Source organism: Demequina rhizosphaerae, from assembly GCF_000971255.1.
GTDB classification, from domain to species: domain Bacteria; phylum Actinomycetota; class Actinomycetes; order Actinomycetales; family Demequinaceae; genus Demequina; species Demequina rhizosphaerae.
Genome location: NZ_BBMC01000010.1, coordinates 55529 through 106290, shown reverse-complemented (window position 1 = coordinate 106290; position 50762 = coordinate 55529). Strand labels below are relative to the sequence as shown.

Annotated in this window: 56 protein-coding genes (1 of these 56 cut by a window edge); 14 read left to right on the top strand and 42 right to left on the bottom strand. The window is 72.3% G+C overall.

What is annotated here, in order from left to right; translation table 11 throughout:
- Positions 1 to 553 (bottom strand): helix-turn-helix domain-containing protein (locus AOM07_RS13270; RefSeq protein ID WP_228374464.1); only part of this gene is annotated, 553 nt, incomplete at its 3' end.
- Between the two features lie 454 nt (positions 554 to 1007).
- Here AOM07_RS13270 and AOM07_RS13265 point away from each other — a divergent pair.
- Both AOM07_RS13265 and AOM07_RS13260 read left to right on the top strand, forming a co-directional pair.
- The gene (locus AOM07_RS13265) at positions 1008 to 3467 is read left to right on the top strand and encodes a phosphoketolase family protein (protein ID WP_082101334.1); all 2460 of its coding nucleotides are present in this window, start codon (positions 1008 to 1010) and stop codon (positions 3465 to 3467) included.
- A gap of 128 nt (positions 3468 to 3595) precedes the next feature.
- Positions 3596 to 4555 (top strand): zinc-binding dehydrogenase, encoded by a 960-nt coding sequence (locus AOM07_RS13260; RefSeq protein WP_062314591.1) that lies wholly within the window; start codon positions 3596 to 3598, stop codon positions 4553 to 4555.
- Positions 4556 to 4561: 6 nt separating this feature from the next.
- Here the strand turns inward: AOM07_RS13260 and AOM07_RS13255 are convergent, their stop codons facing one another.
- Positions 4562 to 4948 (bottom strand): DUF3054 domain-containing protein, encoded by a 387-nt coding sequence (locus AOM07_RS13255; protein ID WP_062314589.1) that lies wholly within the window; start codon positions 4946 to 4948, stop codon positions 4562 to 4564.
- On the bottom strand, positions 4945 to 5637 hold the full coding sequence (locus AOM07_RS13250; protein ID WP_062314586.1) for a glutamine amidotransferase-related protein: 693 nt from the start codon (positions 5635 to 5637) through the stop codon (positions 4945 to 4947). Before AOM07_RS13250 ends, AOM07_RS13255 begins: the two co-directional genes overlap by 4 nt.
- A 60-nt stretch (positions 5638 to 5697) precedes the next feature.
- On the opposite strand from AOM07_RS13250, the gene AOM07_RS13245 reads away from it, so the two are divergent.
- From AOM07_RS13245 to AOM07_RS13235, 3 genes are all read left to right on the top strand, one after another.
- Complete coding sequence (locus tag AOM07_RS13245; RefSeq protein ID WP_062314584.1) at positions 5698 to 7539, top strand: ABC-F family ATP-binding cassette domain-containing protein; 1842 nt, start codon at positions 5698 to 5700, stop codon at positions 7537 to 7539.
- 65 nt (positions 7540 to 7604) lie between these two features.
- Complete coding sequence (locus AOM07_RS13240; protein ID WP_062314581.1) at positions 7605 to 8675, top strand: malate dehydrogenase; 1071 nt, start codon at positions 7605 to 7607, stop codon at positions 8673 to 8675.
- Entirely contained in the window at positions 8672 to 9127 is a 456-nt protein-coding gene (locus AOM07_RS13235; protein WP_062314578.1) for a hypothetical protein, read from the top strand. The genes AOM07_RS13240 and AOM07_RS13235 overlap by 4 nt, the downstream gene beginning before the upstream one ends.
- 46 nt (positions 9128 to 9173) lie before the next feature.
- On the opposite strand, the gene AOM07_RS13230 is transcribed toward AOM07_RS13235, so the two are convergent.
- Both AOM07_RS13230 and AOM07_RS13225 read right to left on the bottom strand, forming a co-directional pair.
- A complete protein-coding gene (locus AOM07_RS13230; protein ID WP_062314576.1) occupies positions 9174 to 10268 on the bottom strand; it encodes an NAD(P)-dependent alcohol dehydrogenase in 1095 nt (364 codons plus the stop codon).
- A gap of 163 nt (positions 10269 to 10431) precedes the next feature.
- Positions 10432 to 11556, bottom strand: a complete 1125-nt coding sequence (locus AOM07_RS13225) for a GuaB3 family IMP dehydrogenase-related protein (RefSeq protein ID WP_062314607.1) — start codon at positions 11554 to 11556, stop codon at positions 10432 to 10434.
- 120 nt (positions 11557 to 11676) lie between these two features.
- Here AOM07_RS13225 and AOM07_RS13220 point away from each other — a divergent pair, with 120 nt between their 5' ends.
- The gene (locus AOM07_RS13220; protein WP_062314574.1) at positions 11677 to 12444 is read left to right on the top strand and encodes an exonuclease domain-containing protein; all 768 of its coding nucleotides are present in this window, start codon (positions 11677 to 11679) and stop codon (positions 12442 to 12444) included.
- Between the two features lie 147 nt (positions 12445 to 12591).
- Positions 12592 to 13869 carry a Glu/Leu/Phe/Val family dehydrogenase gene (locus AOM07_RS13215; RefSeq protein WP_062314572.1) on the top strand — a complete coding sequence of 426 codons (1278 nt, stop codon included), beginning with the start codon at positions 12592 to 12594 and terminating at the stop codon, positions 13867 to 13869.
- Positions 13870 to 14016: 147 nt separating this feature from the next.
- Here the strand turns inward: AOM07_RS13215 and AOM07_RS13210 are convergent, their stop codons facing one another.
- Positions 14017 to 14766 carry a TSUP family transporter gene (locus tag AOM07_RS13210; RefSeq protein ID WP_062314569.1) on the bottom strand — a complete coding sequence of 250 codons (750 nt, stop codon included), beginning with the start codon at positions 14764 to 14766 and terminating at the stop codon, positions 14017 to 14019.
- Positions 14767 to 14784: 18 nt separating this feature from the next.
- The gene (guaB, locus tag AOM07_RS13205) at positions 14785 to 16296 is read right to left on the bottom strand and encodes an IMP dehydrogenase (RefSeq protein WP_062314566.1); all 1512 of its coding nucleotides are present in this window, start codon (positions 16294 to 16296) and stop codon (positions 14785 to 14787) included.
- Between the two features lie 210 nt (positions 16297 to 16506).
- Between guaB and AOM07_RS13200 the strand changes: the two genes are divergently transcribed.
- Entirely contained in the window at positions 16507 to 16797 is a 291-nt protein-coding gene (locus AOM07_RS13200) for a WhiB family transcriptional regulator (RefSeq protein WP_062314605.1), read from the top strand.
- A gap of 155 nt (positions 16798 to 16952) precedes the next feature.
- Here AOM07_RS13200 and groES read toward each other — a convergent pair whose 3' ends face one another.
- Positions 16953 to 17246 (bottom strand): co-chaperone GroES, encoded by a 294-nt coding sequence (gene groES, locus AOM07_RS13195; RefSeq protein ID WP_062314564.1) that lies wholly within the window; start codon positions 17244 to 17246, stop codon positions 16953 to 16955.
- Between the two features lie 170 nt (positions 17247 to 17416).
- Here groES and AOM07_RS13190 point away from each other — a divergent pair, with 170 nt between their 5' ends.
- Positions 17417 to 18586, top strand: coding sequence for a THUMP-like domain-containing protein (locus AOM07_RS13190; RefSeq protein ID WP_062314561.1), 1170 nt, complete (start codon positions 17417 to 17419; stop codon positions 18584 to 18586).
- Here AOM07_RS13190 and AOM07_RS13185 read toward each other — a convergent pair.
- Entirely contained in the window at positions 18583 to 18879 is a 297-nt protein-coding gene (locus tag AOM07_RS13185; RefSeq protein WP_084830317.1) for a helix-turn-helix domain-containing protein, read from the bottom strand. The genes AOM07_RS13190 and AOM07_RS13185 overlap by 4 nt on opposite strands.
- Positions 18880 to 19148: 269 nt before the next feature.
- Between AOM07_RS13185 and AOM07_RS13180 the strand changes: the two genes are divergently transcribed.
- Positions 19149 to 20720, top strand: coding sequence for a sulfatase family protein (locus AOM07_RS13180; RefSeq protein ID WP_062314557.1), 1572 nt, complete (start codon positions 19149 to 19151; stop codon positions 20718 to 20720).
- A 110-nt stretch (positions 20721 to 20830) separates the two neighbouring features.
- Positions 20831 to 22105, top strand: coding sequence for an anaerobic sulfatase maturase (locus tag AOM07_RS13175; protein ID WP_084830316.1), 1275 nt, complete (start codon positions 20831 to 20833; stop codon positions 22103 to 22105).
- A gap of 43 nt (positions 22106 to 22148) precedes the next feature.
- Here AOM07_RS13175 and AOM07_RS13170 read toward each other — a convergent pair whose 3' ends face one another.
- Positions 22149 to 22853: a LysE/ArgO family amino acid transporter gene (locus AOM07_RS13170; RefSeq protein WP_062314555.1), complete on the bottom strand. Its 705-nt coding sequence runs from the start codon at positions 22851 to 22853 to the stop codon at positions 22149 to 22151.
- 70 nt (positions 22854 to 22923) lie between these two features.
- On the opposite strand from AOM07_RS13170, the gene AOM07_RS13165 reads away from it, so the two are divergent.
- On the top strand, positions 22924 to 23799 hold the full coding sequence (locus AOM07_RS13165) for an ArgP/LysG family DNA-binding transcriptional regulator (RefSeq protein WP_062314552.1): 876 nt from the start codon (positions 22924 to 22926) through the stop codon (positions 23797 to 23799).
- Positions 23800 to 23821: 22 nt separating this feature from the next.
- Here AOM07_RS13165 and AOM07_RS13160 read toward each other — a convergent pair whose 3' ends face one another.
- The 4 genes from AOM07_RS13160 to AOM07_RS13145 are packed head-to-tail and all read right to left on the bottom strand — an operon-like array spanning position 23822 to position 27105.
- Positions 23822 to 25441, bottom strand: coding sequence for a glycoside hydrolase family 3 N-terminal domain-containing protein (locus tag AOM07_RS13160; RefSeq protein WP_062314550.1), 1620 nt, complete (start codon positions 25439 to 25441; stop codon positions 23822 to 23824).
- Complete coding sequence (gene tsaD / locus AOM07_RS13155) at positions 25441 to 26478, bottom strand: tRNA (adenosine(37)-N6)-threonylcarbamoyltransferase complex transferase subunit TsaD (protein WP_062314548.1); 1038 nt, start codon at positions 26476 to 26478, stop codon at positions 25441 to 25443. Before tsaD ends, AOM07_RS13160 begins: the two co-directional genes overlap by 1 nt.
- 34 nt (positions 26479 to 26512) lie before the next feature.
- Positions 26513 to 26860, bottom strand: a complete 348-nt coding sequence (locus AOM07_RS13150; protein ID WP_062314545.1) for a type II toxin-antitoxin system PemK/MazF family toxin — start codon at positions 26858 to 26860, stop codon at positions 26513 to 26515.
- Positions 26860 to 27105 carry a ribbon-helix-helix protein, CopG family gene (locus AOM07_RS13145; protein WP_062314542.1) on the bottom strand — a complete coding sequence of 82 codons (246 nt, stop codon included), beginning with the start codon at positions 27103 to 27105 and terminating at the stop codon, positions 26860 to 26862. Before AOM07_RS13145 ends, AOM07_RS13150 begins: the two co-directional genes overlap by 1 nt.
- A 148-nt stretch (positions 27106 to 27253) precedes the next feature.
- Between AOM07_RS13145 and AOM07_RS13140 the strand changes: the two genes are divergently transcribed.
- The gene (locus AOM07_RS13140; protein ID WP_062314540.1) at positions 27254 to 27883 is read left to right on the top strand and encodes a malonic semialdehyde reductase; all 630 of its coding nucleotides are present in this window, start codon (positions 27254 to 27256) and stop codon (positions 27881 to 27883) included.
- 22 nt (positions 27884 to 27905) lie between these two features.
- Here the strand turns inward: AOM07_RS13140 and AOM07_RS13135 are convergent, their stop codons facing one another.
- The 7 genes from AOM07_RS13135 to glmS all read right to left on the bottom strand — a co-directional run bounded on the left by AOM07_RS13135 (position 27906) and on the right by glmS (position 35196).
- The gene (locus AOM07_RS13135; protein WP_228374462.1) at positions 27906 to 30173 is read right to left on the bottom strand and encodes a family 65 glycosyl hydrolase domain-containing protein; all 2268 of its coding nucleotides are present in this window, start codon (positions 30171 to 30173) and stop codon (positions 27906 to 27908) included.
- Between the two features lie 84 nt (positions 30174 to 30257).
- A complete protein-coding gene (gene rimI / locus AOM07_RS13130; RefSeq protein WP_062314534.1) occupies positions 30258 to 30758 on the bottom strand; it encodes a ribosomal protein S18-alanine N-acetyltransferase in 501 nt (166 codons plus the stop codon).
- Positions 30755 to 31363, bottom strand: a complete 609-nt coding sequence (gene tsaB / locus AOM07_RS13125) for a tRNA (adenosine(37)-N6)-threonylcarbamoyltransferase complex dimerization subunit type 1 TsaB (RefSeq protein ID WP_062314532.1) — start codon at positions 31361 to 31363, stop codon at positions 30755 to 30757. Before tsaB ends, rimI begins: the two co-directional genes overlap by 4 nt.
- 4 nt (positions 31364 to 31367) lie before the next feature.
- Positions 31368 to 31871, bottom strand: a complete 504-nt coding sequence (tsaE, locus tag AOM07_RS13120) for a tRNA (adenosine(37)-N6)-threonylcarbamoyltransferase complex ATPase subunit type 1 TsaE (protein WP_062314531.1) — start codon at positions 31869 to 31871, stop codon at positions 31368 to 31370.
- Positions 31868 to 32974, bottom strand: coding sequence for an alanine racemase (alr, locus tag AOM07_RS13115; RefSeq protein ID WP_062314529.1), 1107 nt, complete (start codon positions 32972 to 32974; stop codon positions 31868 to 31870). Before alr ends, tsaE begins: the two co-directional genes overlap by 4 nt.
- Entirely contained in the window at positions 32975 to 33328 is a 354-nt protein-coding gene (locus AOM07_RS13110) for a holo-ACP synthase (RefSeq protein WP_062314527.1), read from the bottom strand.
- Between the two features lie 2 nt (positions 33329 to 33330).
- Positions 33331 to 35196: a glutamine--fructose-6-phosphate transaminase (isomerizing) gene (glmS, locus tag AOM07_RS13105; protein WP_062314525.1), complete on the bottom strand. Its 1866-nt coding sequence runs from the start codon at positions 35194 to 35196 to the stop codon at positions 33331 to 33333.
- A 72-nt stretch (positions 35197 to 35268) separates the two neighbouring features.
- Between glmS and coaA the strand changes: the two genes are divergently transcribed.
- Positions 35269 to 36243 carry a type I pantothenate kinase gene (gene coaA, locus AOM07_RS13100; protein WP_062314523.1) on the top strand — a complete coding sequence of 325 codons (975 nt, stop codon included), beginning with the start codon at positions 35269 to 35271 and terminating at the stop codon, positions 36241 to 36243.
- A 6-nt stretch (positions 36244 to 36249) separates the two neighbouring features.
- Here the strand turns inward: coaA and AOM07_RS13095 are convergent, their stop codons facing one another.
- From AOM07_RS13095 to rpsE, 21 genes are all read right to left on the bottom strand, one after another.
- Positions 36250 to 37128, bottom strand: coding sequence for a class I SAM-dependent methyltransferase (locus AOM07_RS13095; RefSeq protein WP_062314521.1), 879 nt, complete (start codon positions 37126 to 37128; stop codon positions 36250 to 36252).
- Entirely contained in the window at positions 37118 to 37861 is a 744-nt protein-coding gene (locus AOM07_RS13090; protein WP_062314519.1) for a DedA family protein, read from the bottom strand. The genes AOM07_RS13095 and AOM07_RS13090 overlap by 11 nt, the downstream gene beginning before the upstream one ends.
- Positions 37862 to 38244: 383 nt before the next feature.
- Positions 38245 to 39606, bottom strand: coding sequence for a phosphoglucosamine mutase (gene glmM, locus AOM07_RS13085; protein ID WP_062314517.1), 1362 nt, complete (start codon positions 39604 to 39606; stop codon positions 38245 to 38247).
- Positions 39607 to 39616: 10 nt separating this feature from the next.
- Positions 39617 to 40102, bottom strand: coding sequence for a 30S ribosomal protein S9 (rpsI, locus tag AOM07_RS13080; RefSeq protein WP_062314515.1), 486 nt, complete (start codon positions 40100 to 40102; stop codon positions 39617 to 39619).
- A 22-nt stretch (positions 40103 to 40124) separates the two neighbouring features.
- Positions 40125 to 40568 carry a 50S ribosomal protein L13 gene (gene rplM / locus AOM07_RS13075; protein WP_042213112.1) on the bottom strand — a complete coding sequence of 148 codons (444 nt, stop codon included), beginning with the start codon at positions 40566 to 40568 and terminating at the stop codon, positions 40125 to 40127.
- A gap of 183 nt (positions 40569 to 40751) precedes the next feature.
- Complete coding sequence (gene truA / locus AOM07_RS13070) at positions 40752 to 41606, bottom strand: tRNA pseudouridine(38-40) synthase TruA (protein WP_062314513.1); 855 nt, start codon at positions 41604 to 41606, stop codon at positions 40752 to 40754.
- Positions 41607 to 41646: 40 nt separating this feature from the next.
- Positions 41647 to 42159, bottom strand: a complete 513-nt coding sequence (gene rplQ / locus AOM07_RS13065; RefSeq protein WP_062314511.1) for a 50S ribosomal protein L17 — start codon at positions 42157 to 42159, stop codon at positions 41647 to 41649.
- A gap of 18 nt (positions 42160 to 42177) precedes the next feature.
- The gene (locus AOM07_RS13060) at positions 42178 to 43164 is read right to left on the bottom strand and encodes a DNA-directed RNA polymerase subunit alpha (protein ID WP_062314509.1); all 987 of its coding nucleotides are present in this window, start codon (positions 43162 to 43164) and stop codon (positions 42178 to 42180) included.
- A 157-nt stretch (positions 43165 to 43321) separates the two neighbouring features.
- Entirely contained in the window at positions 43322 to 43711 is a 390-nt protein-coding gene (gene rpsK, locus AOM07_RS13055; protein WP_061963598.1) for a 30S ribosomal protein S11, read from the bottom strand.
- A 3-nt stretch (positions 43712 to 43714) separates the two neighbouring features.
- Positions 43715 to 44083, bottom strand: coding sequence for a 30S ribosomal protein S13 (gene rpsM / locus AOM07_RS13050; RefSeq protein WP_062314507.1), 369 nt, complete (start codon positions 44081 to 44083; stop codon positions 43715 to 43717).
- 125 nt (positions 44084 to 44208) lie between these two features.
- On the bottom strand, positions 44209 to 44322 hold the full coding sequence (gene rpmJ, locus AOM07_RS14550) for a 50S ribosomal protein L36 (protein ID WP_062069916.1): 114 nt from the start codon (positions 44320 to 44322) through the stop codon (positions 44209 to 44211).
- 48 nt (positions 44323 to 44370) lie between these two features.
- The gene (gene infA / locus AOM07_RS13045; protein WP_042213122.1) at positions 44371 to 44592 is read right to left on the bottom strand and encodes a translation initiation factor IF-1; all 222 of its coding nucleotides are present in this window, start codon (positions 44590 to 44592) and stop codon (positions 44371 to 44373) included.
- 136 nt (positions 44593 to 44728) lie between these two features.
- Positions 44729 to 45001, bottom strand: a complete 273-nt coding sequence (locus tag AOM07_RS13040) for a hypothetical protein (RefSeq protein WP_062314505.1) — start codon at positions 44999 to 45001, stop codon at positions 44729 to 44731.
- A gap of 173 nt (positions 45002 to 45174) precedes the next feature.
- On the bottom strand, positions 45175 to 45771 hold the full coding sequence (locus AOM07_RS13035) for a hypothetical protein (RefSeq protein WP_062314503.1): 597 nt from the start codon (positions 45769 to 45771) through the stop codon (positions 45175 to 45177).
- 107 nt (positions 45772 to 45878) lie between these two features.
- The gene (locus tag AOM07_RS13030) at positions 45879 to 46490 is read right to left on the bottom strand and encodes a hypothetical protein (protein WP_062314501.1); all 612 of its coding nucleotides are present in this window, start codon (positions 46488 to 46490) and stop codon (positions 45879 to 45881) included.
- A gap of 141 nt (positions 46491 to 46631) precedes the next feature.
- Positions 46632 to 47441: a type I methionyl aminopeptidase gene (gene map, locus AOM07_RS13025; protein WP_062314498.1), complete on the bottom strand. Its 810-nt coding sequence runs from the start codon at positions 47439 to 47441 to the stop codon at positions 46632 to 46634.
- 5 nt (positions 47442 to 47446) lie between these two features.
- Entirely contained in the window at positions 47447 to 48010 is a 564-nt protein-coding gene (locus AOM07_RS13020; protein WP_062314495.1) for an adenylate kinase, read from the bottom strand.
- Positions 48010 to 49308 (bottom strand): preprotein translocase subunit SecY, encoded by a 1299-nt coding sequence (secY, locus tag AOM07_RS13015; protein ID WP_062314491.1) that lies wholly within the window; start codon positions 49306 to 49308, stop codon positions 48010 to 48012. Before secY ends, AOM07_RS13020 begins: the two co-directional genes overlap by 1 nt.
- An 80-nt stretch (positions 49309 to 49388) precedes the next feature.
- Positions 49389 to 50054, bottom strand: coding sequence for a 50S ribosomal protein L15 (gene rplO, locus AOM07_RS13010; protein WP_084830314.1), 666 nt, complete (start codon positions 50052 to 50054; stop codon positions 49389 to 49391).
- Positions 50054 to 50236 (bottom strand): 50S ribosomal protein L30, encoded by a 183-nt coding sequence (rpmD, locus tag AOM07_RS13005; protein WP_062314489.1) that lies wholly within the window; start codon positions 50234 to 50236, stop codon positions 50054 to 50056. Before rpmD ends, rplO begins: the two co-directional genes overlap by 1 nt.
- 2 nt (positions 50237 to 50238) lie before the next feature.
- Positions 50239 to 50762, bottom strand: partial view of a 30S ribosomal protein S5 gene (gene rpsE / locus AOM07_RS13000; RefSeq protein WP_062314487.1) — the 3' portion only. 46 nt of this gene lie beyond the right edge of the window; 524 of the gene's 570 nt are visible here — the last part of the coding sequence; its start codon lies off the right edge, out of view; it ends in the stop codon at positions 50239 to 50241.

The following is a 50762-nucleotide window of genomic DNA, read 5'->3' as shown; positions in this document are numbered from 1 at the left end:
CGTAGATCGCCTGGTAGATCGTCTCGTGGCTCACGCGCATGCTCTCGTCGCTGGGATACTCGTCGATCAGAGCGTGACAGATCTGCTCCGGCGACCACTTCAGGCGCAGCTTCTCCACCACGAAGTCCCGCAACGGGCCAGGATGCGCGAGCTTCGACTCCTTGGGCCGGGTCCGGCTGGCCGCCCATGAGCGCTGCGCCGCATGAGGACGGTACAAGCGGTCGGTGCTGCGGTTGTCGATCTCGCGTTTGATGGTCGACGCCGGCCGACCCAGCTCCCGCCCGATCGCCCGCAGCGACCAGCCCTGGCGCTTCAGGTCCGCGATCGTCTCCCGGTCGACGATGGTCAGGAACCGAGGATCCAGCACCGCCTCAACAGCAGCCACGGACAGCTGGGGCGTAGCGGACGTGTAGGTCGTCATACCCGTCTTGTAGTCGATGAAGCGGCCATCGGGATAAAGGCGCGTGCCATTGGACTTCACGACGCCTCGGTCCCACTCCTCGGCGGTGCGCTCATGCGCGCCAACCCGGGCGGCAGCGACGCTGCGCCGCACCCCGGCAGCACGCAGCCGCTCATACTCGGCCCGTCCCGGATGGGGGCCCGTGCCCGGCGTTCCACGACCGCGCACACCTGCCTTCCGTGCCCATCCATACGCCGTGTTCCGGCTCACGCCAACAGCACGAGCAGCCGCCGTGATATTGCCCTCGTGCAATTCCAGCACGTCAAAGAACTGGACTCTCAACTCCTCAAACGACACGATCCCCGCAACTCCCTGAAGTCAGGGTGTTGCGGGGATCGTTAGAACCGACCGAGGGGGCCGGCCCTCGTCGCGTCTCACCGCCCTGCACCGCCCTCCATGGAACCGGGCAGCCGAAGGGCGCCGGGGACGATGCGACGGTCACCGGATGCCGCATCGTTCACCGGCGATTCGCATACGAATCAGGACCTTCGCCGCGCCGTGTGAACGTTCACCATGGAATGCTGAACGGGTACCCGAGATGGAGGAAATGATGGCACCGACGCCCTGGTCCCCCCGCACTGCGGATTCCGTCACCGACGCCGAGGTCGAGGCCATCGACCTGTGGTGGCGCACGGCCAACTACATGTCCGTTGGCCAGATCTACCTGCTCGACAACCCGCTCCTGCGCGAGCCGCTGCACCGCGACCACGTGAAGAAGCGCCTCGTGGGCCACTGGGGCACCACCCCGGGCCTCAACTTCATCTACACGCACCTCAACCGCATGATCTCGACGCGCCAGCAGCCGACGATGTACATCATCGGCCCCGGCCACGGCGGCCCCGGCCTCGTCGCGGCGAGCTACCTCGAGGGCACCTACAACGAGACCTACCCGGAGATCTCCGAGGACGAGCGCGGCCTGCAGCGCCTCTTCAAGCAGTTCTCCTTCCCGGGCGGCATCCCCTCGCACGTCGCGCCCGAGACCCCCGGCTCGATCCACGAGGGCGGCGAGCTCGGCTACGCCCTCTCGCACGCGTACGGCGCGGCCTTCGACAACCCGGACCTGCTGGTCGCGGCGGTCGTCGGCGACGGCGAGGCCGAGACCGGCCCCCTCGCGACGAGCTGGCACTCGAACAAGTTCATCAACCCCGCCACCGACGGCGTGGTCCTCCCGATCCTGCACCTCAACGGCTACAAGATCGCCAACCCGACCGTCCTCGCGCGCATCGGCGACGAGGAGCTCGAGGCGCTCATGGTCGGCTACGGCCACAAGCCGCACTTCTTCACCGCCGGCTTCGACGACGAGTCGCCCGCCTCGTTCCACCGCCGCTACGCGGAGCTCATGGACGAGGTCATGGACGAGATCGCGGCGATCAAGGCCGAGGCCAAGGCGAATCCCGCCATGGACCGCCCCAAGTGGCCCATGATCGTGCTGCGCACCCCCAAGGGCTGGACCTGCCCGCCGTCGATCGACGGCAAGCGCACCGAGGGCTCGTGGCGCGCGCACCAGGTGCCGCTGTCCAACGCCCGCGACACCGACGACCACCTCCACACCCTCGAGGCGTGGCTCCAGTCGTACGGCCCGGACGACCTCTTCGACGAGGACGGCGTGGTCCGCCCCGAGGTCCTCAGCGTGGTGCCCGAGGGCGAGCTGCGGATGTCGGCCCGCCCCGAGGCGAACGGCGGCCTGCTCATGCAGGACCTGGTGATGCCGGACTACCGCGACTTCGCGGTCGACGTGCCCTCCCCGGGCGCCGAGATCGGCGAGGCGACCCGCACGCTCGGCAACTTCCTGCGCGAGGTCATGCGCAACAACCCCGACAACTTCCGCATCTTCGCGCCCGACGAGCTCGCCTCGAACCGCATCCAGGCGGTCCTCGACGTGACCCAGAAGGTGTGGAACGCGGAGATCGACCCCGACGACGGCCCCATGGGCCACGACGGCCGCGTGGTCGAGATGCTGTCCGAGCACCAGTGCCAGGGCTGGCTCGAGGCCTACAACCTCACCGGCCGCCACGGCCTGTTCACCAGCTACGAGGCCTTCATCCACATCGTCGACTCGATGTTCAACCAGCACGCGAAGTGGCTCAAGGTCGCGCACGAGCTGCCGTGGCGCCGGCCCATCCCGTCGCTCAACTACCTGCTGTCCTCGCACGTGTGGCGCCAGGACCACAACGGCTTCTCGCACCAGGACCCGGGCTTCATCGACCACGTGGTGAACAAGAAGGCCGAGGTCGTGCGCGTCTACCTGCCGGCCGACGCCAACACGCTGCTCGCGACCTACGACCACTGCCTCCGCTCGCGCGACCGCGTCAACGTGGTCGTCGCCGGCAAGCAGCCGCAGGCCCAGTGGCTCACCATCGAGGAGGCGGAGAACCACTTCGCCCGCGGCGCCGGCATCTGGGAGTTCGCGTCGAACGTGCCGCTCGGCGAGGAGCCCGACGTGGTGATGTGCGGCATCGGCGACGTGCCCACGATGGAGGTGCTCGCGGCGATCGACATCATCCGCGAGGAGCTGCCGGACCTCAAGGTCCGCATGGTCAACGTGGTCGACCTCATGCGCCTGCAGCCGGAGGAGGAGCACCCGCACGGCATGTCCGACCGGGAGTTCGACCAGCTGTTCACCACGGACAAGCCGATCATCATGAACTACCACGGCTACCCGTGGCTCATCCACCGCCTCACCTACCGCCGCAACGGCCACCCGAACCTGCACGTGCGCGGGTTCAAGGAGGAGGGCACCACCACCTCGCCGTTCGACATGGCGATGGTCAACGACATCGACCGCTTCCACCTGGTCATGGACGTCATCGACCGCGTCCCGTCGCTCGGCGGCCGCGCCGCCTCGCTGCGCCAGAAGCTGCAGGACAAGCGCTTCGAGGCCCAGCGCTACGCCTACGAGACCGGCGCCGACCTCCCCGAGGTCGCCGAGTGGGTCTGGTCCGGCGCCGGCACCGAGGTGCAGGCCAAGCTCTCGGGCGCCCTCGCGACCGACGGCGACAACGAGTAGGGACTCCTCTCCCGCTCTCCCGGAGGCCCCCGACGCTCAGGCGTCGGGGGCCTCCGCCCTTCCCCGGGGACGATGCGCGGGTGACCTCGGTCCCGACGCGCGCCCGCGCATCGTCCTAGGTTGGGAGCATGCTCGCCGCCTACGCCGCCCGCCTGTCCCCCGACGACCCCGTCAGCGCGCTCGAGGTGGGCGACCGCCCCGCCCCGGAGGCGCGCGAGCACTGGTCGACCGTCGAGGTGAGGGCCGCCTCGGTCAACCATCACGACGTGTGGAGCCTCAAGGGTGTGGGCCTCGCCGAGGCCCAGCTGCCGATGATCCTCGGCTGCGACGCCGCCGGGATCGCACCGGACGGCACCGAGGTGGTGGTGCACGGCGTCATCGGCGCGGACGGCCACGGCGTGGGCCCGCGCGAGCCCCGCAGCATCCTGTCGGAGCGCTACGCCGGCACCCTCGCGGAGCGGGTCGCGGTGCCCACCGCGAACCTGGTCCCCAAGCCCGCGGAGATCTCGTTCGAGGAGGCGGCCTGCCTGCCGACCGCGTGGCTCACCGCGTACCGGATGCTCTTCCACGGCGCGGACCTCAAGCCCGGGCAGTCCGTGCTCGTCCAGGGCGCCGGCGGCGGGGTCGCGAGCGCGGCCATCGCGCTCGGCGCCGCCGCAGGGCTCGAGGTGTTCGCGACCTCGCGGTCGGAGGCCAAGCGTGCCGCGGCGCTCGGGCTGGGCGCCGTGGCGGCCGTGGAGCCCGGCGCGCGCCTGCCGAGGCGCGTCGACGCCGTGGTCGAGACGGTCGGCCGGGCGACGTGGAAGCACTCGATCTCCTCGGTGCGCAACGGCGGCACCATCGCGATCGCGGGTCACACCACGGGTGACCCCGACCCCGCGCTGCTCACCCGGGTGTTCTTCCACGAGCTGCGCATCCAGGGCGTCACCATGGGCACCCGCGAGGACCTCGCCGCGCTCCTGGCCTTCCTGGCCCGCACGGGGCTGCGCCCGACCATCGACTCCACCTTCCCGCTGGCCGACGCGCGCGACGCGGTCGCGCGCGTGGCGTCGGGCGAGCAGTTCGGGAAGGTCGTCGTCACCGTCTGACGGGCGTCAGCCCTTGAGGCCCCGGCGCGTCGCGATCCAGCCCGACACCACGCGCCAGCCGATGAGCAAGGACGCGAGCACCGTCCCCGCGACGATGACGAACGACACCTGCACGCCCTGCCCGTAGACGACCCGCAGGACCATGCCGCCGACGAGCGTCGACGCCCACACGATCACCCCGGTGCGCCTCCAGTCGCACGGCCGCGTCCAGGCGCGCGCGATCACCCAGCCGAGCGCCGCGCCCGTGAGGAACGGCGACGCCGTGGTCGCCAGCCCGAGCCCGTTCTCGCCGAGGATGCCCTCGTCGTGGCTCGCCCGCCCGATCGCGGAGAACACCACGATCGCCCCCGCGTCGAGCGCCGCCGCGCCGATCGCCGCCTGCCTGAGGTTCATGCCCAACTCCCCTCCCACCCGCGCAGCCACTCCCGGACCATGAGGATCCCGGCCACCGCCGCATCGTCCCCCGCCGCGCGCGAGGCGGCACGCAGGTCGCCCGGAGCGATGCCCATGCCGCGCAGCTCGCCCGTGTGCCCGATGAGCCAGCGCTCGATCCGCTCGGCGTCGACCTCGGGGTGGAACTGCAACGCGAGGGCGCTGCCGATCGCGAAGGCCTGGCACGGCGTCGCGGGCGTCGAGGCGAGGACGGTCGCGGCCGGCGGCGGGACGATGGCGTCGCCGTGCCAGTGGAGGACCGGCGCGCCCGCAAGGTGGCGCAGCGGGGTGTCCGCGGCGGCCGGGGCCAGGTCCACGCTCCCCCAGCCGACCTCGGGCTCGCCGGGAGCGACGGATCCGCCGAGCGCGTGCGCGAGCAGCTGCGCGCCGAGGCACACGGCGAGCGTGGGCCGCCCCGCCTCGACGCGGGCCGCCAGCAGGGAGGCCTCCTCCGCGAGGACGGGGTAGTCGGCGACGTCGCCCGCTCCGACCGGTCCGCCCAGCACGATCCCGAGCTCCGCCGCGGCGAACGGCGCGAGGTCGTCGACGCCCGCGTCGAGGTAGACGATCTCGTAGCCGTGCGCGGTGATCTCGGCCTCCCAGATGCCGAGGTCCTCGAAGGCGACATGGCGGATCGCGACGCATCTCATGGCTGGGAGCCTAGGCCCCCTGCGGGCGAGCCTGCGCCGGGACGCGACTACCCTTGATGGGTGGCTCACCTGCTTGGCGCCGAGGCGCTTCACCTGGACTTCGGCACCGGACCGGTGCTCGGCTCGATCTCGATCGGGCTCGACGACGGCGACCGGATCGGCATGGTCGGCGCCAACGGCGCGGGCAAGTCCACGCTCCTCAAGGTGCTCGCGGGACGCGTCGAGCCCGATGACGGCCGCGTCACGATCGCGCGCGGCACCCGCATCGGCGTCCTCGACCAGTCCGACCACGTCGACGAGGCGCTCACCGTCGCGCAGGCGATCGTCGGCGACCGCGACGAGCACGAGTGGGCCGCGGACCCGCGCGTCCGCGACATCATGTCCGGCCTCGTGCCCGACATCGCCGCGGACGCGGTCGTCGGCGACCTCTCGGGAGGGCAGCAGCGCCGCGTCGCCCTCGCGCACGTGCTCGTGGGCGACCACGACGCGATCTTCCTCGACGAGCCCACCAACCACCTCGACGTCGAGGGCGTGACGTGGCTCGCCGAGCACCTCAAGCGCCGCTGGCCGGCCAGCCGCGGCGCGCTGCTCGTCGTCACGCACGACCGCTGGTTCCTCGACGAGGTGTCGACCCGGACGTGGGAGGTGCATGACGGCGAGGTCGACATGTACGAGGGCGGCTACGCCGCGTACGTGCTCCAGCGCGTCGAGCGCGACCGCATCGCCGCCGTGACCGAGCAGCGCCGCCAGAACCTCATGCGCAAGGAGCTCGCGTGGCTGCGCCGCGGTGCCCCCGCGCGCACCTCGAAGCCGAAGTTCCGCATCGACGCCGCGAACGCGCTCATCGCGGACGTGCCGCCCATCCGCGACACGGTCAAGCTCCACCGCATGGCCGCCGCGCGCCTGGGCAAGGACGTGGTCGAGCTGGTCCGCGTGGGCGTCAGCTACGGCGACAAGGAGGTCATCCGCGACCTCGACTTCAACCTCGGCCCCGGCGACCGCATCGGCCTCCTGGGCGAGAACGGCGCGGGCAAGTCGACCCTGCTGCGCCTCATCACAGGCGAGCAGGAGCCCACCTCCGGCCGCGTGAAGACCGGCATGACGGTGCGCGTCGCGCAGCTGAGCCAGCAGCTCGCGGAGCTCGAGGACCTGGCCGACGAGCGCGTGTCCGCCGTGGTCAAGCAGTACTCGTCGATCCAGCTGAGCGACGGCCAGGAGATGACGCCCAGCCAGCTGCTCGAGCGCATGGGCTTCACGTCGGCGCAGCTCAAGACCCCCGTCGGACGCCTGTCCGGCGGCCAGCGCCGCCGCCTCCAGCTGCTCGTCGTGCTGCTGAGCGAGCCGAACGTGCTCGTCCTCGACGAGCCCACCAACGATCTCGACACCGACATGCTCGCCGCGCTCGAGGACCTGCTCGACTCGTGGCCGGGCACGCTCGTCGTGGTGAGCCACGACCGCTACCTCATGGAGCGCATCACCGACACGCAGTACGCGGTCGTCGATGGCGGCCTGCGCCACCTCCCCGGCGGCGTCGACGAGTACGTCGAGCTGTCCCGCGAGCGCCGCGCCGGCACCTCCGGCATCGGCACCTTCGGCCAGGGGGACGATGCGGCGGCCACCGTGCGCGCGGCCTTCCCCGGCGCGGTGGAGACCCCCGTATCGTCCGCGGCGCCCGCGCTCTCCGGCGCCGAGCGCCGCGCGGTCGAGAAGGAGCTCAAGGCGGTCGAGCGCCGGATGGCGAAGATCCAGGAGCTCACCGAGGGCATGCACAACGAGATGGCGATGCACGACCAGTCGGACTTCGCCGGCCTCTCGACGCGCATGAAGGCGCTGCAGGAGCTCGCGGACGAGAACGCGGAGCTCGAGGAGCGCTGGCTGGAGCTGTCCGAGCAGCTGGGCTGAGCCCTCCCCAGCGATCCCGCGGAGCGTGCATCCGCGCGAAACATCCCCCGCGTACCCTCGTGGGCATGGATGTGGCGATCGTCGGAGCGACCGGGGATGTCGGCAGGGCGATCTGCGGGCAGCTCATCGAGCGCGGGGAGCTGGGGCCCACGTCGCGGCTCCAGCTCGTGGGCCGGCCCGGCGGGTCCTCGGGCGACGCGGTGCACGGGCTGCGGGTCGACCTCATCGACGCGCACGACGAGCACGCCCCCCACATCGACGTCGCGACCCGCCCCGCGGACGTGGTCGCGGACGTCATCGTGATGACCGCGGGACGCACGCTCCCCACCGGCACGGGGCAGCCCATCGACCGCGACAAGCTGGCCGCGGACAACCGCCGCGTCTTCGAGCAGTACGCGGACGCGATCGCCGCGTACGGCAGCGGCCACGAGGTCGTCATCGTGGTGTCCAACCCCGTCGAGCTCGCGGTCGAGGTCTTTGCGCGCCGGCTGGGCAGGCATCGGGTCATCGGCATGGGCGCATGGCTCGACACGCTGCGCTTCCGCCGCGAGATCGCCGCGACGCTGGGCATCCGCCGTCACCGCGTCGGCGGCTTCGTCGCGGGCCAGCACGGCGACCGCATGGTGCCGCTGTGGTCCACGGTCCGGCTGCGCGGGCTCGACCCCGACGAGCGGACCGAGATCGTCGACCGGCTCCGCGGGGACCGCACGCTCGCATCGTTCGCCTCCGAGGTGCGGGCGGCCAAGCAGCGCATCGCGGACACGCCGGACGTCGCCGCGGCCTTCGCCGCCGTCGACTCCTTCCCGCCGGACATCCAGGCGGTCATCCGCCCCTACCTCACGCATCAGAGCGGCGCGAAGACCGCCCACGGCACCGCGAACGCGACCGTGGACCTCGTGCGCACCGTGCTCGACGGCCGCGACATCGTGGTCGCCGGGCAGGTGCTGCTCGACGGCGAGATCGAGCTGGGCGGGAACCCGTGGCACGGCGTGATCGGGGTGCCGGTCGCGGTCGGCCCGGACGGGTGGTCGCAGGTGATGCTCGACGACCTCGCGCCCGACGAGTCGCGCGCCCTGTGGGAGGTCGCGCAGTCGATCAACGAGTCCCTCGTGGCCTGGGGCGGGGGTGCGCCATGAGCACGATCACCCAGCGCTGGTTCGCCTTCGTCGAGGTCGAGGACCGCAGCGGCGCGTCCGCCGCCCTCACCGGCGTGTTCTCCGAGCGGGGCGTGAGCTTCGGGTCGATCTCGACGCTCGACGTCCACGCCGGTCTCGGCACCATGTCCGTCGAGTTCGCGGCCTCCGAGCGCCTCGCGCAGGTGCTGGTGCGCACGCTCGAGCGGCTGGCCGTCGTGCGGTCGGTCGCGCTCATCCGGGCGGACGATGCGCGGGTGCAGGCGGTCGCGGTCCTCACCGACGTGCCCGCGGACCTCGCCGTCGAGCCGACGGTGAGCGTGCATCGTCACGGCGACGGCGACGCCGCGGTGACGATGCTCGCCGGCCCGCTGCCCGCGGTGAGCGCCGCGGTCGCCTCGCTGCGCGGGCGGGACGCGACGGTCGAGGCCCTCACGGTCCTGCCGCCGCGCTGACGACCCGAGCGCCCGGGCGATCGCTCACCCGGGCGCCGCGCCTCGGCTAGACCGCCGCCAGCGCGTCGGCCGACGCGACCCCGGCCTCGGCGGATGCGGGATGCGGCACCACGACCGCACGGCCCAGCAGCGTGCCCTTCTCCAGGTGCTCGTAGGCGGTCAGCGCCTCGTCGATCCCGAAGGTCGTGACGTCGACCTCGAGGTGGCCGTCGCGGTACAGCGCGGCGAGCTCGTGGAGCTCCTCCATGGTGCCCCAGTAGGTGTTGGTCAGCTCGGCCTCGTAGGGGTTCGAGTAGAAGTCCCACTGGACCGGGCCGCCCGCGATCCCGACGACCGTGATGCGCCCCTGCTTCGCGACCACCTGCTGCGCGAGCCGGATCGTGGGGGTGAGGCCCACGAAGTCGAAGACGGCGTCGACGCCCTTGCCGCCGGTGAGCTCGCGGATGCGCGCCGCCTGCTCGTCCCCCGCGGGGACCGTGACCGCGCCGCGGGACTCGGCGAGCATCATCGCGTCCGTCTTCATGTCCGTCGCGATGACCGTCGCCGCGGTGGTCGCCTTGAGGATCTGGACCGCGAGCTGCCCCAGGCCGCCCAGGCCGATGACGAGCGCCGTCTTGCCGCCGCCCGCGAGCTTGGGGAGGGCCAGCTTGATCGCGTGGTACGGCGTGAGGCCCGCGTCCGCGAGGGGAGCGGCGGCCACCGGGTCGGCGTCGCCGAGCGGCACGAGGTTGCGCGCGGGCACCGTCATGTACTCCGCCATGCCGCCGTCGCGGCCGAGGCCGGAGGCGAGGAACGGCGTCTGCGCGGCGTTCTCGCAGTAGGTGTCCTGCCCGCGCGAGCACGCCGGGCAGTGGCCGCAGCCCATCGGCCCGTACACGAGGTACGCGTCGCCCTGGGTGAGGCCCAGCACGCCCTCGCCGACCTCCTCGATCCAGCCGGCCGTCTCGTGGCCGAGGGTGTACGCGGGCGCGAGCTGGGGGCCCACGGTCGTCTCGTCGAACTGCTCGTAGACGGCGACGTCGCTGTGGCAGGCGCCCGCGCCTGCCACCTTGAGCAGCACCTCGCCCGGGCCGGGGGTGGGCCGGTCGATCTCCTGCAGGGACGGCTTGGTCTTCCAGTCGGTGAACCGCAGCGCCTTCATCGGGGGACTCCTTCGCGGCGCCCAGGGACGGATGCGGCACGGTCGCGGCGCCATTGATTGACACGTGTCATGTAGATGATGACACGAGCTCCGCCCGCGATATTCCCCGGCACGCGAGAGCGCCCGGGCGATCGCTCGCCCGGGCGCTCTCGAAGGGTGCCTGTCAGCCCGCCTGGTAGGGGCTCACGACGATGTCGACGCGCTGGAACTCCTTGAGGTCCGAGTAGCCGGTGGTGGCCATCGACCGCCGCAGCGCGCCCATGAGGTTGGACGTGCCGTCCGCGTGGGTGCCGGGGCCGAAGAGGATCTCGTCGAGCGCGCCGGTGGTGCCCACGTGGACCCGCTCCCCGCGCGGCAGCTCGGGGTGGTGCGCCTCGGGGCCCCAGTGGAAGCCCGCGCCCGGCGCCTCCTCGGCGCGCGCGAGGGCGGCGCCGAGCATGATGGCGTCCGCGCCGCACGCGATCGCCTTGACGATGTCGCCCGAGCGGCCCAGGCCGCCGTCCGCGATGACGTGGACGTAGCGGCCGCCGGACTCGTCGAGGTAGTCGCGGCGCGCGGCGGCCACGTCGGACACCGCGGTCGCCATGGGCGCGTGGATGCCGAGCGTGGTACGCGTGGTCTGGGCGGCCCCGCCGCCGAAGCCGACGAGCACGCCCGCGGCGCCGGTGCGCATGAGGTGCAGCGCGGCTTGGTAGGTCGAGGCGCCGCCGACGATGACCGGCACGTCGAGGTCGTAGATGAACTTCTTGAGGTTGAGCGGCTCGGCGCCGTCCGAGACGTGCTCGGCGGACACCGTGGTGCCGCGGATGACGAAGAGGTCGACGCCGGCCTTGAGCACCGTCTCGTAGTGCTCCTGCGTGCGCTGCGGGCTCAGCGCGCCCGCGACCACCACGCCCGCCGCGCGGATCTCCTGGAGCCGCGCGGTGATGAGCTCGTCCTTGATGGGCTCGCGGTAGATCTCCTGCATGCGCGCGGTCGCGGCCTCAGGCTCCAGCGCCGCGATCTCCTCGAGCATGGCGCTGGGGTCCTCGTAGCGCGTCCACACGCCCTCGAGGTCGAGCACGCCGAGGCCGCCCGCGTTGCCCAGCGCGATCGCGGTCGCGGGGCTCATCACCGAGTCCATCGGGGCGCCGATCACGGGGATCTCGAACTGGAATGCGTCGATCTGCCAGCCGAGGCTCACCACCTTGGGGTCGCGCGTGCGTCGCGACGGCACCACCGCGATGTCGTCGAAGGAGTAGGCACGGCGACCGCGCTTGCCGCGGCCGATCTCGATCTCGTTGCTCACGGGCTCCACCCTATCGTCCGGGTGGGACAGGGCGGCGGGACGATGCGCGGGGGACGGGGGCGCGCAGCGCCTGGGGACAACGTCGCACGGAAGGTCGGAGGGGCGTGCCAGGCTAGGACCATGAGCTGGCTCGACGAGACCATGGTGGGCTTCGACACCGAGACGACGGGCGTGTCCACCGCCCACGACCGCATCGTCACCGCCGCGGTCATCACGCGGCGGGGTGAGGACGTCACCACCCGCACCTGGCTGATCGACCCGGGCGTCGACATCCCCGCCTCCGCGAGCGCGGTGCACGGCATCTCCACGGAGAAGGCGCAGGCCGAGGGCGTGCAGCCGCCGGAGGCGCTCGAGGAGATCGCGACCGCCCTCGCGGACGCGCTCGACGCGGGCTTCCCGGTCGTGGCGTTCAACGCCCAGTTCGACCTCACCCTCCTGGAGCACGAGCTCGCGCGCCACGGCCTGCCGTCGCTCGCGTCGCGGCTCGACGGCGGCGAGGTGCGTCCCGTGGTGGACCCGCTGGTGCTCGACCGCAAGCTCGACCAGTACCGCAAGGGCAAGCGCAAGCTCATCGACCTGTGCACCATCTACGCGGTCAAGGTCGTCGCGGACGACCTCCACGCCGCGGATGCGGACGTGCTCGCCACGCTCGAGCTGGTCCACGCGCTCGCCGCCGCGCATCCCGCGATGCGCGACACCCCGCTCGACTCGCTGCACGACCTGCAGGCCGCCGCGCACCACGACTGGGCGGTGCGCTTCGGCGCCTGGCTCAAGTCCAAGGGCACCACGGACGACCTTCCTGACCCCATCTGGCCCGTCGCGGAGCCGGCGCTCGCCGCCGCGTCGGCCGGGGCACCCGACGAGGACGACGCGGGCACGCTGTTCTGACCGCCGCATCGTCCCGCGCCTAGCGCAACGGAGGCCCGGCCCCCGCTGTACGCGTGGGCCAGCCGTGCGTCGTCGCCTGGCCCACGCGGCGTACGGGCCGCCCTCCGGACGGGGTTACTGTCATGGGACACACCTCTGGAGGTCACAATGACGTGGTCCACCACCACGACGGCCACCCCTACCGGGGCCGGCCCCCTCGCGGACGCGCTCGCACAGCTCGAGTCGGCGCTCGCACACCTGGGCTTCAACGGCGGAACCCGCCAGATGCTCTCGACCCCGCGACGGGAGCTCATGGTGAGCGTCCCGCTCCGCCGTGACGACGGCTCGATCGCGGTCTACTCGGGCTACCGCGTGCAGCACAACTTCTCGCGCGGCCCCGCCAAGGGCGGCCTCCGCTTCGCCGCCAACGTCGACCTCGACGAGGTCCGCGCGCTCGCCATGTGGATGACCTGGAAGTGCGCGCTCGTGGACGTGCCGTACGGCGGCGCGAAGGGCGGCATCGCGATCGACCCGCGCGAGCACTCGCTCGCGGAGCTCGAGCGCGTCACGCGACGCTACACGTCGGAGATCCTGCCGATCATCGGGCCCACCAAGGACATCCCCGCGCCGGACATCGGCACCGACGAGCGGACGATGGCCTGGATGATGGACACCTACTCGGCCGCGATGGGTCACACGGTCCCCGGCGTCGTCACCGGCAAGCCCGTGAGCCTGGGCGGCTCGCTCGGCCGGGCCGCGGCCACGTCGCGCGGCGTCGCCCACATCGCGCTCATGGCGATGGCCTCGCACGGGCTCGACCCGGCGCGCACCACCGCCTCGGTGCAGGGCTTCGGCAAGGTCGGCCGCGACGCGGCCCGCTTCCTCGCCGCGGCCGGCGTCAAGGTCCTCGCCGTGTCCGACATCGACGGCGCCATCTACGACGAGCGCGGCCTCGACATCGGCCGCCTCGCGGAGCACGTCGACGCGACCGGCTCGGTCGCGGGCTTCGAGGGCACCGAGCAGATCGACCCGGGCTCGATCCTCACGCTCGACGTCGACGTGGTGGTCCCGGCCGCGGTCGAGGGCGTCCTCACCGGCGACAACGCCGGGAAGGTGCAGGCGAAGATCATCGTCGAGGGCGCGAACGGCCCCACCACCCGCGAGGCCGACGCGATCCTTGCCGACAAGGACGTCCTCGTCGTGCCCGACATCCTCGCGAACGCGGGCGGCGTGGTCGTGTCCTACTTCGAGTGGGTGCAGGCCAACCAGGCGTACCAGTGGTCGGAGCGGGACGTGAACGACCGCCTCGAGGAGCGCATGACCCGCGCGTGGCACGACGTGGTCGACTACTCGACGGCCCACGGCCTGTCCTATCGCGAGGCCGCCACCGCCCTCGCGGTCCAGCGCGTCACGGAGGCCCACCGCCTGCGCGGCCTCTACCCCTGATCGGCGCCGGCCGCCCGCCACCCACCACCTCACGCAACCGGCGTATCAGACGCGACTCGACCGCATCGTGCCTGCTCACGGAGCACGAGACCGCTCCGGTACGCCGGTTGCGCACGGGTCGGCGGGGGCCGGGCCGGCCGGCGCGGCTCAGCCCAGCAGGTACCGCACCAGCATCGCGACGCTCACCACCACGATGAGCACCCGCAGCACCACGGGGTTCACCTTGAACAGCACGTGCGAGGCGACGTACGCCCCCACGAGCTGGCCGCCGATCATCGCGCCGCCCACCGCCCACGCCATCTGCCCGGCGAAGGCGAACACCAGCAGCGACGCGATGTTGGTCGCGAAGTTGAGCGTCTTGGCGACGGCCGTCGACCGCACGAGCGGGTACGCGCGCAGCGTCACGCCGGACAGCGCGAACAGCGAGCCGGTGCCGGGCCCGAACGCGCCGTCGTAGGCGCCGATCGCGGGAACCACGGTCGCCTCGTAGGGCGCGGCGCTCATGCGCTCGTGATCGGGCGGGTGGTGCGCCTTGGGCACGAACGCGAAGTACGCGGCGATGACCGCGAGCACCACGGGGATGACCACCCGCAGCGGCTCGGGGTCGGCGAACTGGATCGCCACCGACCCTGCCGCGGACCCGAGGAAGGCCCACAGCATCGGCCAGCGCGCATCGTCCCATCGCACGCGGCGGCGCCGGATCACCTGCCACGTCGCCATGCCGGTCCCGAAGGACCCCTGCAGCTTGTTGGTGCCGAGCGCCTGCAGCGGCGGCACGCCGGCGAGCAGGAGGGCGGGCAGCGTCAGCAGCCCTCCCCCGCCCGCGAGCGTGTCGAGGAACCCGGCGACCAGCGCGACGACCGCGAGGATCGCCAGCGTCTGCCAGGCGAGATCCACGCGCGGGCCGCGCCGCGCCTAGTTGCGACCGGCGTAGTTGGGCGCCTCGACGGTGATCTGCACGTCGTGCGGGTGCGACTCCTTGAGCCCCGCCGGCGTGATCCGCACGAACTTGCCCTTGGCCTGGAGCTCGGGGATCGAGCGGGCGCCCACGTAGAACATCGACTGGCCGAGGCCGCCGACGAGCTGGCGGACCACCGACGACAGCGGGCCCTTGTAGGGCACGCGACCCTCGATGCCCTCGGGGATGAGGTCGTCGTCGCTCGGGGCGTCGGCCTGGAAGTAGCGGTCCTTCGAGTACGAGACGCGGCCGCGGGACGCCATCGCGCCCATCGAGCCCATGCCGCGGTAGCTCTTGAACTGCTTGCCGTTGACGAGCACGAGGTCGCCGGGCGTCTCGGCGCAGCCCGCGAAGAGCGAGCCGAGCATGACGGACGATGCGCCGGCCACCATGGCCTTGGCGATGTCACCCGAGTACTGGAGGCCGCCGTCGGCGATGACGGGCACGCCGGACGGGTGCGCCGCCTTCCACGCCTCATGGACGGCGGTGATCTGGGGCACACCCACGCCGGCGACGACGCGGGTGGTGCAGATCGAGCCCGGACCGACGCCGACCTTGACGGCGTCGACGCCCGCGTCGACGAGCGCCTGCGCGCCCTCGCGGGTCGCGACGTTGCCGCCGATCACCTGGACGTGACGCGTCGCGGGGTCGGACTTGAGGCGCTGGATCATCTCGATCATCTTGCGCGCGTGACCGTGCGCGGTGTCGACGACGAGCGCGTCGACGTCGGCCTCGACGAGCGCGGTCGCGCGCTCCCACGCGTCGCCGTAGAAGCCGACCGCGGCGGCCACGCGGAGGCGGCCCTCGTCGTCCTTCGACGCCAGCGGGTACTTCTCGGTCTTGACGAAGTCCTTGACGGTGATGAGGCCCGTGAGTCGGCCGGAGTCGTCGACGAGCGGGAGCTTCTCGACGCGGTGCTTCGCGAGCAGCTCGGCGGCCTCGGCGTTGGAGACGCCCTCGCGCGCCGTGATGAGCGGCATCGGGGTCATCTGGTCCTTGACCAGGCGCGTCGCGAACTCGCTCGTGTTGACGAAGCGGAGGTCGCGGTTCGTGATGATGCCCACGAGGCGGTTGTCGCCGTCCACCACGGGGAGGCCGGAGACGCGGTACTTCGCGCACAGCGCGTCGAGCTCGGCGAGGGTCGCGTCGGGGCCCACGGTGACGGGATCGGTGATCATGCCCGACTCGGAGCGCTTGACGATCTCGACCTGGTGGGCCTGGTCCTCGATGGAGAGGTTGCGGTGCAGGACGCCGATGCCGCCGAGGCGGGCGAGCGCGATCGCGAGGCGCGCCTCGGTGACGGTGTCCATCGCCGCGGACAGCAGCGGCACGGCCACGGAGATGCCCTTGGTCAGCCGGGTGGTGGTGTCGACCTCGGACGGGATGACGTCCGACTCGCCCGGGAGGAGGAGCACGTCGTCGTAGGTGAGACCGGTGAAGGCGAAGGGATCGTTCTCGAGCGGAACCATTGGCACATTCTAGGCTGTCGGACCCACGGGAGAAACCAGGCAAATCGCCCCTTCCCATCGCCGTGACACGGTGTTATGAATGTCAGTGAGGGAGCGGCGACCGGAGGGCCACAAGCCCGAAGGGAGCGTTTGACCAGCACCGATGTTCGGCTTGGGTGGCAATGGGGCCATCTGGGGGCAGGCCGGCGAACGAACCCATGAGGGGGCGTGATGGAGGCCGCGGCGAAACTGCCCGCACCGACTCAGGATCAGTGGGAGTGGCAATACGAAGGCGCGTGCCGGGCCGCCGACCCGGACCTGTTCTTCCACCCGGAGGGCGAGCGCGGCGCTGCGCGACGTCGCCGGGCGGAGGCGGCCAAGGAGTTCTGCTCCGGATGCCCCGTGCTCGACACGTGCCGGGAGCGCTCGCTCCAGGCGCGCGAGCCCTTCGGGGTCTGGGGCGGGCTGAGCGAGGACGAGCGTCACGCCATCCTCGCCGGCCGCCTCAAGAAGGCGAGCTAGCCGGGCCCACGGCCGCGCATCGTCCACGGGGACGATGCGCGATGCCGGCGCACGTGAACCCGGCCGGGAACGGCTGGGGACGGGCGCGGCCTCGCCCGGGAACGCGGACGGGCCCCGGGGCTGTCGCCCCGGGGCCCGTCGCGTCTCGCGGCTGCTTAGCCGACGATGGCGAGCAGGTCGCGCGCCGAGAGGATGAGGTACTCCTCGCCGGCGTACTTGACCTCGGTGCCGCCGTACTTGCTGTAGATGACCTTGTCGCCGACGTTGACGTCGAGCGGGACACGGTTGCCGTTGTCGTCGATGCGACCCGGGCCGACCGCCACGACCTCGCCCTCCTGGGGCTTCTCCTTGGCGGTGTCAGGGATCACGAGGCCGGACGCCGTCGTGGTCTCGGCCGCGGCGGCCTTGACGACGACCTTGTCCTCCAGGGGCTTGATGGAGACCGACACTGCGGACCTCACCTTCCGTTCTCGAAGTTCGGGGTGCGGATCTGCGGGACCGCCGTCGCGGGGGTCGGTCCCAGGGATCCTTGCTCTTGCGAGCGGAATCAATCTAGCACTCGCGACAGGAGAGTGCTAACGAGAGGGCCGCTGTTCGCGGCGCGTGAAAGGATCCGGGCATGGACCCCGCCACCGCGCGCCTCACGGTGAGCCCCGCCTGCCTCGAGCTCGCGGCGTCGCTGGCCGACACGTCGCCGCGGGACGCGCTGGCCGTCGCAAGCCGGCTCCGGCGCGACGGCCACGAGCCGGCGCTGGTCGCCGCCGCGATGTCGCTCGCGGAGCTGCGCCGCGAGGCGCGACCGCGGCTGGGGCCCGCCGCCGACGCGATGGCCTTCCACCGCGCGGGCCTCGAGCAGGCGTCGCGCGCGGTCGTGTCGGCGCTGCATGCGGAACGCTTCGCGGCGGCCGGATGCCGCGCCGTCGCGGACCTTACCGCCGGGCTCGGCGCCGACGCGATGGCGGTCGCCGCGCGCGGGCTCGGGGTGGTGGCGTTCGAGGCCGACGAGGCCACCGCGATCCTCGCCACCCACAACCTGTCCCCCTGGCCCGACGCCCACGTGGTCCACGGCGACTCCCTCGCGCTGCTCGGCGAGGCGGACGTCGACGGCGTGTTCGCGGACCCCGCGCGCCGCAACGCCCGCGGCCGGCGCCACGACCCGTCCGACTACTCGCCTCCGCTCGACGCGGTGCTCGACCTGGCCCCGCGCTATCGCGCGCTGGGGGTGAAGGCCGGGCCGGGACTGCCGCACGAGGCCGTGCCCGCGGGCTTCGAGGCCCAATGGGTGAGCGTCGACGGCGACGTCGTCGAGGTCGGGCTGTGGGCCGGCGCGGCCGCGCGCCGGACCGGCCACAGCGCGCTGGTGATCCGCGGCGAGGACCGCCACGAGATCGCGGGACCGACCGACCGTGCGCCCGCCGGACCGCTGGGCGGGTGGCTGCTCGAGCCCGACGGCGCCGTCATCCGCGCGGGGCTCGTGGGCGTGCTCGCGGACGAGCTCGGCGCGCACCTCGTCGACCCGTCGATCGCGTACCTCACCGCGGACGCGGCCGTCGCGACGCCCTTCGCCCGCGCGTACCGCGTGCTCGAGCGCCTCCCGCTGGACGTCAAGGTGCTCGCGCGCGAGCTGCGGGCGCGCGACGTGGGCACCGTCGACATCAAGAAGCGCGGCGTCGACCTCACCCCCGAGCAGCTGCGGCCGCGGCTCAAGCTGCGCGGACCGCAGCGGGCCACGCTCGTCCTCACGCGGCTCGAGGGCCGCCACACGGCCCTGCTGGTGGAGCCGGTCTAACCCTGGCCCTCGCGGGCGGCCTTGAGCGTCTTGCTCACCATCTGCTGGCTCGTGCCGACCTCGCGCGCGATCGCGGTCTGCGACATGCCGGCGTCCGCGAGCGCGACGATGCGCGCCTTCGCGTCCGCGTCGAGAGCGCCCGCCCGCCGCGAGGGCCCGCCGCGGCGCCCCGTCATGATCGAGTCGACGCTCGATCGCGAGATCCCGACCGCGGCCGCGACGTCGTCGCGCCGCTCCCCCGCCTCGACGCGGCGACGCGTCTCCTCCACCTGAGCCTCCGTGAGCCGTGCCATGCGGACAGCCTAGGCACCCGGCCCGCCCGCGCGCCCGCCGCGAGCGCGGTCACCACCACCGCGGCGACGAGCGCGACGGCCCCGTTCCAGGAATGTCCACCAGTCGGTGGATATTCATCTAGGATGGTCGCCGTTGCTTGCGCCCCCGCGGTCCCGCCAGCCGGGCCGTCGCGGCGGCGCAGGCGATACGCACGCATCGAACAGCGAGGCGAGACGGCGGGACGCACGGCGCGGACCACGGTCGAGGCCACGCCACAAGGAGGACAACGATGTCATCAGAACTGCCCCCCGAGTCCCCGGAGCCCCGGGACACCACGCCGGACGCGCCCGCCGAGACGTCCGCGCCGGAGGAGACGGTCGTCGAGCCGCGCCGCAAGCGCGGCCGCGGCAAGAAGGTCCTCAAGGCGACCGGCCTCACGCTCGCGCTGCCCGGCGCCGCCGTGATCGCCGGCGGCGGCTACGTCGGGTTCAAGGCGCTGACGAGCAGCCCCGACAACTCGCCCGAGCACGAGGCGTCCAAGGACGAGTACCTGGACGCGCTCGCCGGCACCACCTCGTCGGGCGAGGCCCCCAACGTGCTTCTCGTCTACTACGACGACCTCGGCTACGAGGACCTCGGCTTCATGGGCGACACGCCCATCAAGACCCCGAACCTCGACGCGCTCGCCGAGGACGGCGCGGTGCTGACGAACTACCACTCGCCGTCGGCCGTGTGCACGCCCTCGCGTGCCGCGATGCTCACCGGTCGCCTCGCGCCCCGCGCCGGCGTGCCCGAGGTGCTGTTCCCCAGCTCCGGCGCGATGAACCTCATGAACCTCACGGCGGACGCCCACGGGCTCACGCAGGCCGAGATCACCATCCCCGACGTCCTGCAGGCGTCGGGCTATGACACGGGCATGATCGGCAAGTGGCACATCGGCGACACCGAGGGCTCGAAGCCGAACGACTTCGGCTTCGACTCGTTCCTCGGCTCGCTGTACTCGAACGACATGGCGCCCTTCTCGATCTACCAGGACGAGGAGGTGCTGCTCGAGACCGTCGACCAGACCGAGCTCGATGCCTTCTACACGGATGCCGCGGTCGACTTCGTGGCCGAGGCGGCGGAGAGCGACGACCCGTTCTTCCTGTACTTCGCCCACAACTTCCCGCACGAGCCCCTGTTCGCGGCGGAGGAGAACGAGGGCCGCTCCGACGCCGGCCTGTACGGCGACGTGGTCGAGGGGCTGGACGACGGCATCGGCCGCATCGTCGACGAGCTCGAGGCCACCGGCCAGCTCGACAACACCATCGTCGTGGTGACCAGCGACAACGGTCCGTGGTTCCAGGGCGACGCGGGCGACCACCGCGGCCGCAAGGGCATGGTCTACGAGGGTGGCCAGCTCGTGCCGTTCATCGTCCACTGGCCCGACGGCGTCGAGGGCGGCCAGACGATCGACACCATGACCATGGGCACCGACCTCATGCCGACGCTGCTGGACTGGATCGACATCCCGCTGCCCACCGACCGCGCGATCGACGGCTCGAGCATGGCCCCGCTCATCGCGGGGGAGAGCGACGAGGTCAGCGAGTTCTACTACTACTACGCCGGCAGCGAGCTGATGGCGGTCAGCGACGGCCGGTACAAGTACCACGCGCGCACGCCGTACCTCTACACGATGAGCGGCGACGTGTTCACCATCGGTGCGCACGTGAAGGGTCCCTGGCTCTTCGACCTCGAGGCGGACCCGAGCGAGTCGTACGACATCCTCGACAGCAACCCCGAGATCGGCGCGCGTCTCGCCGCCGAGCTCGAGCGCAAGAACGCCGAGATGGAGGAGAACCTCCGCGGCTGGGTCTCCTGACCCGAGCGTGAGCGATGCGGCCGTCCACGGCGACGTGGGCGGCCGCATCGTGCTTCCCCGGCCTCCGGTCCCGCCTCGCCCCACCGCCGCCCCCGTAGAATTGTCACCGTATGTCTGATTCACCGGATTCCCCCCGCCCCGTCGTCGTCGCCGTGCCCGGCCTCGACCCGCTCACCGCGGGCGGACGCCGCAGGCTGCCGTTCACGGTCCTGGCCAAGCCGACCGGCGCGGCGTGCAACCTCGACTGCACGTACTGCTTCTTCCTATCCAAGGAGCTGCTGTACGACAGCGACGGCCAGCGCATGTCCGAGGCCGGCCTCGAGTCCTACCTCGCGAACCTGCTGCGCTCGCAGCCGGACGGCGAGGTCGAGATCGCATGGCAGGGCGGCGAGCCCACGATGCGCGGGATCCCGTTCTTCCGGCGCGCGGTCGAGCTCGCGGAGCAGCTGCGCCGCCCCCAGCAGACGGTCCGGCACACCCTGCAGACCAACGGCACGCTGCTGGACGATGCGTGGGGCGAGTTCCTCGCGGTCAACGGCTTCCTCATCGGCCTCAGCGTCGATGGCCCGGCCCACCTCCACGACGCCTACCGCGTCAACAAGGCCGGCCGCGCGACGCACGCGCAGGTGATGCGCGGGCACGAGGTGCTCAAGCGCCACGGCGTCGACTACAACATCCTGTGCACCGTGCACGCCGCCAACCAGGATCACGGGCTCGAGGTCTACCGATACTTCCGCGACGAGCTCGGCGCCCGCCACCTCCAGTTCATCCCGATCGTGGAGCGCGTGACCCGGGAGCAGCTCCCCATCGCCGAGCAGGGATGGAAGGACGGCAACGGCACGCGCATCCTCTACCGGCAGGAGGGCGACGCCGTGACGAGCCGCAGCGTCGATCCCGCAGCCTGGGGCGAGTTCCTCGCGGCGATCTTCGACGAGTGGGCCGCGCACGACGTCGGCATGATGTTCGTCCAGCACTTCGACGTCATGCTGGGCAACGCGCTCGGGCAGTACTCGATGTGCGTGCACGCACCCGAGTGCGGCGGCGCGCTCGCGGTCGAGCACACCGGCGACGTGTACGCGTGCGACCACTACGTCGAGCCCGGCTTCTCGCGAGGCAACGTCGCCGAGCGGTCGCTGCAGTCGATCCTGCAGTCGCCCGAGCAGCGCGAGTTCGGCAAGGCGAAGCTCACGAGCCTGCCGTCGCAGTGCCGCGAGTGCCCGGTGCGGTGGGCCTGCCACGGCGGCTGCCCCAAGGACCGCTTCGACACGACCGCCGACGGCGAGCCCGGCCTCAACCACCTGTGCCCGGGGTACTTCCGGTTCTTCTCGCATGCCGCGCCGACGATCCGCCGCATGGCGGAGCTCGTCGGACCGACTCTCCGCTAGGCGGGCCCGCCGCACCCACGCGCTCGACGTGCGGGCGCGGCGCCTATGCGCCGGCCGCGAGCGTGACGGCCAGCGCCGCCATGACGAGCGCGATCGCGCCGTCGAGCACGCGCCACGCCCCGGGCCGCGCGAGCACGCCCGAGAGCAGCCGCGCCCCGTAGCCCAACGCCGTGAACCACACGGCGCTCGCCGTCGCCGCGCCCGCAGCGAACAGCCACCGCGCCTCGTGCGTCGACCCGACGGTGCCCATCAGCACCACGGTGTCGAGGTAGACGTGGGGGTTGAGCCAGGTGAGCGCGAGGCAGGCGGCGGCGACGGCGCGCCCCGACTGCGCGACCGCCACACGCCCGGACGATGCGGGGACCGCCGGGGACGATGCGGCGTCCTCGGCCGCGCGAGGGGCGCCGGAGGCCGCCGCGACCTGCGCGGGGACCACGACTCGCGCATCGTCCACCTCGAGGCGCTCCCCCTCCGGACGCAGCGCGCGCCGCGCCGCGAGCACCGCGTAGCCGAGCAGGAACGCGGCCCCCGCCCAGCGCGCGGCGGCGACGAGCCACGGCAAGCTCCCGACCGCCGCGCCCATGCCCGCCACCCCGGCCGCGACCAGCACCGCGTCCGATGCCGCGCAGATGAGGACGACGATCCCCACGTGCTCGCGCCGGAGCCCCTGGCGCAGCACGAACACGTTCTGCGCGCCGATCGCGACGATGAGCGAGAAGGCGAGGCCGAGCCCGGCGAGGTAGGTCATGGCGACACGGTAGGGTCCGGTTATCCACAGCACCACTAACAATTGTGAATACTACATTAGCGTTGCTCATATGAAGATCCCCGCCGACCTCGCGCAGACGCTGGCTGCCGTCGTCGACGAGGGGTCGCTCGACGCCGCCGCGAGGGCCCTGCACGTCACGCAGTCCGCTGTGAGCCAGCGGATGGCGACGCTCGAGCGGCTGACCGGGCAGGTGCTGCTGGTGCGCTCCCGACCGGTGCGGGCGACCCCGGCCGGCGAGGCCGTGGTCCGCTACGCCCGCCAGGTCGCGCTCCTCGAGGCCGAGGCCGCGGCCGCCCTGGGGATCGCCGACGACCGGCCCGCGCCGCTGCGCATCGCGGTGAACGCGGACTCGCTCGCGACGTGGCTGCTCGAGCCGCTCGCGGCGGTGCTGCCCGACCTGGGCACCACGGTGCATCTCCATCGGGAGGACGAGCAGTACACCGCGGACCTGCTGCAGCGCGGCGAGGTGGTGGGCGCGGTCACCACGCGGGCCGCCGCGGTCCCGGGGTGCTCCGTGACCCGGCTGGGGCGCATGCGCTACCGCGCGGTCGCGGCCCCCGCCTTCGCGGCGCGCTGGTTCGGCGAGGGCGTCTCCCCCGAGGCCCTCGCGTCGGCACCGGTGGTCGACTTCGATCGGCGCGACACCATCCAGACCCGGTGGCTCGAGGCGAGGGGCGCGGATCCGGACCGCCCGCCGCGGCACCGCGTCCCGTCGTCGCCCGAGTTCGCCAGGGCGATCGCCCTGGGGATGGGTTGGGGGCTGCTGCCCGCGGCCCAGCGCGAGGGGCTGGAGCTGGTCGACCTGGGCGGCCCGGTCGAGGACATGGCCCTGTACTGGCAGCAGTGGCGGGTCCAGTCGGCCGCGCTGGACACGGTCGCCGGCGCCATCCGCGAGGCGGCCCGCGGCGCCCTCGAGCCCGCGTAGGCCGCGCAGGCGGGGCGGCGGGTCAGGCCGCGCAGGCGGGCCGGGCGCCCGCGAGCTCGACGGGCCAGTCGCCGCCGGGCTCCGCATCGCCCACAAGCACGTCCGCGAGCCCGCGGATCGCCGCGGCCGAGTCGCCGTAGGTGGCGGCGTACGCGTCCGCCCGCGAGTCGAACAGGCCCCACGGGTCGCCGAGCGATACCACGACGTCGGCCGTCGCCCGGTACGCGCCCGAGGACAGCAGCGCGATCGACGTGCCGCCATCGCCCACCTCGATCCCGCGCGACGCGAGCGCGCGCTCGAGGGCCCGCACCGCACCGTCCGGGCCCCCGACGACGGTGGCCCGGCGCCGCACGAGGGGGCGCGAGCAGTCCTCGGCGGCCACGGTCGTGCCGGCTGCCGCGAAGACGCGTCCGTACGCGGTCGACGGCGCCTCGCCGCCGAGCCCGTCCGTCCAGCGCATCAGCAGGATGGACCGGGCCGCGGCCTCGTCGAGCCGGTCGCGCGAGAGGCGGCCGTCCCTGACCGCCGCGACGACCGCGTCGACGACGCCGCCGACGTCGCCGGGCATGAGCAGCACGTCAGCGCCCGCGCGCAGCGCGCGGACCGCGACCTGTCCCTGCGAGCGGCCGTCCGCGACCGCGGCCATGTTGAGCGCGTCGGTGATCGCGACGCCCGTGAAGCCGAGCTCCTCGCGCAGGTACGCGTACGCCTCGGGCTCGAGCGTCGCCGGGTCGTCGCCCCACTCCGGCACCGCGATGTGGCCGAGCATCACGACGGGCGCACCCTCCTCGATCGCGCGCGCGAACGGCACCATGTCCGTGCGGGCCAGCCGCTTCACCGCGCGCTCCTGCACCGGCAGCCCGGCGTGCGAGTCGACGGTCACGGACCCGTGCCCCGGGAAGTGCTTGATCACGGGCACGACGCCGCCGTCGACGAAGCCCTCGACCGCGGCGCTCACCGTCGCGGCGACGTCGTCGGGGTCGGCGCCGGCGCTGCGGGTGCGGATGATCGGATCGGCCGGGCCGAGGGTGACGTCCGCGACGGGCGCGTAGTCGACGTTGACGCCCAGCGCGCGCATGTCCGCCGCGGAGGACCGGTACGCCTCGGTGACCGCCGCATCGTCCGTCGCGGCGCCCGCCGCCATGAACGCGGGCAGGCTGGGCACCGCCCCGGAGAGCCGCGAGACCACGCCGCCCTCCTCGTCGGCCGACACCCAGACGGGCCAGCCGCGGTCGTCGGCGCCCTGGACGCGCGAGGTGAGGGCGGCGACCGCCTCGGCGGAGGGCGCGGCGCCGCCCATGAGGATCACGCCGCCCAGGTGGTGCTCGCGCACGAGCGCGGCCGCGGCCGCCGGGTCCGACGAGTAGAGGTCCGCGACGATCACCTGGCCCGCCGCGCGCCGCAGCGGCAGGTCGCGCGCGGTCGCGAGCGCGTCGTCCCAGTCGGCGACGGTCGGGCCCCAGGCGAGGGTCTCGACGGTCGGCGTCGGGCTGGACGATGCGGCGGGCGCCGGGGAGGTCGCGGTCGCCGTGGGCACGGGCGCCGGCGGGGTCGGCGTCGACGACGGCGCGGGGTCGCCGGCGGTGCACGCCGTCAGCATGGTCGCCGCGGCGAGCAGCGCGGCGGCCGCCCTCCGACGCATCAGACGGTGATGGTCGACAGCGGCATCGAGGAGTCGACGCCGATGCCGAGCGTGCTGGGCTTCACGCCCGCCTCGACGACCGCGGAGCCAAGCGCGGCGATCATCGCGCCGTTGTCGGTGCAGTACCGGAGCGGCGGGATGCGGACGTCGATGCCGGCGGCCTCGCCGCGCGCCTGGGCGAGCTCGCGCAACTGGCTGTTCGCGGAGAAGCCGCCGCCGATGACGAGCGTCTCGACGTCGTGCTCGCGGCACGCGTTGAGGGTCTTGGTCACGAGCACGTCGGCGACGGCCGCCGCGAAGCTCGCGCACACGTCCTCGACGGGGACCTCCTGGCCGGAGGCGCGGCGCGCCTCGACCCACCGCGCGACCGCGGTCTTGAGACCGGAGAACGAGAAGTCGTACGCGTGGTTCACCATGTCCTTGGGACGCGACAGCCCGCGGGGGAACGGGATCGCCTCGGGGTCGCCCTCGCGCGCGAGCCGGTCGACGTGCGGGCCGCCCGGGTAGGGCAGGCCGAGCAGACGGCCGACCTTGTCGAAGGCCTCGCCCGCCGCATCGTCCAGCGTGTGGCCGAGCTCGGTGACGCGCGTGGCGATGTCGTCGACCATGAGCAGCGACGTGTGGCCGCCCGAGACCACGAGGGCCATGGTGCGGTCCGGGAACCGGCCATGGACCAGCTGGTCGACGGCCGCGTGGCCGATCACGTGGTTGACGCCGTAGAGCGGGCGGCCGAGGCCGAGGGACAGCGCCTTGGCGGCGGAGACGCCGACGGTGAGCGAGCCGACGAGGCCGGGGCCCGAGGCGACGGCGACGGCGTCGACGTCGGACAGCGTGCGCCCGGCGCGGCTCAGCGCCTCGTCGAGCGTGGGCAGGACCGCCTCGAGGTGGGCGCGCGAGGCGACCTCCGGGACGATGCCGCCGAAGCGCGCGTGCTCGTCCATCGACGATGCGACGACGTCGGCGAGCAGCTCGCCGTCCTCCACGAGCGCGACGCCCGTCTCGTCGCAAGTGCTCTCGAGTCCCAGTACCAGTGCCACGGGTCAACTGTAGTCGGGCGTCCGCCGCGCGCGATCAGAGCGAGAGGAACGTGCGGAGCCCGAGGTCGACCTCCTCCATGAGATGAGCGGGGAGCAGACCCGTCTCGGCGCCGAGCGCGCCGCGGTCGACGGTCGCGATGGCGGTCACGTTCACGCAGGAGTCCTTCGCCAGCCCGGCCGTGCCCGCGGGCAGGAACACGTTGCCGGGAAGGTCCGCGAGCGCGGTGTTGTCCGTGATCGCGAGCACGGCGACCGTGCGCAGCCTCGACCGGTTGTACGCATCGTCCTGCACGACGAGGACCGGCCTGCGGCGCGCGGGCGCGCTCCCCTCCGGGGCACCCAGGTCCACCCAGCGCACCATCCCGCGCGCGAGCGCCGGCATCACCGGTCCTCGCGCTCGAGCAGCGTCCGCCCGGCGTCGAGCGCGAGCGCGGTGGACTCGTCCTCGGCGCTCGCGATCCGCTCGAGCACGCTGTCGATGCGCCCGGTGAGCGCCACCTCGTCGAGCTCGCGGAGATACCGCTGCGCCGCCACCGAGAGGAACTCCGAGCGGCTCATGCCGAGCGCGGCCGCACGCGTCGTCACCGCCTCGAACACCGGGTCGGGAAGGGAGATCGCCGTCTTCATGACCTCGAGTATGACTCGGTATCACCGCGCCGCCAAGGGGCTGTGGAGGCGCGCGGACGCGGTCCTCGGCGGCGACGATCGCTCGTCGTGCACGGCCGGGACCTCGGCCCGTCGCGGGCACCCGCCTCGAGGGCGCATCATGGTTGACATGACAACCCCGAACTTCCCCGAGTCGACCCTTGCCCCGTTCGCCCTCGACGACGCCGCCCGCGCCGCGCTGTTCACCTCCGCGCGCTCCGCGATCGCGTTCGACGACCGCCCGGTGGACCCGGCGCTGGTGACCCGGGCGTGGGACCTTGCGAAGTTCGGCCCGTCGAGCATGAACACGCAGCCCCTGCGCCTCGTCGCGGCCCGCTCGGAGGCCGCCCGCGCGGCCGTCATCGAGTCCGCGATGCCCGGCAACCGCCCCAAGCTCGAGCGGGCGCCGCTGCTGCTCGTGGCCGCGCACGACGACCGCTTCCACGACCACCACGAGCACATCGCCCCGGGCATGGCCGGCTTCCACGAGCGCTTCGAGTCCAACCCCGGGATGCGCGCGGGGCTCGCCCACTCGGGCGCGATGCTCCAGCTCGGCTACCTCATCGTCGCGCTGCGCGCCGAGGGCCTCGCCCTGCGCCCGTACGGCGGCTTCGACAAGGCCGCGCTCGACGCCTCGCTCATGCCCGCGGGGTGGCGCTCGGAGGTCATCCTGGGCGTGGGCCACCCCGCCGCGGGCGACGACCTGTCGGGCGACCGCCGGGGCCGCATCGCCGCCGAGGTCGGCGTCCGCGAGCTCTGACCCGGCCGGACCGAACCGGGCGTCACGCCCGGTTCGCGACGGACGCCGGGGCGCCCTGCTCGACCGTCACGGGGCCGTCCCCCACGAGGATCTCGAGCGGCTCCCCCTCGACGAGTGTGAACTCGGTGGACGAGGGGCCGACCGCGACCCGCAGCAGCCGCCCGCGGTAGCGGATCATGAAGCTGTAGCCCTGCCAGTCCTCGGGACAGAACGGCGCGAACCGCAGCCTCTCCCCGAGCCCGCGCATGCCGCCGAAGCCCTGCACGATCGCGAGCCAGGCCCCGCTCATCGACGTGATGTGCAGGCCGTCCTCGGTGTCGTTGTTGTAGTTGTCGAGGTCCAGCCGCGCGGTGCGGCTGTAGAGCTCGACGGCCTTCTCCGGCATGCCGATCGCCGCGGCGAGCACGGAGTGGATCGATGCCGACAGCGACGACTCGTGGACGGTCATCGGCTCGTAGAACGCGAAGTTGCGGCGGATCTCCTCCATCGTGAAGTCCTCGGTGAACGTGTACATGCCCTGCAGCACGTCCGCCTGCTTGATGTACGGCGAGCGCAGGATGCGGTCCCATGACCACCTCTGGTTGAGCGGCAGGTCGTCCTCGCCCAGCGCGGACACCGGCGCGAGCGCCTTGTCGAGGAACCCGTCGTGCTGGACGTTGACGCCCAGCTCGTCGTCGTGCGGCAGGTACATCCTCGCCACGATGTCGCGCCACCGCTCACGCTCGGCGTCGTCGACGCCGAGCTCGGCCGCGCGCCCGGGAAGGCCGGCGAGCACCTCGTCCGTGTAGCTCAGCACCCATCGGGCCAGGTAGTTCGTGTACCAGTTGTTGTTGATGTTGTTCTCGTACTCGTTCGGCCCGGTGACGCCGTGGATCATGTAGCGGTCGGCGCGCGCGGACCAGTGCACGCGGCCCGCCCAGAACCGCGCGATCTCCGCGAGCACCTCGACGCCCTCGGCCTCGAGGTAGGAGCGGTCGCCCGTGTAGTCGGTGTAGTAGCGGATCGCGTGCGCGATGGCGCCGTTACGGTGGATCTCCTCGAAGGTGATCTCCCACTCGTTGTGGCACTCGACCCCGTCGAACGTGACCATCGGGTAGAGCGCGCCCGGAAGCCCCTGCTGGCGGGCGTTGTGCCGGGCCTGCGGGAGCTGGCGATGGCGGTAGTGCAGCAGCGCGAGCGTCACGTCCGGTTCCGCGATCGACATGTACATGGGGACCAGGAACGCCTCGGTGTCCCAGTACGTGGCGCCGCCGTACTTCTCCCCCGTGAAGCCCTTGGGGCCGATGTTGAGGCGCTCGTCCTCGCCGTAGTACGTGGACAGCAGCTGGAAGATGTTGAAGCGGATGCCCTGCTGCGCGGGAGGGTCGCCCTCGATGACCACGTCCGCCTGCTCCCAGCGGGCGGACCAGGCCGCCGCCTGGTCCTCGCGATGGGCCCCGTGCGGGCGGGACGATGCGGCGTCCAGCAGCGCCGACGCGACGGCCGGGTGCGCGCGCGGCTCGTGGTCGCGGGAGGTGACCACCGCGACCGCCTTGTCGAGCGCGACGCGGTCGCCGGGCGCGACCGTCGCGGCGAACGTGCGGCCGGTCGACAGCGCATCGTCCCAGGCGTCCGTGGGCTCGAGGCCCTCGGCACGGGTATCCATCGCCGCGGTGACCGTGAAGCGCGGCGTCCCGAACGGGTTGGGCCGCGTGGTCATGACGAGCATGCCGGGACGGCGCTCGACGCCCGGCTCGGGCTCCCAGAACGTCTCCGCGTAGTTCGCGTCGAGGTTGTGCACGTCGCCGTCGAGCAGGGGCGTGATCTCGAGCGTCCCCTCGCCCTCCTCGACCTCGATCTCGACCCGCTGGAACGACAGCTCGGGGGTGACGATGCTGAGGAAGCGGTCGAAGCGCACGCGCAGCGCGAGCCCCCCGGCCTCGCATCGGTAGGTGCGCGTGAGGCAGCCGCGACGCAGGTCGAGCGCGAACCGGAAGTCCGAGGACGGGACTGCGAAGAGGTCGACCGGCTCGCCGCCGGCACGGATCCTGATCGCGCCGATGTCGACCGCGTTGACGACCTTGCCGAAGTACTCCGGGTAGCCGTTCTTCCACCAGCCCACCCGGGTGCGGTCGGGGAACCACACGCCCGCGATGTAGGTGCCGAGGTGGCTGTCTCCCCCGTAGCCCTCCTCGAAGTTGCCCCGCGCGCCCATGTGCCCGTTGCCGAGCGACATGAGGCTCTCGACGAAGCGGATCCGCGCGGGGTCGAGCGTCGTGACCGCCACCTCCCACGGATCGATCTCGACCATCTGAGACGCCATAGGGGTCCACCGCCTTCGCTCGACCCTTCTTCGCACCCTACGCGGGCGGCGGGGCGGCGTCGCGCGGGCGGGTCAGGCGCCGGGCTCGTAGCCGGTCAGCTGCACCCGCATCACGAGGGCGTCGAGGCCCTCGGGCTGGTAGTACTTCCTGCGGATCCGCACGTCCTCGAAGCCGTAGGCGCGGTACAGCGCCAGCGCGACCTCGTTGTCGACGGCGACCTCGAGCCACGCGTCCGGGGCGCCCTGCTCGCGGGCCTCGGCCATGAAGTCGTCCATGAGCGCGCGGCCCAGCCCCCGGCCGCGCGCCTCGGGCACCACGGCGAGGTTGAGCAGGTGGAACGCGTCCCCGTCGTAGCCGTACACGGCGTAGCCCGCGAGCGCCCCGTCCAGCTCGATGCCCCGGTACCGGGTGAGCCCGTAGAGGTAGTCGTCGGCGATGAGCTCGCGCGACCACGCGGAGGCGCCGAACATGCGCTGCTCCTGCTCGGCCATCCACGGCAGGTCCGCCTTGACCAGGTCGCGGATGACCCAGGCGGGTGCGGCGCCGGCGTCGGCGCCCGGGGCGGAGGTCACGCCCCCGGCACGCCGTGCACGTCGGGGCGGCGCAGGTACAGCGGCTCGGTGGGCATCTCCTCGCCCGCGGCGCGCAGGCGGTCCGCGACGCCCACGAGCAGCGCGGGGTCCGGGTCGCCCTCGACCGCGCCCGGGAACGCGTCGGGGTAGAGCAGCGCCCCGCGGCCCACCACGGCGCCGGCCACCGGCACGTCGGCCGGGGCGCTCACGGCGGGCCCGGCGACGCGCACGCCGTCGCGGTACGTCGCCCAGTAGACCTCCTTGCGCCGCGCGTCGGCCACCACGGTCGCCTCGCCGGGCAGGGAGGCGCCGAGCGCGTCGAGCGAGCACACGCCCTCGACCGGGATGCTCCACACGTGCCCGAGCGTGCGGGCGGTCATGAGGCCGACGCGCAGCCCGGTGAACGGCGCGGGGCCGGTGCCGACCACGATGCGGGTGAGGTCGGCGCGCGCGGCGCCCGCCTCGGTCAGCGCCTCCTCGATGAGCCCCGACAGCAGCTCCGCGTGCCCGCGGGGGTTGAAGGCGGAGCGCCGGGCGAGCAGCTCCCCCGACGGGGAGACGAGCGCGACGGCGATGGCGGACGACGTGTCGAGGGCGAGGATCACGGCTCTAGCCTACGAGCGCGACGCCGGCCCAGCGGTCGCCGTGGGTGGTGAACGTGACGGTGCGCAGGCCCTCGTCGGGCCGTTCCATGTCGACCTCGCCGCCGTGCTCGCGCGCGATGACGACGTGCACCCGGTCCTGCGACAGCTGCTCGGCCTTGTCCTCGCCCCACTCGACCACCGTGATCGAGCTGTCGACGGTGGCGTCGAGGTCGAGGTCGTCGAGCTCCGCGAGCGAGTTGAGGCGGTACGCGTCGACGTGGATGAGCGCGGGCCCGCCCACCTCGGAGGGGTGCGTGCGCGCGATGATGAACGTGGGGCTCGCGACGGGGCCGCGGACGCCGATCGCGTCGCCCAGGCCCTGCGTGAACGTGGTCTTGCCGGCGCCCAGGTCGCCGCTGAGGATGACGACGTCGCCAGCGCGCAGATGAGGCGCGAGCACGTCGCGGGCGAGGGCCCGCATCGCGTCGCCCGTGGCGACGTCGAAGGTGGCGGACGATGCGCTGGTCATGCCGGGTGCTTCTCCTTCAGGCCGCCGAAGCGGCAGACGATCTCGTAGTCGATGGTGCCCGCCGCATCGGCCCACTCGCGAGCCGAGGGGCCGTCGGCGCCGATGAGGACCACCTCGTCGCCCGCCCGCGCGGTCGCGTCGGGCCCGAGGTCGAGCACCACCTGGTCCATGCACACGCGGCCCGCGATGACGAACCGGCGCCCGCCGACCGCGACCGGGCCGCGGCCCTTGCCGGCGGAGCGGAAGATGCCGTCGGAGTAGCCGGCGGTGACGAGCCCGAGCCGGGTGTCGCGCGGCGTCGTGTACTCGTGGCCGTAGCTCACGCCCTCCCCCGCGGGCACGTCCTTGACGAGCGCGAGCGACGCGGTGACCCGCATCGCGGGCTCGAGCCCGAAGCCCTCGCCGGCCGGGTCCTCCACCGGCGGCAGGCCGTAGACGGCGATGCCAGGGCGGACGAGGTCGAAGTGGAGGTCCGGCCGGGTGAGCGTCGCGGCGGAGTTGGCGAGGTGGCGCACCTCGAGCGCGACGCCGCGCTCCTCGATCACCGCGACCGCGTCGCGGAACACGCCGGCCTGGCGGTCGATGGTGGGGTGGCCCGGCTGGTCCGCCCACGCGAGGTGCGACCACACGCCGACGACCTCCACCGCATCGTCCGCCGCGAGCGCCGCGTCGAGCAGCGCGGGCAGCGCCTCGGGGCGCACGCCCTCGCGCGACAGCCCCGTGTCGACGCACACGTGGACGCGGGCGCGCAGGCCATCCATGCGGGCGGCGGCGACGAGCGTGTCGAGCACCTCGAGGGACGAGGCGCTGACGTCCACGCCGCCGCGGATGAGCGCGCGGGCGGGCAGCTCGGGCCCGTACAGCCAGCACAGCACGCGGCCGGTGTCGCCGGCGGCGCGCAGCGCGAGCGCCTCGTCCGGCTGCGCGACGCCCAGCCAGGCCGCGCCGCCCTCGCGGGCCGCGCGGGCCGCGCCCGCCAGCCCGTGGCCGTACGCGTCGGCCTTCACCACGGCCATCACCTCGGCCGTGGGCGCGTAGGCGCGCAGCCGCTCGACGTTGCGCGCGATGGCGCCGTGGTCGATGCTCACCTGCAAGCGGGTCATTCAGCCCTCCCCGATGACGACGGCGGAGGCGATCCCCGCGTCGTGCGACAGCGACACGTGCAGCGACGTCATGCCAAGCGCGGCGACGCGCGCCGCGACGGTCCCGGTGACGAGCAGGCGCGGCTGGCCGCCGTCCTCGCGCGTCACCTCGCAGTCCTGCCAGCTCAGCCCCGCGGGCGCGCCGAGCGCCTTCGCGAGCGCCTCCTTGGCGGCCCACCGCGCGGCGAGGCTCGCGTGGCCCATCCCGCGCTCGGCGGGCGTGAAGACCCGCTCGAGGAAGCCCGGCGAGCGCTCGAGCGCGTCCTCGAACCGTGCGATCTCGACGACGTCGATGCCGAGGCCCAGGATCGCCACGCTCACTCCACCGTGACGGACTTCGCGAGGTTGCGCGGCTGGTCGACGTCGTAGCCCTTGGCCGCGGCCAGCTCGAGAGCGAACAGCTGGAGCGGCACCACGGACAGCAGCGGCGTCATGAGCACCGGCGCGGAGGGCACGTAGAACACCTGCTCGGCGTAGTTCTCCGCCTCCTTGTCACCCTCCTCCGCGATGACGAAGGTGCGGGCCCCGCGCGCGCGGACCTCCTGCACGTTCGAGATCACCTTGGAGTGCAGCGACTCGCGGCCGCGCGGGCTCGGCAGCACGATGAAGACCGGCTGGCCCTCCTCGACGAGCGCGATGGGACCGTGCTTGAGCTCGCCGGCGGCGAAGCCCTCGGCGTGGATGTACGCGAGCTCCTTGAGCTTGAGGGCGCCCTCGAGCGCGACGGGGAAGCCCACGTGGCGGCCCAGGAACAGCACCGTGCGCTCGTCCGCCATGCTGCGCGCGAGCTCGCGGATCGGCTCGGACGTGTCGAGGACGCGCTGGATCTTCGCGGGGATGGCGTCGAGCTGGTCGAGCAGCGACTCGATCTCGTCGGGGAACTTGTTGCCGCGCAGCTCGGCGAGGTAGATGCCGAGCAGGTAGACGGCGGTGATCTGCGCGAGGAAGGCCTTGGTCGACGCGACCGCGATCTCCGGCCCGGCGCGCGTGTAGAGCACCGCGTCGGCGTCGCGGGCGATGGTCGAGCCCTGCGAGTTGACGATCGCGATGACGGGGGCGCCCTGCTGCTGCGCGTGGCGCACCGCCATGATCGTGTCCATCGTCTCGCCCGACTGCGAGATCGCGACCACGAGGGTGCGCACGCTCACGACGGGGTCGCGGTAGCGGAACTCGTGCGCGAGCTCGACCTCGACCGGGATGCGGCACCAGTGCTCGATCGCGTAGCGGCCCACCAGGCCGGCGTACGCGGCGGTGCCGCACGCGACCACGATGATCTTGTCGATCGAGTTGAGGATCGTCTCGTGGATCATGCCGCCGTCGAGCTGGAGGCGGCCGTGCTCGTCGATGCGCCCGCGCAGGGTGTCCGCGACCGCCGTCGGCTGGTCGTGGATCTCCTTCTCCATGAAGGTCGCGAAGCCGCCCTTCTGGGCCGCCGAGGCGTCCCAGTCGACGTGGTACGGCTCGCGCTCGACCACGAGGCCGCGGATGTCGGTGATGGTGACGCCGTCGGGCGTGATCTCCACGACCTCGTCCTGGTGCAGCTCGAGCGCGGTGCGCGTGTGCTCGATGAACGCGACCACGTCGGAGCCGAGGAAGTTCTCCCCCTCGCCCAGGCCGATGACGAGCGGGCTGTTGCGGCGCGCGCCCACCACCGTGCGGGGCTCGCGCGCGTCGACCGCGAGGAGCGTGAACGCGCCGTCGAGGCGGCGCGTGATGGCGCGCATCGCATCCGCGAGCGACAGCCCGCGGTCGATCTCGCGCGCGAGCAGATGGCCCGCGACCTCGGTGTCGGTCTCGGACAGGAACTCGACGCCGTCGTCGAGCAGCTCGCCGCGCAGCGCCGCGAAGTTCTCGATGATGCCGTTGTGGATGATCGCGACGCGCCCGCCCGCGGCAAGGTGCGGGTGCGCGTTGGCGTCCGTGGGCGCGCCGTGCGTCGCCCAGCGGGTGTGGCCGATCGCCGCGGTCGCGGCGGCCAAGGGGTGCTCGGCGAGCTCCTTCTCGAGGTTGACGAGCTTGCCGGCCTTCTTGCGCATGCCCACACGCTCGGTGTCCTCGGTCACGACCGCGATGCCGGCGGAGTCGTATCCGCGATACTCCAGCCGCGCCAGACCCGACATGACCACGCCCTGCGGGCGGCCGCCGGGCGCGCCCGACCCCACATAACCGACGATTCCGCACATGCCCCCGAGTCTAGAGGCCGCCCCCGGGCGCGCGGCGCAGGCCGGGCACGCGCATCGTCCCGGGGTCGGACGATGCGCAACAATGGGCGGGTGAACGAGGCGCGACGGTCCGACGCGGGCACCCCGTACGTCACCCTGACCCGCGACGAGTGGGCGGCCCTCGCCGATGCGACGCCGCTGCCGCTCACCGCGGAGGACGTCGCGCGCGTGCGCGGCCTGGGCGACCCCATCGACATCGCGGAGGTCGACCGCATCTACCGGCCGCTGTCGCGGCTGCTCGACCTCTACTCCGGCGCGACCGGCATGCTCCACGGCGCCACCAGCGAGTTCCTGGGCGAGCGGGCCTCCCGCACGCCGTTCGTCATCGGCGTGGCCGGATCCGTCGCGGTGGGCAAGTCGACCACCGCGCGCCTGCTGCGCGAGCTCATGGCGCGCTGGCCCTCCTCGCCGCACGTCGAGCTCGTCACCACGGACGGCTTCCTCTACCCCAACGAGATCCTCAACGAGCGCGGGCTGATGGCGCGCAAGGGCTTCCCCGAGTCCTTCGACCGGCGCGCGCTGCGCGACTTCATCCTCAAGGTGAAGTCGGGCGAGGCCGACGTGCGGGCGCCCGTGTACTCGCACCAGGTCTACGACATCGTGCCGGGCAAGGAGGTCGTGGTCCGCCAGCCCGACGTGCTCATCGTCGAGGGGCTCAACGTGCTCCAGACCGCGCAGCCGCGGGAGCCCGGCGCCTCGCAGCTCGCGGTGAGCGACTTCTTCGACGTGTCGATCTACGTCGACGCGCACCCGGACGACATCCGCCGCTGGTACATCGAGCGCTTCCTCGCGCTGCGCGAGTCCGCCTTCGCGAAGCCGGACTCGTACTTCCACTCCTACTCGACGCTGACCGACGAGCAGGCGCAGGCCGTCGCGGGCCAGGTGTGGGACACGGTCAACGCGCCCAACCTCGCGCGCAACATCGCCCCCACCCGCTCGCGCGCGACGATCATCCTCAACAAGGGGCCGGACCACCGCGTCGAGTCGGTCCGCATGCGCAAGCTCTGACGCCGGCTACGGCCGTCGCGCCACGATGGTGAGCGTGCAGGGCACCACGGCGGCCTCGCCGCCCGGCCACGCGAAGTCGCCGTCGGGCAGCTCGACCATCCGCTCGGAGAAGCGCCACGGCAGGGTCCGGCCCTCGTCCATCGCCTCGATCACGAGCCCCGCCTGCAGCAGCGCGGTGACGATCTCGGAGACGGGATGCGCCCACTCGTACGTGCGCGTCGCCTCGACCTTCCCGTCCCCCACGTACGTCGCGTCGTCGTCCCACTGGAGCGCGCGCCCGTCCGAGAAGTAGCGGTAGCGGGCCACGAGCTCGTCGCGGTCCTCGTCGATGGTGCCGAGCATGGGATGGCCGTCGCGGAAGTAGAGGATGCCGCCGGTGGTCAGCAGCGCGGCGATCTGCCGTGCCCATGCCGCCAGGTCGGACAGCCAGCCGATCGTGCCGATGCTCGTGTAGACCACGTCGAACGCGCGGTCCTCGCCGAGCGCGGCGTCGACGAGCGCCCGCGCCTCGAGCACGTCGCCCTCGACCCAGCGGGCGTCGACGCCCGCCGTATCGGCCAGGCGGGCGGCGGCCTCGAGCGCGGGGGCGGAGAAGTCCACTCCGACGACGCGCGCCCCGGCGCGGGCCAGGGACACCGTGTCGGTGCCGATGTGGCACTGGAGGTGGCACAGATCGAGCCCGGCCAGCGTGCCGCCGTCGAGGTGCCGCTCGAGAACCGGCAGGTCGTGCCGCACGACGCTGGAGAGATGGGCCGGGTCGGCGGCGAAGGCGTCGACACCGTAGGCCTCGACGTGGAGCGGCACGCGGTCGTCCCAGTTGGCGAGGTTCGCGGCGCGCGCGTCCTCCCAGGCGACGTCGACGCCGTCGACGGCCTCAGGCGGCATCGTCGGACCCGCCCTCACCGCGTCGGCGCTCGCGACGCGGCGGCCGCACCTGCAGCTCGCCGGTGAGAAGGCGCTCCTCGATCTCCTCCGACAGGCTGGGCATCTCGGGCTCCGCGAAGCCCAGCCGCGCGAGGACCTTGTCGATGAGGATGCCGATCACGACGCCGCCGACGACGCCCACGAGGATCGACACGAGGATGTTCTCGAAGATCGACCCTGCCCACACGCCGAGCGCGCAACCGTAGGTCGCCCAGATCGCGACGGCGACCGCGTCGACGACCATGAACCACTGGCGCGGGTAGCGCAGCGCGCCCGCCGTGAGGTTGACGGCGACGCGGCCCATGGGGATGAAGCGGGCCGCGATGATGAAGGTGGTGCCGCGCCGCTCGAGGGTCGACTCGGCCCAGTCGAGCGTCTTGCGCATGCCGGCGCGCGCGAACAGCGGGTGCTTGCGGACGTCGAGCTTCGAGCCGATGAGGTACGCGAGCTGGTCGCCGCACCACGCGCCGGTCGCGGCCGCGATCCAGATGATCCCGATCCACGGCGTGCCGGTCTGGGCCCACCCGGTCGCGGTCGCGATGACGACGGACTCGCTCGGCAGCACCGGGAACACCCCGTCCAGCAGCGACAGGATCCACACCGCGGGGTAGATCCACAGCGACTCCATGAGCGACTCGACCCAGATCTCGACGGTGTCGATCCAGTCGGTCAGGAGGTGCCAGAGCTCGTTCACGAGGCCAAGTCTGTCAGGTGCGCCCGCGCCCGGCGATCGGGGGATGCCCTGATCCGCGGCTCATCCCCCGGTCCCGCGACGGTGCGCACGGATCCGCGTTCGCGACGCCGTGCGCGCCGGCCGCATGGCCGCACGCGCCGTCCCCGTGGCCGCACGCGCCGTCCCCGTGGCCGCACGCGCCGTCCCCGTGCGCCAACTTCGAGGATTCCGGGTGGAGAACGCGCACTTCCCACCCGCCGATCGCGGAATTGAGGCCGATGCGGCGATCGACCGGGCGAGGCCGATGCAGCGATCGACCGGGCGAGGCAGATGCGGCGATGGAACAGGCGAGGCCGCCGGGCGACCACAGCGCGGGGCCGAGGCGGCTCCGGGCGCGCGTCAGGTCAAAGCGACAGGCGGTCGCGCACGACCGCGGCCAGCGCCTCGCCGTGGCGCTGCGCCTCCTCGGCCGTCGCGGCCTCGACCATGACGCGCACGAGCGGCTCGGTCCCGGACGGGCGCAGCAGCACGCGCCCGGTGTCGCCCAGCTCGCGGCGCGCGGCGCTCACGGCGGCCTGGAGCTCGCGGTCGGTGTGCACGCGCGAGCGGTCCGCCCCGCGCACGTTGATGAGCACCTGCGGCAGCGTCTCGATGCCGGCGCACTGCTCGCGCAGCGGTCCCCTGGAGGCGACGCGCGCGGCGACCAGCAGCGCCGACAGCACGCCGTCGCCGGTGGTCGCGTAGTCCGAGACGATGATGTGGCCCGACTGCTCGCCGCCCAGCGTGTAGCCGGCGTCGCGCATGGCCTCGAGGACGTACCTGTCGCCCACCGCGGTCTCGACGATGTCGATGCCCTCGCGGCGCATCGCCTGGTGCAGCCCGAGGTTGCTCATCACGGTCGCGACGAGGGTCGAGCGGTACAGCGTGCCGGTGTCGCGCATCGCGATGGCGAGGAGGCCCATGATCTGGTCGCCGTTGACGACCGCGCCCGTGTGGTCGACCGCGAGGCAGCGGTCGGCGTCGCCGTCGAAGGCCACGCCGAGGTCGCCGCCGTGCTCGACGACGGCCGCCTGGAGCGGCCCGAGGTGCGTGGATCCGACGCCGTCGTTGATGTTGAGGCCGTCGGGCGACGCGTTGATGGTGGTGACGCGGGCGCCGGCGGCGGCGAGGGCCGCGGGGCCCACCGCGGAGGCGGCGCCGTGCGCGGCGTCGACGACGATGTGGACGCCGTCGAGCGGCTCGTCGGAGCCGGCGAAGGAGCGGACGGCCGCCACCACGTGGTCGACGTACTCGCCCGCGAGGGCGGCGGAGGGGACGATGCGCCCGACGGCCGCGCCGAGGGGCCGCTCCCAGGCCTCGCCCACGCGCGCCTCGATGGCCTCCTCGACGGAGTCGTCGAGCTTGTGGCCGCCGCGCGCGAAGAACTTGATGCCGTTGTCCGGCATGGGGTTGTGGGATGCGGAGATCACCACGCCCAGGTCCGCCTCGGTGGAGGCGGTGAGGTAGGCGACCGCGGGGGTGGGCACGACGCCCACGTCGAGCACGTCGACGCCCGCGGAAGCAAGACCGGCCGCGACAGCCGCGCTCAGGAACTCGCCTGAGACGCGGGTGTCGCGGCCGATGACGGCACGAGGACGGTGCCCGGAGAACTCGCCCCGTTCCCCCAGGACGTGAGCCGCGGCGACCGCGAGGTCGACCGCCAGCTCCGCCGTGAGGTCCCGGTTGGCCAGGCCCCGGACACCGTCCGTGCCGAAGAGTCGCGCCATGCGCGAGAGATTAGCGCTTCGAGTACTGCGGCGCGCGGCGGGCCTTCTTGAGACCGGCCTTCTTGCGCTCCACGATGCGGGCATCGCGGGTGAGGAAGCCGGCCTTCTTGAGCGTCGCGCGGTTGTTGTCCTCGTCGATCTCGTTGAGCGCGCGGGCCACGCCGAGGCGCAGCGCGCCGGCCTGACCCGACGGGCCGCCACCGTGGATGCGGGCGTGCACGTCGAACTTGCCCTCGATGTCGAGGAGCGCGAACGGCGAGTTCACCAGCTGCTGGTGGACCTTGTTCGGGAAGTAGTTCTCGAGCTCGCGGCCGTTGATGACCCACTTGCCGGTGCCGGGCACCAGGCGCACGCGGGCGACGGCCTCCTTGCGACGGCCGAGGCCGGCGCCGGGGGCGAGGTTGGTGACACCCTTGCCGCGCTCGGCAACGGTCTCGGTGGTGTACTCGGACGGGGTCTCGTTCTCGACCTCGGTGGTCACATCTGCCACTTTCATCAATCCTTAACTGCTGCGGCGCTTACTGCGCGACCTGGGAGATCTCGAAGACCTCGGGCTGCTGCGCGGCGTGCGGGTGCTCCGCGCCGGCGTAGACCTTGAGGTGCTTGAGCTGGGCGGCGCCGAGCTTGGTCTTGGGCAGCATGCCCTTGACCGCGTTCTCGATCACGCGACGGGGGTTCTTCTCGAGGAGCTCGCCGATCGGGACGGCCGACAGACCGCCCGGGAAGCCCGAGTGGCGGTAGACCATCTTGTCGGTGAGCTTGTTGCCCGAGAGGGCCACCTTCTCAGCGTTGATGACGATGACGAAGTCACCGCCGTCGACGTGGGGCGCAAAGGTCGCCTTGTGCTTGCCGCGGAGCAGCGAAGCGGCCTGGGAGGCCAGACGACCGAGGACCACGTCAGTAGCGTCGATGACGTACCAGTTCTTGGTGACGTCACCCGGCTTGGGAGAAAACGTACGCACTGTGAAGCCTTACTTCTACTCGTTCTGGTGGACGGTGCCGTGATGGCACCGCGAAGCAATCGGTCGGCGGGTCCTGCGGCGGCGAGTGGGAGGCACCGTCCACGAGGGAACGCACAACGACGCACCATCATACGCGCGTGAGCGCGGAATCTCAATCCGGGAGCCGCGGGACGCGCGCGTCGGTCACGGGAGCGTGCGCCGCCCTCGGGTAGCCTCGGCGCGCGCCGCGAGCAGCGCATCGTCCGGGTACGCGACCTCCTCGAGCGTGAGCCCGTGCGCGGGCGCGACCGCGATGGCCTGCGACCGCGTCTCGGAGGCCGCGACGGCGGCGAGCCAGTCGAGGTCGCGCCGCCCCTCCCCGACGGTGAGCAGGGCGCCGACGAGCGACCGCACCATCGAGTGGCAGAACGCGTCCGCGCGCACGGTCGCGACGACCAGGCCCGCGTCGGGGCCCTCGGTCTCGCGTCGCCACGACAGCTCGGTGAGGTCGCGGATGGTGGTGGCGCCCTCGCGGCCGCGGCAGAAGGCCGCGAAGTCGCGCAGGCCCAGCAGGGTGGACGATGCGCGGTTGAGGGCGTCGACGTCGAGCGGGCGGCTCACGCGGACCACGTGACGGCGCCGCAGGACGTCGGGGACGGCGTCGGTGACGCGGTAGGCGTAGCGGCGCTGCGTGGCGGAGAAGCGCGCGTCGAAGCCCGCGGGCGCGACCGTGACGTCGCGGATCACGACGTCGTCGGGGAGGACGCCGTCGAGGCGCGAGAGCAGCCCCTGGGCCGGCGTGCGCGCGGCGCGGCCGGGCATCCGCTCCCAGGCGGAAGCCGCGATGTCGACGTGGGCGACCTGGCCGCGGGCGTGGACGCCCGCATCGGTCCGCCCGGCGACGGTCACCCGGGGGTACGCCTCCTGGCGGACGATGCGCACGAGGGCGTCCTCGAGGACGCCCTGGACGGTCCGCAGCCCGGGCTGGGTGGCCCACCCGGAGAAGTCAGTGCCGTCGTAGGAAAGGTCGAGGCGGGCCCGCACAGTCTCAGGGAGCATGTGCGGACCCGCCTCGGGTTGCCTTGATGGAAGGCGAGGGTTACTTGGTCTCGGCGGCCTCGTCGGTGGCCTCAGCCTCGACGACGGTCTCCTCGACGACGGTCTCCTCGGCCGCGGGGGCCTCCTCGACCTTCTTCGGCGCAGCCTTCTTGGTGGCCTTCTCGGCCTCCTTGGCGACGGCCTTCTTGGCGGGCGCGCCGAACTCGACGAGCTCGATCACGGCCATGGGGGCGTTGTCGCCCTTGCGGAAGCCGGTCTTGGTGATGCGGGTGTAGCCGCCGTCACGCTCGGCGAAGCCGGGGCCGATCTCGGTGAAGAGCTTGTGGACGACGCCCTTGTCCGAGAGGATCCCGAGCACCTTGCGGCGCGAGGCGAGGTCGCCGCGCTTCGCGAAGGTGATGAGACGCTCGGCGTGCGGGCGCAGGCGCTTGGCCTTGGTCACGGTGGTGGTGATGCGGCCGTGCTCGAAGAGGCTCTGCGAAAGGTTCGCGAGCATCTGACGCTCGTGCGCGGGACCGCCGCCCAGGCGGGCACCCTTGGTGGGGGTAGGCATGATTGAGAATTCTCCTTGTTACTCGTCGCTGCCCGAGAAGTAGACGGACGAGCCGCTGTCGTACTCGACGGCGCTGTCCTTGAGGGAGAAGCCCAGCTCGGCGAGCTTCTCCTTCACCTCGGTGATCGACTTCTGGCCGAAGTTGCGGATGTCCATGAGGTCCGCCTCGGAGCGCGCCGTGAGCTCGCCAACCGTGTGGATGCCCTCGCGCTTGAGGCAGTTGTACGACCGCTGCGTGAGGTTGAGCTCCTCGATCGGCTGGTTGTAGTCCTCCTCGAGCGACTCGTCCGTGTCCGACGGGCCGATCTCGATGCCCTCGGCGGACTCGTTGAGGCCGCGGGCGAGCGAGAAGAGCTCGACGAGCGTCGCGCCGGCGGACGCGACGGCGTCGCGCGGCGAGATCGAGGACTTCGTCTCGACGTCGATGACCAGCTCGTCGAAGTCCGTGCGCTGCGCGACACGGGTGGCCTCGACCTTGTAGGTCACCTTGAGGACGGGCGAGTAGATCGAGTCGACGGGGATCTGGCCGATCTCCGCGTCGTAGCTCTTGTTCATCGCCGCGGGCACGTAGCCGCGACCGCGCTCGACCGTGAGCTCGACCTCGAACTTCGCCTTCGCGTTGAGGGTCGCGATGTGGAGGTCCGGGTTGTGGATCTCGACGCCGGCCGGGGGCTGGATGTCAGCACCGGTGACGACGCCCGCGCCCGACTTGCGCAGGTACATCACGACGGGCTCGTCGTTCTCCGACGAGACCACGAGGTTCTTGAGGTTGAGCAGGATCTCGGTCACGTCCTCCTTCACCCCGTCGATGGTGGTGAACTCGTGGAGGACGCCCTCGAAGCGCACCGACGTCACGGCCGCGCCCGGGATGGACGACAGCAGCGTGCGGCGGAGCGAGTTGCCGAGCGTGTAGCCGAAGCCCGGCTCGAGCGGCTTGAGCGAGAACTGCGAACGGTTCTCCGAGATGACCTTCTCGGTCAGCGTGGGACGCTGTGCGATCAGCACGGTTGTTTCCTTTCCGAGCACCCGCTATCTGATGCTCGAGAGTTCCCTGCCGGGATAGGTCCGTCAGGGGCCAGAAGCTGGAAATGGGGGCGGCCACGGGCCGATGCAACCGCATCGGCCCGCGACCGGGAGCGCGGGCCGGACCCGCGCGGGCGTGCTAGTTGCGGCGGCGCTTCGGCGGGCGGCAGCCGTTGTGCGCCTGCGGGGTGACGTCCTTGATGGAGGTCACCTCGAGGCCGGCGGCCGTGAGCGAGCGGATCGCGGTGTCGCGGCCCGAGCCCGGGCCCTTGACGAACACGTCGACCTTGCTCATGCCGGCGTCCTGGGCGCGACGCGCGGCGGCCTCGGCGGCCATCTGCGCGGCGTACGGCGTGGACTTGCGCGAACCCTTGAAGCCGACCTGGCCCGACGACGACCACGACACGACGGCACCCGAGGGGTCCGTGATCGAGATGATCGTGTTGTTGAAGGTGGACTTGATGTGCGCCTGACCGTGCGCGACGGTCTTCTTGATCTTCTTGCGCGGCTTGCGAGTAGGAGCGGCCATGTCTTACTTCTTCTTTCCGGCGACGGTCTTCTTGGGGCCCTTGCGCGTGCGCGCGTTGGTCTTCGTGCGCTGACCGCGGACGGGCATGCCACGACGGTGGCGGAGACCCTGGTAGTTGCCGATCTCGACCTTGCGGCGGATGTCGGCGGTCACCTCGCGGCGCAGGTCGCCCTCGACGGTGAAGTTGGCCTCGATGTAGTCGCGGATCGCGACGAGCTGGTCATCGGTCGCGTCCTTGACGCGCAGGTCCGCGCTGATGCCGGTGGCGGCGAGGATCTGCTGGGCGCGGGTACGGCCGATGCCGTAGATGTAGGTGAGTGCGACCTCCATGCGCTTGTCGCGCGGGATGTCGACTCCGACGATGCGTGCCATTGCTGGTTCTACTCCATCAGTAGTCGGAGGTCTGACGCTCGACCGCCCCGCCTGGTGTCAGCGGGCCCCGGCCTCCGAGCCGGGGGTTTGATGCATATGGTCGAACGAGGATGAGACGGGGGTGTCTAGCCCTGACGCTGCTTGTGGCGCAGGTTCTCGCAGATGACCATCACTCGGCCATTGCGTCGGATCACCTTGCACTTGTCGCAGATGGGCTTGACGCTGGGCTTAACCTTCATGGTTCTTTCCTGCGTCGTCGTCGCGCACGGGTGCGCTCGGACGGCGGCTCACTTGTAGCGGTAGACGATGCGGCCGCGGGACAGGTCATAGGGGCTGAGCTCCACCACCACGCGGTCCTCGGGGAGGATCCTGATGTAGTGCTGGCGCATCTTGCCGGAGATGTGAGCGAGCACGAGGTGCCCGTTCGTCAGCTCCACTCGGAACGATGCGTTCGGCAGTGCTTCCACCACCACGCCCTCGACCTCGATGACTCCGTCTTTCTTGGCCATTACTCCGCTAACGTTGGTTGACAGGGAATGTGGGCGCGCAAAAACGCCCAACGGAAAACTATACGGCAATCTGCCGCGCGTCTCAACCTGCGCCGCGCATCGTCGCGCGGGCGGGGACGCCCCTGTGGGACCGAGCCTACCGGAACGAGTTGCGGAGGCGCTGGACCGCGAGCCCCGAGATGCGCGGGTCGCGGTGGTCCGCGAGCCGGCGCACCACGGACGACGGCGTCCGCGCGTTGCCGAGCAGCGCGCTCAGCACGTCGAGGTTCGCATCGTGCCCGAGCGACACCAGCGCGCCCATCGGGCAGTCGCTGCGCGCGGCCACGGCGGCCCGCACGTGCGGGTCCCGGTGCACCGCGAGCGGAAGGAGCTCGGAGCCGCAGATCTCAGGATCGAGCGCGCGCGCCACGTCCTCTGACGCCCCACTGGCCGGAACCACCACTGCGTACCTCCCACCGCTCAGCCTTTTGCCAAGTATCTTTCTGAGGCGCGGAGGGCCGGTCAAATCTCTGTGATGAATCAGACATCATGTCATCTTCACGACACACGGGACTTCCCGTTTCCTGGGCCCTGCCAGGGGTGTCAGCGCGGGGAACGGCCCTCGGAGCGGGGCGGCACGGACGGCCGCGGGGCCAGCACCCGGGACGCGCGGTCCCCCACCGGCGAGCGCTCCTCGGAGGCGGGTGCGGCACCCGCGCGGGGGCGCTCCTCGATCTCGGCGACGGTCGCGGGCGCGGCGCCCAGCACCACCCCGTCGAGCGAGCGGCGCGCGAGGCGCGCGACGTCGTCGCGACGATGCGCGGCGAGCCGCTCGAGCACCGGCCGCGGCGTCGCGGCGTTGCGGGCGAGCGCCTTGAGCACGGACAGCTCGCGGTCCTGCGCGAGCACCCCCGCGATCGAGCCGGCGAGGCCCGGCCCCGAGGCGAGAGCGACGCGCACCGACGCGCGGCGGTCGTGGGCGAGGGAGGCCTGCATGCCGAGCGGGCAGTCGGGACGCGCCGCGACGGCCTCGCGGACCGCGGGCTCGCGGTGCTGCGCGAGGGCGATGACCCGCTCGCGGGGAAGGCCGTCGGTACGGGCCTCCATGACGACCGCCCGCAGCCCGTCGTCGCGGCTCTCGCTCGCGACCGGCACGCCGGACGCCGCCATCAGCGCGCGGGACCACCCGTCGTCGGCCACCCCCACCTCCCCTGTCGATTCCCGAGAGGCTAGGGGGCGGGCATGAGCAACCGCTGACGCTCAGGTGACGGGCGGGTGAAGGTCCGACGAATGGTGGGTAGCCGGCGTCACGCCTCCACCGGCGGGCGGAAGCCGCGCACCGGCGCGCTGCGGGTCGGACGCGCGGGCAGGGGGTCCGCCTCCTGGGGCTCGACCGCGGCCATCGCGTCGTCGGCGGCGGCCTCGAGGCCGGTCTCGGCGGACTGCGCGAGCAGCGCCGCGCGGCGCGCCTGGGACTCCTCGAAGACCCGGTCGCGGAGCTCGGGCGTGTGGTCGGCGGTGTCGGCCTGCTCCGCGCGCGCGTCGAGCGCCGCGGCGGCCGCGTCCCGGACCTCGCCCTTGCGGTGCGCGGCGAGCGCCTCGAGGATCTCCTGGCCCGTGGACGGGTTGCCGGCCACGGCGCACAGCACGGCGACCTGCCGGTCGTGCGACAGGTAGTCGAGGATCGAGTGGAGCACCTTGGGGTTCGCGGCCATCGCGGCACGGACCGGCACGGCGTGGTCGTGCGCGAGCGTCACCATGAGCCCGAACGGGCAGTCGTCGCGCGTCGCGACGGCCTCGCGCACCAGCGCGTTGCGCGAGCCGCCGAGCTCCTGGATCCGTTCCTTGGTAAGCCCGGGCGCGGCGGCCTCCTCGACCTCCGCGCTCGCCCCCGGGGCGTACGAAAACCCTCGCGCCATGGCGCCCTCCTCAGCGTGCGGGCGTCCGGAGCGCCTGCTGAGGCGACGCTAACCCGCGGGCTTTGCCCCGGGATGCCGCCGAGGTAACGAGTGCGTGAACGCGTGTGGAGTGGGCCACACCAGGGACGATGCGGCTTCCAGCTACGGCGCGACGGGCGTGATGCCGAGGGGCGCGAGGCGCGCGGCGCCGCCGTCGGCGGCGGTCAGCACCCAGATGCCGTCCTCGTGGACCGCGATCGAGTGCTCCCAGTGGGCCGCGCGCGAGCCGTCGAGCGAGACGACGGTCCACTCGTCGTTGAGCACGGCGGAGTCGGGCGTGCCGACGACGAGCATGGGCTCGAGCGCGAGGCACATGCCGGGGCGCACGCGCGGGCTGCGGCCGCGCACCCGGTAGTTGGGGACGTCCGGCTCCATGTGCATGGCGGTGCCGATGCCGTGGCCGACGTAGCCCTCGAGGGGGTGGAGGCCCGCCTCGTCCGCGACGTCCTCGATCGCGGCGGACACGTCGGAGACGCGGTCGGCCGTCGCGAGGGCGGCGATCCCCGCCCACAGCGCGCGCTCGGTGGTGCTCACGAGCGCGACGTCGGCGCGGGACGCGGGCTCGCCGACGATGAAGGACACGGCGCTGTCACCGTGCCAGCCGCCCACGACGGCGCCGCAGTCGATCGACACGAGGTCGCCCTCGACGAGCACCCGGTCGCCCGGGATGCCGTGGACGACCTCCTCGTTGACGGACACGCACGCGGTCGCGGGGAAGCCCTGATAGCCGAGGAAGTTCGACGTCGCGCCCGCCTCCGCGATGACGCGGGCGGCCGCCGCGTCCGCATCGGCGGTCGTCGCGCCCGGGACGCACGCCTGCCTGGCGGCGGCGAGCGCGCGCTGCACGATCACGCCCGCCTCCGCCATGACCCGCATCTCCTCGCGGGTCTTGAGCTCGATGCGCCCGGCCATGGCCGTCAGCGCGCGACGGCGGCGACGAGGCGCTCGGTGACCTCGTCGATCTCGCCCAGGCCGTCGACCTGGACCAGCAGGCCGCGGCCCGCGTAGAACGCCGTGAGCGGCGCGGTCGAAGTGGCGTACACCTCGAGGCGCTTACGGATCACCGGCTCGGTGTCGTCCGCGCGGCCCTCGATCTCGGCGCGCTTGAGCAGGCGCTGCGTCACCTCGTCGAAGTCCGCGGTGATCTCCATCGCCACGTCCAGCTCGACGCCCAGGTCCGCCAGCATCGAGTCGAGCTCGACCGCCTGCTCGGGGTTGCGCGGGTAGCCGTCGAGCAGGAAGCCCTGCGCCGCATCGTCCTCCGCGAGGCGCGCCCGCACCATGGCGTTCGTGACCTCGTCGGGGACCAGCTGGCCCGCGTTCATGTACTCCTGCGCCTTGACGCCGAGCGGGGTGCCGCCCTTGACGTTCGCGCGGAAGATGTCGCCGGTCGAGATCGCGGGGACGCCGAAGCGCTCCGTGAGACGGGCGGCCTGGGTGCCCTTGCCAGCGCCGGGAGGGCCGAGGAGGACTGCACGCATTACTTGAGGAACCCTTCGTAGTGGTGCTGCTCGAGCTGGGACTGGATCCGCTTGACGGTGTCGAGACCGACGCCGACGAGGATGAGGATCGAGGTGCCGCCGAACGGGATCGACGACGACAGGCCCAGCGCCACGAACAGCAGCGTCGGCACGAGCGCGACGATCGCGAGGTACAGCGAGCCGGCGGCCGTGATGCGGGACAGCACGTAGTCGAGGAACTCCGCGGTGGGAGTGCCGGGACGGATGCCGGGGATGAAGCCGCCGTACTTCTTCATGTCGTCGGCGACCTCGGTGGGGTTGAACGTGATCGCGGTGTAGAAGTACGCGAAGAACACGATCAGCAGGATGTAGAGCGCGATGTGGAGCGGCGCGCTCGACTGGGCGACGTTGTTGTTGAGCCACACCACCCAGCCGGCCGGGTCGTCGCCCTGGAACTGGATGATCACCTGCGGGATGGTGAGCAGCGACGACGCGAAGATCACGGGGATGATGCCCGCCATGTTGATCTTCAGCGGGATGTAGGTGGACGAGCCGCCCAGCATCTTGCGGCCGACCATGCGCTTCGCGTACTGCACCGGGATGCGGCGCTGCGACTGCTCGACGAACACGACCGCCGCGATCACGATGAACAGCACGATCGCCGTGAAGAACAGGTTGCGGGCGCCGTTCGAGGAGTTCCAGATCGACGACACGATGCCGGGGAAGCCCGCGGCGACCGAGGTGAAGATGAGGAGCGACATGCCGTTGCCGACGCCGCGCTCGGTGATGCGCTCGCCGAGCCACATGATGAGCACCGTGCCGGCCGTCATCGTCAGCACCATGGTGAGGATGACGTTCCACGAGTCGTTGGGGATGACCGGGACGGAGCAGCCGGGGAAGAAGATGTCGTTGCGCGCCATCGTGATGTACGAGGCGGACTGGATCGCGGCGAAGCCGACCGTGATGTAACGCGTGTACTGCGTCAGCTTGGCCTGGCCCTCGGCGCCCTCCTTGTGGAGCGTCTCGAAGCGCGGGATGAGCACGCGCAGGAGCTGCACGATGATCGACGCGGTGATGTACGGCATGATGCCGAGCGCGAAGATGGACAGCTGCAGCAGCGCGCCGCCCGAGAACAGGTTCAGGATCGCGAAGCCCGCGTTGGTGCTCGTCTGCGCGAGGCACAGCTCGACGTTGCCGTAGTCGACGCCCGGCGTCGGGATCGCGACACCCAGGCGGTAGACGGCGATGATGCCGATCGTGAAGAGGAGCTTCCTCCGAAGATCCGGGGTGCGGAACGCACTCATGAAGCCACTCAGCATTGACCCTCCAGGGAAAATAGAACAGGTAGAGGATACGCGACCGGGCCCGTCCATACGGACGGGCCCGGTGCGATCATCTTCTAGCCCTCGTTGACCGAGCCGCCAGCGGCCTCGATCTTGGTCTTCGCGGACTGCGAGACCTTGTCGGCGTCGACGAGCGTCACCTTGACGGAGATCTCGCCCTCACCGAGGACCTTCACGGGCTGGTTGCGGCGCACCGCACCCTTCTCCACGAGGTCCGCCTTGGTGATCTCGCCGCCCTTGGGGAACAGCTCGGAGAGCTGGCCCACGTTGACGACCTGGTAGTACACCTTGAACGGGCTCTTGAAGCCGCGCAGCTTCGGGATGCGCATGTGGATGGGCGTCTGGCCACCCTCGAAGCGCTCCGGAACCTGGTAGCGGGCACCCGTGCCCTTGGTGCCGCGACCGGCGGTCTTGCCCTTGGACGCCTCACCACGACCCACACGGGTCTTCTTGGTGTGCGAGCCGGGAGCCGGACGGAGGTGGTGGACCTTGAGGGTCGCCACCTTCTCCGCGGGCTCCTCCGCCTGGGGCTCGGCCTTCTTGGCGGCCGGCTTCTTGGCGGCCGGCTTGGCCTCGTCGGACGCAGCCTTCTTGGCGGCGGGCTTCTTCGCGGCGGCCGGCTTGTCGGCCGCAGCCTTCGCCGGGGCCTTCTTGGCGGCCGGCTTCTTGGCGGGAGCAGCCTTCTCGGCGGTCTCCTCGGCCGGCGTGTTGGCGTCAGCCATCAGTCAACCTCCTCAACGGCGACCAGGTGGTCCACCGCCTTGACCATCCCGCGGATCTCGGGACGGTCCTCCTTCACGACGATGTCGCCGATGCGCTTGAGGCCGAGCGACCGCAGGGTCTCGCGGTGCTGCGGCTTCGTGCCGATCGCCGACTTCTTCTGAACGACCTTGAGTCGTGCCATGACTACTTCACCCCCGCTGCCTGCGCGCGGAGCATCGCGGCCGGGGCCACGTCCTCCACCGACTTGCCACGGCGGGCGGCGACGGCCTCGGGGCGCTCGAGGCGCTTGAGGGCGTCGACGGTCGCGTGCACGATGTTGATCGCGTTGGACGAGCCGAGCGACTTGCTCAGGACGTCGTGGATGCCGGCGCACTCGAGCACCGCGCGCACCGGACCACCGGCGATCACACCGGTACCCGGCGACGCGGGACGCAGGAACACGACGCCCGCGGCGGCCTCACCCTGCACGGCGTGCGGGATGGTGCCCTGGATACGGGGGACGCGGAAGAAGTTGCGCTTGGCCTCCTCGACACCCTTCGAGATCGCGGCCGGCACCTCCTTCGCCTTGCCGTAGCCGATGCCGACGTTGCCCTCGCCGTCACCGACGACCACGAGCGCGGTGAAGCTGAAGCGACGACCGCCCTTCACGACCTTGGCGACGCGGTTGATGGTGACGACGCGCTCGACGAACTTGTTCTCCGGCTCGT

Excerpts from the sequence above, each read along its gene's own strand:
- AOM07_RS13095 (WP_062314521.1), bottom strand. The coding sequence starts at position 37,128 with ATGCCGCCTGAGGCCGTCGACGGCGTCGACGTCGCCTGGGAGGACGCG.
- rplO (WP_084830314.1), bottom strand. The coding sequence starts at position 50,054 with ATGGCTGACGCCAACACGCCGGCCGAGGAGACCGCCGAGAAGGCTGCT.
- AOM07_RS13255 (WP_062314589.1), bottom strand. The coding sequence starts at position 4,948 with ATGAACCTCAGGCAGGCGGCGATCGGCGCGGCGGCGCTCGACGCGGGG.
- AOM07_RS13200 (WP_062314605.1), top strand. The coding sequence starts at position 16,507 with ATGGAGGCCGCGGCGAAACTGCCCGCACCGACTCAGGATCAGTGGGAG.
- AOM07_RS13030 (WP_062314501.1), bottom strand. The coding sequence starts at position 46,490 with ATGGCGCGAGGGTTTTCGTACGCCCCGGGGGCGAGCGCGGAGGTCGAG.
- AOM07_RS13170 (WP_062314555.1), bottom strand. The coding sequence starts at position 22,853 with ATGACCTACCTCGCCGGGCTCGGCCTCGCCTTCTCGCTCATCGTCGCG.
- secY (WP_062314491.1), bottom strand. The coding sequence starts at position 49,308 with ATGCTGAGTGGCTTCATGAGTGCGTTCCGCACCCCGGATCTTCGGAGG.
- AOM07_RS13260 (WP_062314591.1), top strand. The coding sequence starts at position 3,596 with ATGCTCGCCGCCTACGCCGCCCGCCTGTCCCCCGACGACCCCGTCAGC.
- rpsM (WP_062314507.1), bottom strand. The coding sequence starts at position 44,083 with ATGGCACGCATCGTCGGAGTCGACATCCCGCGCGACAAGCGCATGGAG.
- tsaE (WP_062314531.1), bottom strand. The coding sequence starts at position 31,871 with ATGACCAGCGCATCGTCCGCCACCTTCGACGTCGCCACGGGCGACGCG.
- map (WP_062314498.1), bottom strand. The coding sequence starts at position 47,441 with ATGGCCGGGCGCATCGAGCTCAAGACCCGCGAGGAGATGCGGGTCATG.
- glmM (WP_062314517.1), bottom strand. The coding sequence starts at position 39,606 with ATGGCGCGACTCTTCGGCACGGACGGTGTCCGGGGCCTGGCCAACCGG.
- AOM07_RS13240 (WP_062314581.1), top strand. The coding sequence starts at position 7,605 with ATGGATGTGGCGATCGTCGGAGCGACCGGGGATGTCGGCAGGGCGATC.
- rplQ (WP_062314511.1), bottom strand. The coding sequence starts at position 42,159 with ATGCCTACCCCCACCAAGGGTGCCCGCCTGGGCGGCGGTCCCGCGCAC.
- AOM07_RS13265 (WP_082101334.1), top strand. The coding sequence starts at position 1,008 with ATGATGGCACCGACGCCCTGGTCCCCCCGCACTGCGGATTCCGTCACC.
- AOM07_RS13020 (WP_062314495.1), bottom strand. The coding sequence starts at position 48,010 with ATGCGTGCAGTCCTCCTCGGCCCTCCCGGCGCTGGCAAGGGCACCCAG.
- rpsI (WP_062314515.1), bottom strand. The coding sequence starts at position 40,102 with ATGAAAGTGGCAGATGTGACCACCGAGGTCGAGAACGAGACCCCGTCC.
- rpmJ (WP_062069916.1), bottom strand. The coding sequence starts at position 44,322 with ATGAAGGTTAAGCCCAGCGTCAAGCCCATCTGCGACAAGTGCAAGGTG.
- AOM07_RS13190 (WP_062314561.1), top strand. The coding sequence starts at position 17,417 with ATGGACCCCGCCACCGCGCGCCTCACGGTGAGCCCCGCCTGCCTCGAG.
- AOM07_RS13175 (WP_084830316.1), top strand. The coding sequence starts at position 20,831 with ATGTCTGATTCACCGGATTCCCCCCGCCCCGTCGTCGTCGCCGTGCCC.
- AOM07_RS13165 (WP_062314552.1), top strand. The coding sequence starts at position 22,924 with ATGAAGATCCCCGCCGACCTCGCGCAGACGCTGGCTGCCGTCGTCGAC.
- AOM07_RS13150 (WP_062314545.1), bottom strand. The coding sequence starts at position 26,860 with ATGCCGGCGCTCGCGCGCGGGATGGTGCGCTGGGTGGACCTGGGTGCC.
- truA (WP_062314513.1), bottom strand. The coding sequence starts at position 41,606 with ATGCTCCCTGAGACTGTGCGGGCCCGCCTCGACCTTTCCTACGACGGC.
- AOM07_RS13235 (WP_062314578.1), top strand. The coding sequence starts at position 8,672 with ATGAGCACGATCACCCAGCGCTGGTTCGCCTTCGTCGAGGTCGAGGAC.
- AOM07_RS13230 (WP_062314576.1), bottom strand. The coding sequence starts at position 10,268 with ATGAAGGCGCTGCGGTTCACCGACTGGAAGACCAAGCCGTCCCTGCAG.
- AOM07_RS13145 (WP_062314542.1), bottom strand. The coding sequence starts at position 27,105 with ATGAAGACGGCGATCTCCCTTCCCGACCCGGTGTTCGAGGCGGTGACG.
- rpmD (WP_062314489.1), bottom strand. The coding sequence starts at position 50,236 with ATGGCACGACTCAAGGTCGTTCAGAAGAAGTCGGCGATCGGCACGAAG.
- AOM07_RS13160 (WP_062314550.1), bottom strand. The coding sequence starts at position 25,441 with ATGCGTCGGAGGGCGGCCGCCGCGCTGCTCGCCGCGGCGACCATGCTG.
- glmS (WP_062314525.1), bottom strand. The coding sequence starts at position 35,196 with ATGTGCGGAATCGTCGGTTATGTGGGGTCGGGCGCGCCCGGCGGCCGC.
- AOM07_RS13185 (WP_084830317.1), bottom strand. The coding sequence starts at position 18,879 with ATGGCACGGCTCACGGAGGCTCAGGTGGAGGAGACGCGTCGCCGCGTC.
- AOM07_RS13220 (WP_062314574.1), top strand. The coding sequence starts at position 11,677 with ATGAGCTGGCTCGACGAGACCATGGTGGGCTTCGACACCGAGACGACG.
- rpsK (WP_061963598.1), bottom strand. The coding sequence starts at position 43,711 with ATGGCCGCTCCTACTCGCAAGCCGCGCAAGAAGATCAAGAAGACCGTC.
- AOM07_RS13180 (WP_062314557.1), top strand. The coding sequence starts at position 19,149 with ATGTCATCAGAACTGCCCCCCGAGTCCCCGGAGCCCCGGGACACCACG.
- alr (WP_062314529.1), bottom strand. The coding sequence starts at position 32,974 with ATGACCCGCTTGCAGGTGAGCATCGACCACGGCGCCATCGCGCGCAAC.
- AOM07_RS13250 (WP_062314586.1), bottom strand. The coding sequence starts at position 5,637 with ATGAGATGCGTCGCGATCCGCCATGTCGCCTTCGAGGACCTCGGCATC.
- infA (WP_042213122.1), bottom strand. The coding sequence starts at position 44,592 with ATGGCCAAGAAAGACGGAGTCATCGAGGTCGAGGGCGTGGTGGTGGAA.
- AOM07_RS13140 (WP_062314540.1), top strand. The coding sequence starts at position 27,254 with ATGACAACCCCGAACTTCCCCGAGTCGACCCTTGCCCCGTTCGCCCTC.
- coaA (WP_062314523.1), top strand. The coding sequence starts at position 35,269 with ATGCGCAACAATGGGCGGGTGAACGAGGCGCGACGGTCCGACGCGGGC.
- guaB (WP_062314566.1), bottom strand. The coding sequence starts at position 16,296 with ATGGTTCCGCTCGAGAACGATCCCTTCGCCTTCACCGGTCTCACCTAC.
- AOM07_RS13135 (WP_228374462.1), bottom strand. The coding sequence starts at position 30,173 with ATGGTCGAGATCGATCCGTGGGAGGTGGCGGTCACGACGCTCGACCCC.
- AOM07_RS13215 (WP_062314572.1), top strand. The coding sequence starts at position 12,592 with ATGACGTGGTCCACCACCACGACGGCCACCCCTACCGGGGCCGGCCCC.